The organism is Streptomyces sp. CB03234 (assembly GCF_001905885.1).
Classification (GTDB): domain Bacteria; phylum Actinomycetota; class Actinomycetes; order Streptomycetales; family Streptomycetaceae; genus Streptomyces.
Genome location: NZ_LIYH01000009.1, coordinates 1 through 56,815, shown reverse-complemented (window position 1 = coordinate 56,815; position 56,815 = coordinate 1). Strand labels below are relative to the sequence as shown.

The window sequence follows — 56,815 nt, the reverse complement described above, 5'->3', positions numbered from 1 at the left end:
GCCGACGCCAAAGCACCGGCCGGGCCCATAGCCGAACGCTGGGACAAGCGCCGCTTCGAGGCGAAGCTGGTCAACCCGGCCAACCGCCGCAAGCACACGGTCATCGTCGTCGGCACCGGCCTCGCGGGCGGCTCCGCGGGGGCCACCCTGGCCGAACAGGGCTACCACGTCGTCCAGTTCTGCTACCAGGACTCGCCGCGTCGCGCCCACTCCATCGCCGCGCAAGGCGGCATCAACGCGGCCAAGAACTACCGCAACGACGGCGACTCCATCCACCGCCTGTTCTACGACACCGTCAAGGGCGGTGACTTCCGCGCCCGCGAGTCCAACGTCCACCGGCTCGCGCAGATCTCCGTCGAGATCATCGACCAGTGCGTCGCCCAGGGCGTGCCCTTCGCCCGTGAGTACGGCGGTCTCCTCGACACCCGTTCCTTCGGCGGCGTCCAGGTCTCCCGCACCTTCTACGCCCGCGGCCAGACGGGCCAGCAGCTGCTGCTGGGCGCGTACCAGGCGCTGTCCCGGCAGATCGCGGCGGGCAACGTCGAGCTGCACCCGCGCACCGAGATGCTCGACCTGATCGTGGTCGACGGCCGGGCGCGCGGCATCGTCGCCCGTGACCTCGTCACCGGCGAGATCACCACCCACTTCGCGGACGCGGTGGTCCTGGCGTCCGGCGGCTACGGCAACGTCTTCTACCTGTCGACGAACGCCATGAACTCCAACGCCACCGCGATCTGGCGGGCACACCGGCGCGGCGCGTACTTCGCCAACCCCTGCTTCACCCAGATCCACCCCACCTGCATCCCGCGCACCGGCGACCACCAGTCCAAGCTGACCCTGATGAGCGAGTCGCTGCGCAACGACGGCCGCATCTGGGTGCCCAAGGCACGCGGTGACCGGCGGCCGCCGAACGAGATCCCCGAGGACGAGCGCGACTACTACCTGGAGCGGATCTACCCGTCCTTCGGCAACCTCGTCCCGCGCGACATCGCCTCCCGGGCCGCCAAGAACGTCTGCGACGAGGGCCGTGGTGTCGGCCCCGGCGGCCAGGGGGTCTACCTGGACTTCGCCGACGCCATCGAGCGGATGGGCCGGGCGGCGGTGGAGGCGAAGTACGGCAACCTCTTCGACATGTACCAGCGGATCACCGACGAGGATCCGTACGAGGTGCCGATGCGGATCTACCCCGCCGTGCACTACACGATGGGCGGGCTGTGGGTCGACTACGACCTCCAGACCACCGTTCCCGGCCTCTTCGCCATCGGCGAGGCCAACTTCTCCGACCACGGCGCCAACCGGCTCGGCGCGTCGGCGCTGATGCAGGGCCTGGCCGACGGGTACTTCGTCCTGCCGTCCACCATCAACGACTACCTCGCCCGCAACCCGCTCACGGAGCCGGTCACCGACGAGCACCCCGTCGTACGGGACGTCGTCACCGAGACCGAGGGCCGGCTCGCCCGGCTCCTCGCGGTCGACGGGGACCGCACCCCCGACTCCTTCCACCGTGAGGTGGGCGAGTTGATGTGGGAGTTCTGCGGCATGGCCCGCACCGCGGACGGGCTGCGCAAGGCGCTCGACCGGATCCCCGCCATCCGCGAGGAGTTCTGGCGCCGCATCAAGGTGCCGGGCACCGGTGAGGAGTTCAACCAGTCGCTGGAGAAGGCCAACCGCGTCGTCGACTACCTGGAGCTGGCCGAGCTGATGTGCCTCGACGCGCTGCACCGCTCGGAGTCGTGCGGCGGTCACTTCCGCGAGGAGTCCCAGACGCCGGACGGCGAGGCCGCCCGTAAGGACGAGGAGTTCTCGTACGCCGCCGCCTGGGAGTTCAGTGGCACCGGCGACGCCCCTGTCCTGCACAAGGAAGACCTCGTCTTCGAGTACGTCCACCCCACCCAGCGGAGCTACGCATGAAGCTCAAGTTGCGCGTCTGGCGCCAGAAGAACGCCGACGCCCCCGGCGCCATGGCCACCTACGAGGTGGACGGCATCTCCAAGGACATGTCCTTCCTGGAAATGCTCGACACCCTCAACGAGGAGCTCATCCTCCGGGGCGAGGACCCGGTCGCCTTCGACCACGACTGCCGTGAGGGCATCTGCGGGGCCTGCTCGCTGGTCATCAACGGCGACGCGCACGGGCCCGAGCGCACCACGAGCTGCCAGCTCCACATGCGGGCGTTCCAGGACGGCGACACGATCGACATCGAGCCGTGGCGGGCCGCCGCCTTCCCGGTCGTCAAGGACCTGGTGGTGGACCGGTCGGCGTTCGACCGGATCATCCAGGCCGGCGGCTACATCAGCGCCCCGACCGGCTCCGCGCCGGAGGCGCACGCCACGCCCGTGCCCAAGGCGGACGCCGACTTCGCCTTCGAGCACGCCGAGTGCATCGGCTGCGGCGCCTGTGTGGCGGCCTGTCCCAACGGTTCGGCGATGCTCTTCACCTCGGCGAAGGTCAACCACCTCAATGTGCTGCCGCAGGGCGCCCCGGAGCGCGAGACCCGGGTGCTGGACATGGTGCGCGTCATGGACGAGGAGGGCTTCGGCGGCTGCACGCTGACCGGCGAGTGCGCCACGGCCTGCCCGAAGGGCATCCCGCTGCCGTCGATCGCGGCGATGAACAAGGAGTGGCTGCGGGCGACGCGCAAGGCGCCGCGGCGCGGCTGATTCCGGACAGTCTCCGGGCGTGAGCCGGACCACGCCGACCGCCCCGGAACGGAAGATTCTTCACGAGGTTGTCACATCCTCCGCAAGACTTTCGTTCCGGGGCTTTCGCGTGCCCGTCAACAACAAGATCAACTTGGTTCAATTCTGCACTATAGGTGGTGAGTTGTCCGTATCGCGGCCAACCGGAACCTGCGGAATTCCCCGCTCCGAAAACCCCCGATAGGCATGGGTCGTGCCGGGGGCACATGACCAATCCCCCGGCGGTACACCGACCACCGCACCACTCAGGGGGTTACCCATGTCCAGAATCACGCGCCGCCGCGCCCTCGGCGTCGCCACCTCGGCCGCCGCGGGCCTCGCCGCCGGTCGCGCCCTCACGGCTCCCGCCCAGGCCTCGGCCGCACCGGCCCACCAGGGCGCCGGCCAGGAGACGTTCGACGAGATATTCATGGGCCGCCGCATCCAGGGCGGCCCTTCCCACGGCGACGGCCACCACGGGGGACACGGCGGGGAACACGGCTCCGGCTACTCCGTACGCATCGACGGCGAGGAACTGCACGTCATGCGGAACGCCGACGGCACCTGGATCAGCGTGATCAACCACTACGAGCCGCTCGCCACGCCCCGCGCCGTGGCCCGCGCCGCCGTCCGCGAACTGCAGGGCGCCCCGCTCGTCCCCGTCGCCACCGCCTGATCACGATCCGGAGCCGCACCATCATGACCGTACGCAAGAACCAGGCCCAGCTGACCGCCACCGAGAAGCGGCGCTTCGTCGACGCCGTACTGGAGCTCAAGCGAACCGGCCAGTACGACACGTTCGTCACCACCCACAACGCCTTCATCATGAGCGACACCGACAACGGCGACCGGGTCGGCCACCGTTCGCCGTCCTTCCTCCCCTGGCACCGGCGCTTCCTCCTCCAGTTCGAGCAGGCGCTCCAGGCCGTCGACCCGGCCGTCGCCCTGCCCTACTGGGACTGGACCGTGGCCCGCACGCCCCGCGCCTCCCTCTGGGCCCCCGACTTCCTCGGCGGCACCGGCCGCGCCCGCGACGGCCAGGTCATGGACGGCCCGTTCGCCCGCACCGGCAACCGCTGGACCATCTCCGTACGCGTCGACGGCCGCGACTACCTGCGCCGGGCCCTCGGCGCCGGCGGCCGTGGGCTCCCCACCCGGGCCGAGGTCGACGCCGTCCTCGCCATGGAGACGTACGACATGCCCCCGTGGAACAGCGCCTCCGACGGCTTCCGCAACCACCTGGAGGGCTGGCGCGGCGCCAACCTCCACAACCGCGTCCATGTGTGGGTCGGCGGCCACATGGCCACCGGGGCCTCCCCGAACGACCCGGTGTTCTGGCTCCACCACGCCTTCATCGACAAGCTGTGGGCCGACTGGCAGGCCCGTCACCCCGCTCCACCTACCTCCCGGCCGCCGGCACCCCGGACGTCGTCGACCTGAACGACACCATGCGCCCGTGGAACGACGTCACCCCGGCCGACATGCTCGACCACACCCGCCACTACACGTACGACACGGCCGCCTAGGACCCGTCGCAGCACCCGGCGCCGCCCGCCCCGCCGGGATGCCGCCGGCGGCCCTGAAGCACTGGTGAAACCCTGTGGAAGCGGTGTCGGTGGGGCCGCTTATGCTGCACCGGACGCAAACGCGGGACCAGGGGAGGGCGCGGCATGTTCGGCAAGCTGTTCGGCAGGGGTGCGGAGGGAGTGGCGGCGGATCCGTACGCCCTGCCCGTGCCGCGCAGGCAGAAGAACGGGACGTACACGCTGCGGGCACTCGGGGACACCCGGGTGCTCGCGCTGGTGGAGGCGGCCGACGCGGGCGACTGGGAAGCGGTCAAAGCGGCGCTGGCCCCCTTCGATCTCGGCCGCGACCACCAGGTCCTGGACGAACTCGCCGACCTGGACGGCGTGCAGGACTGGATCGGCCGGGCCGTCGAGGAGGACAAGGAGCACCGGGCGACCGCGCTGCTGATATCCGGGGCGCGTCACATCTCCTGGGGCTGGGAGGCACGCACCGCAGCGCGTGCCGTCGACGTCACGCAGGAGCAGTGGCGGATCTTCCACGAGCGGCTCCACATCGCCGAGGAGCAGTTGCTCGAGGCCGCCGAGTCGCGGCCCGAGTGGGTCACTCCCTGGCGGCTCCTCCTCACCTCCGGCCGAGGCATGTCGCTGGACCGCGCCGTCAACGAGACCCGGTTCGGCGCCGCCCTGCGCCGCGACCCGCTGGACCTGGAGACCCACCTCGAGTGGGTGTCGCAGTTGCAGCCCCGCTGGGGCGGCGAGCCCGGCCAGGCCCTGGCGTTCGCCCGTGACGCGCTCACCCGCACTCCGCCGGGGCACCGCCTCGGCTGCGTGATCGCCATGGCGCACATCGAGGAATGGGTGGAGTCCGACCGCGGGGACTGCCTCGTGGACCCCCGCGTCCAGGCGGAGCTGCGGGACGCGGCCGACCACAGCATCCTGCACCCCGCCTACGTACGGCGCCCGGGCTGGCAGGGCGACTTCAACATGTTCGCCATGGCCCTGTCGCTGTCCGGTGAGCGCCACACGATCCGGCGCGTCTTCCACGCCCTGGACGGCGCCTGCACCACGTGGCCCTGGACCTACTACGCCGAGCCCGAGAAGGAGTTCGCGCGCGCCCACCGCCGCGCCTGAGCACCCGCCGGCCGCCGAGCCCGCCCGCCCGTCCGCCACCCGCCACCCGTCACCCGTCGCTCCTCGCACTCCGGACTGCCCGATGACCCTGCCCGACACCGCCGCGAACCCGGCCGGCGCCGACCGCACCTTCCAGGTGGATCTGCGCGGCCTCGTCGATCTCCTCTCCCACCACCTCTACTCCAGTCCCCGCGTCTACCTGCGCGAACTCCTGCAGAACGCGGTGGACGCGCTGACCGCCCGGCACGCCCTCGAACCGGCCGCCCCCGCCGACGCCTTCGGTGTCCGCCTGTACGCCGACGGTTCGGTGGTACGCGTCGAGGACGACGGCGTCGGCCTCACCGAGACCGACGTACACCGCTTCCTCGCCACGATCGGCCGCAGCAGCAAGCGTGCCGAGCGGATCGCCGAGCAACGCGGCGACTTCATCGGCCAGTTCGGCATCGGCCTGCTCTCCTGTTTCCTGGTCGCGGACGAGATCCACGTCCTGAGCCGCTCTGCCCGCACCCCCGACGCACCCGCCGTGGAGTGGCGGGGACGCGGTGACGGCAGCTACACCGTCCGCACCCTGCCCGCCTCCGCCCGCCCTCGGCCCGGCACCACCGTCACGCTGACGCCGCGCGGCGACGCGGGCGAGTGGACTCGTCCGGCGCGGGTGCACGCGCTGGCCCGGCACTTCGGCTCCCTGCTGCGCCACCCGGTGACCTTCGACGACGGCTCGGGCGGCCCGGCCGCTTCCGTCAACCCCGAGCCCGCGCCCTGGGCGCGCACGTACCCCACGCCGGGGACCCGCTCCCGCGCGCTCGCTGCGTACGGCGAGGAGGTCTTCGGCTTCACACCGCTGGACACCATCGAGCTGGACCTGCCGGCCGTGGGCCTGAAGGGCATCGCGTGCGTGCTGCCCGAGGCGGTACCCGCCGGGCGCCGCCACGGCCACCGCGTACACGTCAAGGGCATGCTGCTGTCCGAACAGGCCGAGGAAATCCTGCCCGAGTGGGCGTTCTTCGTCCGCTGCGTCATCGACGCGGAGAGCCTGCGCCCGACGGCGTCCCGCGAGTCCCTGTACGAGGACGACACCCTCGCCGCCGTCCGCGACGCCCTCGCCGAGCGGCTGCGCGCGTGGATCGCCCGCGCCGCCGCCAGCGACCCGGACCTGCTCGCCCGCTTCCTCCAGGCGCACCACCTGGCCGTGAAGTCGCTCGCGGTGCACGACGACGAGATCCTGCGGATGCTGCTGCCCTGGCTGCCGTTCGAGACCACCGACGGGCACACCACCCTCGACGAGTTCGCGCGCACCCACCGCACCGTGCTCGTCACCTCCAGCGTGGAGGAGTTCCGGCAGGTCGCGGCGATCGCCTCGGCCGCCGGGCTCGGCGTCGTCAACGGCGGCTACACCTACGACCGTGAACTGGTCCACCGGCTGCCCGAGATCAGGCCCGCCAACAGCGTCGCCGACCTCGACCCGGCGACCCTCACCGCCCACCTCGATTCCGTCGACCGGGAGACGGAACTGGCCGCCTCGGCCTACCTCGCCCTGGCCCGCGACGCCCTCGCCGTCTTCGACTGCGACGTCGCGCTGCGCACCTTCCAGCCCGCCTCCGCACCCGCCCTCCTCGTCGACAGCCGCGAGGCCCGGCACGAGCGCACCCGCTCCCAGCTCGCCCGTGAGCAGGAAGGCGGCCTGTGGGGCGACATCCTGGGCGCCCTGCGCCAGGAGGCACCACGGGCCCAGCTGATCCTCAACCAGCTCAACCCGCTGGTCCGCACCGCCGTCGCCATCGACGAGCCCGAGCTGGCCCGCACCAGCGCCGAAGCCCTCTACGGGCAGGCCGCGCTGCTGTCCCGGCGCCCGCTCAGGCCCGCCGAATCGAGCCTGATCAACCGCTCCTTCCTCGACCTCCTCGCCCACGCCCTCCGCAAGGACAGCTGACGATGCCCACCGCACCCCATCCCCAGAGCACGGACGAGCTGTACCAGGCGCTCCAGGAGAACGACCGGCGCCCCTACGGCCGCGCGCGCACCGTCACCGCCGAGGAACTCGTCGACGCCGCCGAACAGTTCGCCGAGCCGGTCCCGCTCATCCACGCGCTGTTCGAGCTCCAGGAGGCCTACACCTACGGCTCCGAACCCCGGAAGTCGCCGGTCGTCTTCGCCCGCCTGCTCACCCTCTTCGACGAGCAGCCCGACGTCTTCGACGAGCGCCTGCGCCACATGCTGTTCTGGCGGTTCAAGTGGGTGGCCAACGCCCTGCGCGCGCTGCCCGAGGTTCCGCTGGCGAGCCTGCGCCAGTGGCTCACGGAGATGCGCGACCGGTACGAGAAGGCGGGCCTGGGCCTCCAGCCCTACTACGGGCAGGCGTACCAGCTCGCCGCCCACGTCGGCGAGGACGCCACCCTCGCCTACGAGCTGTGGGCGGGCCGTACGCGTACCGGGCTCAGCGACTGCGAGGCCTGCGAGATCTGCGAGCGCGCCCTGTACCACCTCGCGGCGGGCGACGACGAGCGGGCGCTGCGCGCCTGGGAGCCCGTACTGGCCGGGAAGGAGTCCTGCCAGGAGGAGCCCGCCCGCTCCGTCTCGTACGCACTGCTGGCCCTGCTGCGCACCGGCCACCCCGACCGGGCCCGCGAGCTGCACCTCGCCGGCTACCGCGCCTGCCGCCGCAACCCCTCGATGTCCGGGGAGGTCGGCCGGCACCTGGAGTTCTGCGCGCTGACCGGCAACGAGGCACGCGGCCTGGAACTGCTCGCCGAGAACCGGAGCCTGTTCGACGAGGTGGACTCGCCGCTGGGCCTGTTCGACTTCCTCACCGGCGTGGAGGTCCTCCTCCAGCGGGTCGAGTCCCTCGGTCACGGCGAACTGCCCGCCGCCGGGTACTCGGGCCGTACCTGGACGGTGGCCGGGCTGCGCGCCGAGGTGCGGGGCCGCGCCGACGACCTCGCCGCCCGCTTCGACGCCCGTAACGGAACCACGGCCCACACCGACCGCCGCAGGACCCGTCTCGACCGCGCCCCCCTCCTCGACGCGCTGGAACTGACCCTGCGCACCCGTGGTCTCGACGACGTGGCCCCGGCCGCCCCGGTCGCCGCGCCCGCCGCCCGCGCGGAAGCCTCCGTGCCCGACGCGCTGCCCGAACTCATCCTCCGGGCCCGGGCACTGGACGCGCAGGGGCACCCGGATGCCCAGGCCTGCTGGGCACGCCTGCGCACCCTCGTCACCGCCCGCGACTACGTCCACCCCGACGACCCGGCCGTCGGCCCGCTCGTCCGGCTGCGCGCCGACCTGCTGGCCGACGAGGCGAGCCGGACGGATGACGACGAGTACGCCGTCGCCGCCGCCCTCCACGAGGAGGCCGCGGGCCTGTACCAGGACGCCGGAGAGCCGGGGGACGCCGCGGTCGCCCGTGCCTGTGCCTTGCTCGCCGAAGCCGGGATCGCCGCGGAGGGTGCCGAGGAACCCGAGGCGAAGGCAGCCGCGTTCACCACCGCCCACGAGGCGATGGTCCGCCTGCACGAGGAGACGTCCGGCCTCACCCCGCACCAGGAGGCCCGTCTGCTGCGCATGCGGGCGACCTCGCTCGGCCTGCGCCTCCAGACGTCGCGGAGCCAGGAGCACATCGCGCCGGTCTTCGCGGAGGTGGACCTGCTCCTCGCCTTCGCCACCCGGCACGACGTCGCCGTGCAGGTCTCCGGCGCCCTGCTGCTGAGAGCCAGCACCCACGCCATGACCGGGGACCTGCCCGCCGCGGTCACCGAGGTCGACGCCCTGCTCGACCGGCTGAAGGCGCACGGCCCCGCCTGGCACCTGCCCCGCACGCTCGGGCTGCGCGGCAGGCTTCAGCTCGGCCTGCGGGACGCCCAGGCCGCGTACGCGGACCTGGCCGAGGGCGTGCGCCTGGCCGCCGACTGGCCGGCCGACGCGGTCGACACGGTCCGCCTCCACGGCGACCTGGCCGAGGCCTGCATGCACCTGGGCCGCCCGGACGAGGCGCTGGCGCACCTGACGCGCTCCGCCGAGCTGGAACTGCGCCGGGACAACCGGACGGACGCGTTCTGCGCCTACAGCAACGCGGCCCAGCTCAGCCTGGACCTCGGCCGGGTCGAAGACTGCATCGCCCTGCTCGACTCCCTCCTCGCCGAACCGGACGTCGCCGCCGGAGAGGTCGACGACCGGCTCGTCGCCCAGCTCCGCCTGACCCGCGCCCGCGCGCTGCACGCGGGGGAGGACCTCAAGGCCGCGACGACGGAGTTCGTCGCCCTCGCGGCCGAGTCCGCCGGCTGGGACGACGACCCGGGCAGCCACGCCATGATCGCCGCCGAGACGGCCGTACTCCTCGGCGAGTCGGGCGAGTTCGTCCGGGCCCGTCAGGCCGCCGGCCAGGCGCTCGCCGCACACGCCCGGAGCCCGCGCTACGAGCAGCTCAGCAACTGCCTGCGCGAACTCGCCCGCCTCCAGGCCCAGCAGCAGGGCCCCGAGGGCCTGCCCGACGCCCTCGCCTTCCTCGCCGACGCCGGCAAGGTCGCCGACGAGGCCCGCGCCGCCGGGTTCGAGGCCCGTGGCCGTTCCCTGGACACCGCCCTCGCCTACGAACACGGCCGGGTGAACGCCTACGTCGGCGAGTACGAGGACGCCCTGGCCGCCTTGGAGAAGGCCCTCGTCCTGCTCGGCGAGCCGGGAGCGGAGGAGGACCACGCCGGCGAGTGGGCCGAGTGCGTCCGCCTCGCGGCCGCCGTGGAGGGCATCTACCTGGAACGCCCCGCCCCCGCCCTCACTCGCCTCGACACCGCGGTCCCCCGCCTGACCGCCCTGGGCCACACCGAGGCGGCCGAGCCGCTGACCGCCCTGGCGGCCCGGCTGCGCGACGAGGAGTGACGCGGCGGGCGCGGAGCCGGGGCGCCGACCGCCCCATCAGCCGCCGGGCGTACGGCGCGACGGACTCGAGGCAGCGCCGCTGCCTCGAGTCCGCGTGGACCGTCCCGCACGCGAGGCACGACGAACACGACGGGGGCGTTCCGCCGGGGAACCACGGCCACCCCGCGCGGAGGTGCTCGCGGGCGCCCGGGACGCGGCTGTACGGATCACGGCCGTGAGGGACGGGCCTGACCGCCGGTCCCGGTGTGTGCGCCGGTCAGGCCCGCGAGGCGGGCGAGCCCGGTGTACGAGTCCAGCAGCGCCGTGCGATCGTACGTGCTCGTCGTCACCAGGATCTCGTCGGCGCCCGTCTGCTTCACCGCCTCCTCCAGCGCGTCCCGCACCTGCTCCTCGGTGCCGTGGACGTGGCCGCGCAGAGCCGACTCGTACACCTCCCGCTGCCTGGCCGTCATCGTCAGGCCCTCGATCCGCTCCGGCGGCGCGAGCGGTGGGAAGACGCCCTGTGTGCGCGAGTACGCCAGCGACCACGCCTCCGGCATCAGCAGCCGCGCCGCCTCCTCCTCGGTCGCGGCGACCGCGACGGTGCCCGCCACGACGACGTACGGCTCCTCGGACCAGGCGGAGGGCCGGAAGTCCGCGTGGTAGCGCTCGATCGCGGCCACCACCTTCGACCGGCCCTTCAGGTCCCCTATCACCAGCGGCAGCCCCGCCGCGGCGGCGATCGCCGCGCCCTCGCCGGTGGCCAGGACGTACGGGGGCACCCGCAGCCCCTCGGCGGGGCGGGCGTGCACCTGCGGGTGCGCCGTCTGCGTACCCCTGAACCAGCCCAGCAGCTCCTGAAGCTGCCCCGCGAAGTCGTCGGCGTCCTTCTTGCCGTGGCCCAGCGCCTGCCGTATCCCGTCCGTGAACCCCACCGAACGGCCCAGGCCCATGTCGATCCGCCCCGGGAACAGGGACTCCAGCACCCCGAACTGCTCGGCCACCACCAGCGGCTGATGGTTCGGCAGCATCACCCCGCCGGTGCCGACCCGGATGGAGTGCGTCGCGGCGGCGACGGCGGCCGCCAGCACGGTCGGCGCCGAGCCGGCGACGCCCGGCACGCCGTGGTGCTCCGAGACCCAGAAGCGGTGGTAGCCGAGCGCCTCCAGCTCCCGGGCGAGGGCCACGGTGTCCCGCAGGGCCTCCGGGCCGCCGTGCCCCTCGCGGGTGCGGGAGCGGTCCAGTACCGACAGTCGCGTCGCAGCGATCAATGAGCTCACGCCCTGGTTCAACACCCCGGCCGCGCCAGGATTCCCTACGCTGGGGCCCGTGACGCGAAACAGCAGGCCACTGGCCGTATTCGACCTGGACAACACCCTGTCCGACGCCCGGCACCGGCAGCGTTTCCTGGAGCGCGCGCCGCGCGACTGGGACGCCTTCTTCGCCGCCGCGCCGAAGGACCCGCCGCTCGCACCGGGCGTGGAACTGTGCCTGGAGGCGGCCGGGGACTGCGACGTGGTGTACCTCACCGGCCGTCCCGAACGGTGCCGCGAGGACACCGTCGTGTGGCTGGCCGAGCACGGCCTGCCCAAGGGCCCGGTCCACATGCGCCGCAACCAGGACCGCCGCCCTGCCCGGGTCACCAAGCTGGAGATCCTGCGCCGGCTCTCCGCCACCCGTGAGATCCGTATGCTCGTCGACGACGACGAGCTGGTCTGCGAGGCCGCCGAACGGGCGGGGTTCCGGGTCGTACGGGCCCGCTGGGCCGAGAGCTCCGAGGCGCTGGTGGAGGCCCAGGAGAAGGAGGGCCGGACCTGATCAGCCGGCCTCGGCGCCGTCCTCCAGGCGGAAGCCGACCTTCAGCCCGACCTGGTAGTGGGCGATCCGCCCGTTCTCGATGTGCCCCCGGATCTGCGTCACCTCGAACCAGTCCAGATTCCGCAGCGTCTCGGAGGCACGGGCGATGCCGTTGCGCAACGCGTCGTCCACGCCTTCGGGCGAGGTGCCGACGATCTCGGTGACGCGGTAGGTGTGGTGCGACATGGAGGTCTCCTCGTTCGCCCGGTGGTCTCCACCCGGTGGTGCGTCCTTCCACGGTGCACCACCACGCCGGGGTCCGCGCGGCATGCGGGGGCTCAGGGGTGGAGCGTGGCCTCCCCGGTGACCCGGATGCCCACCGCCTCCCCGGGCCGTACGGTCACCGGCCCGGCCGCGCGGACGTCCACCGGGGCGCCCAGGCCGTCGACGTCGACGGTGACCATCGCGTCGTGGCCGTAGAAACGGACGTCGACGACCGTGCCCCGGGCGGGCGCGCCGGCCGGTTCGGCCAGGCGGAGCTGCTCGGGCCGCAGCAGTACGGTGCCCTCCCGCGACGCGGCGGTCTCCGGGACGGTGACGGGGCCCAGGGCCGTGGTGGCCGTCCCGTCCGCCACGGTGCCCGGTACGAGGACGGCGTCGCCGACGAACCCGGCGACCCACGGGTCGGCCGGGCGGCGGTACACCTCCTCGGGCGCGGCGCACTGGGCCACCCGGCCGCCCCGGACGACGGCGACCAGGTCGGCGGTGGACAGGGCCTCCTGCTGGTCGTGCGTGACCAGCAGGGCGGTCGCGCCGGTGGCGCGCAGCGCCGCCCGCACGTCGGCGCGCACCCCGGCCCGCAGGGCGCTGTCCAGGGCGTTGAACGGCTCGTCGAGCAGCACTAGGACCGGCTCCGGGGCCAGCGCGCGGGCCAGGGCGACGCGCTGCTGCTGGCCGCCGGACAGCTCGTGCGGCATCCGGTCGCCGTACCCGGCCAGGCCCACCAGCTCCAGCATCTCCTCCGTACGCCGGCGCCGTGCGCCCCGGTCGGGCCCGGTCAGCCCGAACGCGACGTTGCGGGCGACGCTCAGGTGCGGGAAGAGGGCCCCCTCCTGCGGGACGATGCCGATCCGGCGCCGCTCCGGCGGCACATGCGTACCCGGTCCGCCCAGCAGCCGGCCGCCGACCGTCACCGTGCCCGCGTCGGCGCGCAGGAAACCGGCGACGATCCGCAGCAGGGTCGTCTTGCCGCAGCCCGAGGGGCCGAGCACGGCGGCGAGCGCCCCGCCGGGCACGGTCAGGTCCAGCCCGCGCAGCACGTCGCCGTCCGGCCCGTACGCCTTGGTCAGCCCCTCGATACGCAGGTCGTTCATGGGCGGTGCCTTCCGAGGAGGTACGAGGGGACGGCGGCCAGCAGGATGAGCGCGGCCGCGTAGGGCGCGGCGGCGGCGAACGATCCCGCGCCGGTCTCCGTCCACAGCCGGGTGGCGAGGGTGTCCATGCCGGTGGGGCGCAGCAGAAGGGTGGCGGGCAGCTCCTTCATGCACACCACGAACGTCAGGGCCGCCCCCGCGGCGACGCCCGGCGCGGCCAGCGGCACGGTGACGTCCCGCAGCACGCGCAGCGGCGAGCGGCCCAGCGAGCGGGCGACGTCCTCCAGCACGGGCGGCGCCTGGAGCACGGCCGCGCGGGTGGCGGCCACCGCGACCGGCAGGAACAGCACGGCGTACGCGCAGACCAGCAGGGGCAGTTCCTGGTACAGCGGGTGGGCGTAGCGCACCGCGAAGAACACCAGGGCCAGCCCGACCGTGATGCCGGGCACCGCGTGACCCGCGTACGCCGCCTGCTCCAGCAGGTGCGCGGCGCGGCCCCGGTGGCGTGCCGCGATCACCCCGACGGGCAGGGCCAGCAGCGTGGTGAGCGCCGCGCCGGCGGCGGCGACGCCGAGTGTGGTCACCGCCGTGTCGGTCAGCGCCGCCGGGTCCCAGGTCGCCGACGTACCGCGCGCCAGCCAGTAGCCGAGCGTGCCGAGCGGGAACGCCACGGCGGCGGCCACCACCGCCCCGCACCACCCGAGCGCGGGCCACCGCAGCGCGCCCAGCCGCACCGGTACGCCCGGCCTCGCCGTTCCCGTACCGGTCCGCGCATGGCCCGCCCGGCCCCGCGTACGGGCCTCGGCGGCGACCAGGGCGATCGTCATGAGGACGAGCACGGCGCTCAGCGCGGCGGCCGGCGTCCGGTCGAAACTGGCCCGGTACGAGGTGAAGATGGACCTGGTGAACGTGTCGTACCGCATCAGCGACACCGCGCCGAAGTCGGACAGCACGTACAGCGCGACCAGCAGCCCGCCACCGGCCGCCGACGGCCGCAGCTGGGGGAGCGTCACGCGCAGGAACGTGCGTACGGGACCGTGCCCCAGCGAGCGCGCGACCTCCTCCTGCGCCGGATCGGTGCCGCGCAGCGCGGCGGCGACCGGCAGGTACACGTACGGGAAGCTCACCAGCGTCAGCGCCAGCGCCGAACCGGCGAACCCGGCCAGCGGGGGCGCGGCGGACAGCCAGGCGAACGCGGCCACATAGCTCGGCACCGCGAGCGGCAGTGTCACCAGCACCGACCAGGCGCGGGCGCCGGGCAGCGCGGTGCGCACGGTGAGCCAGGCCAGCGACACGCCGAGCACCAGGCACGCGGCGACCACGGCGGCCGCGAGCCCGAGGCTGCGCAGGAGCAGCAGGCCGGTGCGTTCGTCGGCGACGACGTCCCACGCGAAGGCGGGGCCGCGCTCCAGCGCCCGTACCGCCAGGTAGCCGAGCGGCAGGACGGCGAGTGCCGCCGCGAGGCAGGCCGGCGCCATGAGGGCCCAGGGGGGCCGGGTTCCGGCACGCCGCCGCCCGGCGGGCGCGGGTGCCGTCGCGCCTGCCGGGCGGGTGGCGGGAGCCGTCCGGACCGGGGAATCCGGTGGGGTCACCGCGCTCAGACCATTCCGACGTCCTGGAGCATGGCCAGGGTCTCCTTCAGCGAGTCCAGCCGGCCGAGGTCGATCTTCGGCGGCTGCAGCGACTCCAGCGGCGGCACGCCCTTGGCCGACTTCACCCCGGCGGCCAGCGGGTACTCCTTGGTCTCCTCGGCGAAGTACCGCTGAGCCTCGGCGGACAGCAGGAAGTCGACGGCCTTCTGCGCGTACTCGGAGCGCTTGGCGTCCCCGCCCTTCAGGATGCCCGCGCCGGCCACGTTGACCAGCCCGCCCGGGTCGCCCTTGGGCAGGAAGTGGACCTTGGCGTCGACCTTGTCCTCGCCCTCCTCGGCGACCTTCTCGTACCAGTAGTAGTGGTTGAGCAGGCCGAGGGAGACCTCGCCGGAGTCGACGGCGTTGAGCACGTCGGTGTTCTTGTCGTACGGCTTGGCGCCGTTGGCCTTCAGGCCCTTGAGCCAGGCACGGGTGGCGTCGTCGCCCTCCAGGACGCGCATGCCGGTGACGAACGCCTGGAAGGAGGCGTTGGCCGGGGCGTACCCGATCGTGCCCTTCCACTCCGGCTTCACCAGCTCGTGCACGCTGTTGGGGGGCGTGGCCACCTTGTCGGCGTTGTACGCGATGACCCGGACCCGGCCGCTGACGCCGGTCCAGTCGCCGGCGGCACCGCGGTAGGCGGGCGCGACCTTGTCGAGCGTCGCCTTGGGCAGCGGGGCGAGGCTGCCCTCCTTGGACAGCGCGCCGAGGGCTCCCGCGTCCTGCGACAGGAACAGGCCGGCCTCGGTCTTGTCGCCCTCCTCCAGGAGCTGCGCCGAGAGCTCGGCGCTGTCGCCGTAGCGCACCTCGACCGTGGTGCCGAGGTGCTTCTCCAGCTTCTCGATCAGCGGCTTGACGAGGTTCTCGTTGCGGCCGGAGTAGATGACGAGGCCGGCCGGGTCGTCGCTGCAGGCCCCGAGGACGGGCAGGAGCAGACCTGCCGCGACGGCGGCGGCGAGGCGGCGGGCCGAGGGGCGGCGCATGTGGTGCCTTCCTGACGGGAGGAGCGGAGCACAGGAACGGAGAACCTGTGAGCCCCCTATGGATAAGGTAAAGCTAACCTCACCGTCAATCACGGCGTGATAACGGCTGCTCTACGGTGTGTCAGGTGACGAGTCGCCAGGTTCGTGACGTTTCTGTGCCTTTTCAGCGAAGTAAGGCCTGCCTAAGATGCGCCCCGTGCTCATCACCCCCGACCCGCGCCCGGTTACCAGGGCCGTCCCGTTCGCGCGCCGCCTGGCGGCCTTCGGTGACCGCCCCGCCCTGCTCACCCGGGACGGCGAGGTGTCCTACCGCGCTCTCGCCGACCGGGTCGCCCAGGCGGCCCGGCGCCTCGGCCCGGGGCGGCGCCTGGTCCTGCTCGCCGGCGCCAACACCGTCGACGCCCTCGTCACCTACCTCGCCGCCCTCGCCGCGGGCCACCCCGTGCTGCTGGTCCCCGGGGACAACGCCGAAGCGGTACGGTCCCTCACCGACGCGTACGACCCCGACGTCGTCGCCGCCCCCGACCGGGACGGCCGCTGGGCCCTCCACGAACGGCGCGCCGGCTCCGTACACACCCTCCACGAGGACCTCGCGCTCCTCCTGAGCACCTCCGGCACCACGGGCTCGCCCAAGCTCGTCCGGCTCTCCCACGACAACGTCCAGGCCAACGCCGAGTCCATCGCCACCTACCTCGGCATCCGCCCCGACGACCGCGCCGCCACCACCCTGCCCATGCACTACTGCTACGGCCTGTCCGTCATCAACAGCCACCTGCTGAGTGGCGCCGGGCTCGTCCTCACCGACCTCTCGGTGGCCGACACCTGCTTCTGGGACCTCCTGCGCGCCCGGCGCGCCACGACGTTCGCCGGCGTCCCGTACACCTTCGAACTGCTCGACCGGGTCGGCTTCGCCGACATGGACCTCCCGCACCTGCGCTACCTCACCCAGGCCGGCGGCCGGCTGGACCCCGACCGGGTCACCCGCTACGCCGACCTCGGACGCCGCCGCGGCTGGGACCTGTTCGTCATGTACGGCCAGACCGAGGCGACCGCCCGCATGGCCTACCTGCCGCCGGAGCGCGCGGCCGGCCGTCCGCAGGCGATCGGCGTCCCCGTACCCGGCGGGTCGTTCCGCCTCGAACCCCACCCCGACTGGCCCGAGCCGGGCACCGGCGAACTGGTCTACACGGGGCCCAACGTCATGCTCGGGTACGCCGAGAACCCCGCCGACCTCGCCCTCGGCCGCACCGTCGGTGAACTGCGCACCGGCGACATCGGGCGCCGCGCCCCCGACGGCCTCTACGAAGTCGTCGGCCGCGTCAGCCGGTTCGCGAAGATACTCGGCCTCCGGGTCGACCCGGAACGCATCGAGTCGATGCTCGCCGGCCGGGGCATCACCGCCTACTGCGCGGGCGGTGACGACCGGCTCGTGGTGGCCGCCGTCCGCGGCGGCGTCGACGCCGGGCACGTCCGGCGGCTGGTGGTGAAGGAGTGCGGCCTGCCACCGCGCTCCGTCCACGTCCACCTCCTCCCCGAACTCCCTAGGCTGGCCTCCGGAAAGCCCGACTACCGGGCCGTACGCGACCTGATATCCACCGACGCCCCGCTGCCGACGGGGCCCGTCGACGCGGCGCGGCTGTGCCGGCTGTACGCCGAGGTCCTCGACCGGCCGGACGTCACCGAGGACAGCACCTTCACCGGCCTGGGCGGCGACTCGCTCTCGTACGTCGAGATGTCCCTGAACCTCGAACAGACCCTCGGCCACCTCCCGCCCCACTGGCACACCCTCCCGATCCGCGAACTGCTCCAGGCACCGGGAAGAGAGCCGGGGAAGGCCGGGAAGGCCCTGCGCACCCTGGACACCAGCATCGCGCTGCGCGCCTTCGCGATCGTCTGCGTCGTCGGCTCGCACATCCCCGTCTTCCACATCAAGGGCGGCGCCCACCTGCTGCTCGCCGTCGCGGGGTTCAACCTCGCCCGCTTCCACCTGACATCCGCCGGGCGCCGCGAACGCGTCCGCCACGTGCGGCGCAGCATCACACGCGTCGTCGTACCCACCATGGCCTGGACCGCCCTGATGCTGCTCCTCACCGAGGACTACGGGCTCGCCACCCTCCTCCTCTTCGAAAGCTTCCTCCCGCCGCGCGAGGGCCATGTGGCGCCCTTCTGGTTCATCGAGGTCCTCGTCTTCCTGCTGCTCGCCGTCACCGCGCTGCTCGCCGTCCCGGCCGTCGACCGGCTGGAGCGGCGCCACCCCTTCGGCCTCCCCATGGCCCTCGCCGCGCTGGCGCTCCTCACCCGGTACGACGTCCTCGGCCTCCGCGACCGGATCCACCTGCCGACGGCGTTCGTCGTGCCCTGGCTGTTCGCCCTCGGCTGGGCCGCCGCGAAGGCGAGCACCGTACGGCAACGGCTCCTGGTCACCGCGGCCGCCCTGCTCACCGTCCCCGGGTTCTTCTCCGGCGAACCGGCGCGGGAGGCACTGATCGTGTCGGGCTTCGTCCTGCTCGTATGGGTGCCGCGTCTGCCGAGCCCGGGTCCGGTCAGCCGGGTCGCGGGCCTGCTGGCCGGCAGCTCGCTGTACATCTACGTCGTCCACTGGCAGGTCTACCCGCGCGTGGACCAGTTCTCGGGCTGGCTCGCGCTGCTGGCGTCACTGGCCGCGGGGGTCGCGTACGCGGCGGTGGCGGCCCGCGTGGCGCGGGGCCTGCCCGTGCTGCCCCCGTTGCTCCGGCGCACGCGGGCGTGAGCCGCCGGGTGCGCCGCGCCCGTTGACCCCCGCCCCTTGACCCACCCGTTGGTCCATACCAAAATCCAGCCATCACGCCCGCGGCGAACCCGCTTCGCTTCCCCCCACGCCGGGTCAACTCTCCCTGCACACGCAAAAGGTGACCTACGTGAAGAAGCGCTTCCTGGCCTGCGCCTGCGCGCTCGTTTCCCTGGCCTCGCCCACCCTGACCGGCTGCGGGCTGCTGCCGGGCGAAGAGGCGGGCGGCCCCCGCACGGTGACCGTGTGGCTGATGAAGGGCAGCGTGTCCGACAACTTCCTGAAGCGGTTCACCACGGCGTACGAGAAGGAGCACCCCGGCATCAACCTGGAGGTCACCTTCCAGGAGTGGACCGGCATCGGCAAGAAGGTCACCGCCGCGCTGCAGAGCGACGACGCGCCCGACGTCATCGAGGTCGGCAACACGCAGGTCGCCCAGTACGCCGACACCGACCTGCTGTACGACCTGACGCTCGAATCGGTGCGGGACCTCGGCTACGAGGACTGGCTCCCCGGCCTCGCCGAACCCGGCCGGGTCGACGGTGCCCAGTACGGCATCCCCTGGTACGCGGCCAACCGGGTCGTCATCTACAACAAGGACCTGTTCGACCGGGCCGGGATCGAAGCGCCGCCCAAGACCCGCGAGGAGTGGCTGGAGGACACCGAGAAGCTCAACGACAGCGGCGGCGGCACACAGGGCATCTACCTCGCCGGGCAGGACTGGTACACCCTCGCCGGGTTCATCTGGGACGAGGGCGGCGAACTCGCGGTCGAGAAGAACGGGAAGTGGACGGGCGCCCTCGACAGCCCCGCCGCCCTGCGCGGCATGGACGTCTACAAGGAGCTCCAGGAACTCGGCGAGGGCCCCAAGGACGCGGACGAGGAGACCCCGCCGCAGGCCCAGGTCTTCGCCAGGGGAGACGTGGCCCAGATCATCGCGCCGCCGAACGCCGCGGCCGCCATCGAGGAACGGAACCCGGCCCTCAAGGGCAAGCTCGGCTTCTTCCCGATCCCCGGCAGAACGGCCGACAAGCCGTGCGCGGTCTTCACCGGCGGCTCCGACCTGATCGTCCCGCTGAACTCGCGCGACCGGCACGCCGCCATATCGGTCGTCACGGCCCTGGCCGGCGAGCAGTGGCAGACCGACCTCGCCCGCACCATGAACTACGTCCCCAACAAGTCGTCCCTGGCCTCCGCCGTCGAAGGCCGGGAAGCCACCGCGGCGATGGCCGCGGGCGCCGCGCGCGGCCGGGCGACCCCCAACTCGCCGGAATGGGCGGCCGTCGAAGCGGCCAACCCCATCAAGCCGTACATGACGGCGGTCCTGGAGGGCGAGTCCCCCCAACGTGCCGCGAAGACCGCCTCGGCGAAGATCACCGCCACCCTGTCCGGCGACCGCTGACCCGCCCTCCGCCGGGGCCCCCGCCCCTGAGCGGCGCCCCTGCGCGGTGCGTGCGCCCCGCCCCGGCCCTGGCGCCGTCGCCCCGGCGGTACCTCGACGGCCTTGTGGCGCTCGCCCCGCGGGGGGAGCGGCCCGGGCGGCGGCTGTCCGCGATGTCGGTTCAGCGTCCGGCCCGGCGGATGTGCCGTGCCGGGGGCGGCGCCGGCGTGACCCGGACCGGCCCCGCCCGGCGGCGCTCGCCGCGCCGGGGGAACGGCCTGGCGGTGGCCGTCCGTGTCACCGACTTGGCGCGCCCCGGCGCGGTGGGTGCGCCCGTGCCGAGGGGCGCGGCGGTGTACGGCGTACTGGTGAGGGCGCCGCCCCGGGGCGCGCACGGGCGGTGGTGTACGACGTACCTGTGAGGGCGCCGCCCCGGGGCGCGCACGGGCGGTGGTGTACGACGTACCTGTGAGGGCGCCGGCCCGGGGCGCGCACGGGCGGTGGTGTACGACGTACCTGTGAGGGCGCCGGCCCGGCGGCGCGGGGCCCCGGACCGGGCCGCGTACCGGGCATTCAGCCGTCGCACATCCGCGCTCCGCCGCGCGGTCATGTCGAATCCAGCCGGCCACGGAAGAAGTAAGGAGCCGGGCCGCCGCAGCCGAGGTCCGGGCCCTTCCCTCCGGCACAGGAGACCGCCATGCCCGCATCCCCCGCCACCCTCGCACCCGCCCCGCCCGCCGCGCCGCAGCCCCGCTACGTCGTCTCGCTCGCCCAGGACCAGGAGGAGGTACGCGCCGCCCAGCGGCTGCGCCACCAGGTGTTCGCGGGCGAACTGGGGGCGCGCCTCGACGGGCCGGAACCGGGCCTGGACGGCGACGAGTTCGACGCGTACTGCGACCACCTCCTCGTACGCGAGGAGGCCACCGGCGACGTCGTCGGCACCTACCGGCTGCTCCCGCCCGAGCGCGCCCGTATCGTCGGCCGGCTGTACTCCGAGGGCGAGTTCGACCTCAGCCGCCTCGCCCCAGTCCGCGACGACCTCGTCGAGGTCGGCCGCTCCTGCGTCCACCCCGCCCACCGCAACGGCGCCGTGATCTCCCTCATCTGGGCCGGCATCGCCCGCTACATGACCCGCACCGGCCACACCTGGCTGGCCGGCTGCTGCTCCCTCCCGCTCGCCGACGGCGGCGCCCTCGCCGCCGCCACCTGGGACACGGTCAAGGCCAAGCACCTGGCCCCCGAGGAGTACTGGGTCACCCCGCACAAGCTCTGGTCCGCCGAGGGCGTCGCCCGGCCCGCCGGCCGCACCGAGCTCCCGCCCCTGCTGCGCGGCTACCTGCGCCTGGGTGCCTGGGTCTGCGGGGCGCCCGCCCACGACGCCGACTTCGGCGTCGCCGACCTGTACGTCCTGCTGTCGCTGCGCCGCACCAACCCCCGCTACCTGCGGCACTTCCTCTCCCTCGCCCCCGCGTGATGAGCGCCTGGCTGCCCAGCGCGCCCTGCACGCCCCGCCACTGTGCCCGTACGACGCGAAAGGCCACCGGCGCCAGGGCCGTCGCGCGGCTGACGGCCGGCGTCCTGGCCGTGCTCGCCGGCGTGCTCCTCGCGCCCCTCACCGCGCCCCTCGGCCGCGCCGCCCGCGAGCGGGCCACCCGGCTCTGGTGCCGGACGGTGCTCCGGGCCTTCGGCGTACGCGTACGCATCACCGGCGGCGTACCGGGGAAGGGGCCGCAGCTCGTGGTCGCCAACCACGTCTCCTGGCTCGACATACCGCTCGTCGCCGCCGTCCTGCCGGGCCGGATGCTCGCCAAGAGCGAGGTACGGCACTGGCCGCTGCTCGGCCCGCTCGCCGCCCGTGGCGGCACCCTGTTCCTCGAACGCGACCGGCTGCGCTCCCTGCCCGGCACGGTCCGGCACATCGCGGAGGCCCTGCGCGGCGGCTCCCGCGTGGTCGTCTTCCCCGAGGGCTCCACCTGGTGCGGCCGGGCCCACGGCCGGTTCCGGCCCGCCGCCTTCCAGGCCGCGCTCGACGCGGGCGCCGCCGTCCGGCCCGTACGCATCACCTACCGCCCGACCGGCCCGGCGGCCTTCGTCGGCGACGACCCGCTCACCGCGTCGCTGTGGCGGGTCGCGACGGCCCGTGGGCTGACCGCGGAGATCCGGCTCCTGCCCCCGATCCCCGCCGACCGCCACACGGACCGCCGCGCACTGGCCCGGGCCGCTCAGACCGCCGTCGCCAGCGACAGCGCGAACCGCCCCTCCTCATCCGTCCACCAGTGCGCCAACTCCATCCCGGACCGCGCCAGTTCGCTGCGCACCCCCTCCTGACGGAACTTCGCCGACACCTCCGTACGCATCTCCTCCCCGGCCTCGAAGGTGACCGCCAGGTCCAGCTCCGGGATCTTCACGGTCAGCGCCTGGCGGGCCCGCAGCCGCATCTCGATCCACTCCCTGTCCCGGTCCCACACCGCGACATGGTCGAAGTCGGCCGGATCGGCGTCCGCGCCCAGCTCGCGCGCCAGCACGGCCAGCACGTTCTTGTTGAACTCGGCCGTCACGCCCGCCGCGTCGTCGTACGCCGCGACCAGCGTCTCCTCGTCCTTCACCAGGTCCGTGCCCAGCAGCAGCGCGTCGCCGGGCGAGAGCAGCGACCGCACGGACCGCAGGAACAGCTTCCGCTGCTCGGGCAGCAGATTGCCGATCGTGCCGCCCAGGAAGGCGACCAGCCGGGGCCCCGGCGTGCCCGGCAGGGCCAGGCCCCGGGTGAAGTCGGCGATCAGCGCGTGGACCTGCAGCCCGGGGTGCTCGCCGGTCAGCGCCTCCGCCGCACCGCGCAGCGCGCTCTCGCTGACGTCCACCGGAACATAGCTCTCCAGCCCCGGCAGCAGCGCGTCGATCAGATGACGGGTCTTCTCCGACGAGCCCGAGCCCAGCTCCACCAGGGTGCGGGCCCGCGTGACCCGGGCGATCTCCGCCGCCCGGGCGACCAGGATCTCCCGCTCCGCCCGGGTCGGGTAGTACTCGGGCAGCCGGGTGATCTCCTCGAACAGTTCGCTGCCCCGTGCGTCGTAGAACCACTTCGGCGGCAGGTCCTTCGGCGTACGGGTCAGGCCGTGCAGGACGTCGGCGCGCAGATCGGCGCCGGTGGCGTCCTCGGGCAGGGTGCGGGTCAGCAGGAACGGGCTCACGCGGCGGGCTCCTTGAGCGGGGTCAGAAGAACATCGGAACGGGTCGCGGCGAGGACCGTGCGGTCGGGGACCTCTCGCCAGCCCGGATCGTCGTCGTACGGCTCCGAGGCCACGACCGTGCGGTGCCGGGCGGGCTCGGCCAGGTACCACAGGGTGTCGCCCCAGGCGGTCGCGCAGATGGTCTCGCCATCGGTGAGAAGCAGGTTCAGCCGCGAACCCGGAGCCGCGTCGGCGACCTCGTACACCGCCTCGGCCAGCGCCTGCGCCGGCTCGTCGCCGTCCCGCAGGCGGTGCAGGACCAGCGCCCAGACGAGGGCCGAGTCGTTTCGGGCCTCCAGCGACAGCACCTCCTCGGCGGGCAGCCGCGCCGCCAGCCGCCCCAGCGAGCCGGGCCAGCCCTTGACCGCGCCGTTGTGGCTGAACAGCCACGGCCCGGCGGCGTACGGCGCGGCGGCCGCCTCCGCGTCGGCACCGGACAGCGTGGCGTCCCGGACGGCGGCCAGCAGGGCCCCGGTGCGCACCACCCGGGCCAGGTCGGCGAACGACAGATCGGCCCAGATGGGCCCGGCGCGCCGGTAACGGGCCGGTACGGGATCGCGCTCCCCGTCCCCGTGCCTGTCCCCGACTCCGGCCCCGTCCGCGTACCAGCCGACGCCGAAGCCGTCCGCGTTCACCGTCCCGTACCGCTGACGCCTCGGCTCCCAGGACTGCCGGTACAGGGCGTGTGGCGGCTCCACCAGCACCTCACCGAGTGGCACCGCCGGGCCCACGTAGGCGATATGGCGGCACATCAGGCGTCCCTCGCGGTGCGGAACCCGGAGAAGATCTGCCGCCGCACCGGCAGGTCCCAGTTGCGGAACGTCCCCCGGCACGCCACCGGGTCGACGGCGAACGAACCGCCGCGCAGCACCTTGTGCGCCGGTCCGAAGAACACCTCCGAGTACTCCTTGTACGGGAACGCGACGAAACCGGGGTACGGGAGGAAGTCGCTCGACGTCCACTCCCACACGTCGCCGATCAACTGCCGCACGCCGAACGGGGACTGCCCGGCCGGGTAGCTTCCGGTGGCCGCCGGACGCAGATGGCGCTGGCCCAGATTGGCGTGCTCGGGCGTCGGGTCGTCGTCGCCCCACGGGTAGCGCAGCGAGCGGCCGGAGACCGGGTCGTGGCGGGCGGCCTTCTCCCACTCCTCCTCGGTCGGCAGCCGGCGCCCCGCCCAGCGGGCGTAGGCATCGGCCTCGTACCAGCTGACGTGCAGCACCGGCTCCTGCTCCGGCACCGGCTCCACCACACCGAACCGGCGCCGCAGCCACTGCCCGCCCTCCCGGCGCCAGAACAGCGGCGCTCCGATGCCGTGCTCCCGGATCTGCGCCCAGCCCTCCGGCGCCCACCAGCGCTCGTCGCGGTAGCCGCCGTCGGCGATGAAGGCCATGTACGCGCCGTTGGTGACGGGCACCGTGTCGATGAAGAATTCCGGCACCACGCGCGCGTGCGCCGGCCTTTCGTTGTCCAGCGCCCAGGGCTCGGCCGAGGTGCCCATGGTGAACGGCCCGCCCGGCACCCGCACTTCTGCGGGCAGACCCGCCGTGCCCGGTCCCGGCGGCGGCTCCGGGGCGTCCAGCGCGGCGGGACCGCGCCGCAGCTGATGCGTGATCAGCATCGTCTCGTCGTGCTGCTGCTCGTGCTGGGCGACCATCCCGAAGGCGAACGCCGCGTCGACCAGCGGCCGGCCGCCCTCCAGCGGGGTGCGCTCCAGCACGTCGAGGACCCGGTCGCGTACGTCGGAGGCGTACGCACGCGCCTCGGCGGGCGCCAGCAGCGGCAGCGTGGGCCGGGTGGCCCGGGGGTGCTCGAACGCGTCGTAGACCGAGTCGATCTCGGGGCGCAGCGCCTCACGCCCCGCCACGGCGCGCCAGAGCCACTGCTCCTCCTGGTTGGAGATGTGGGCCAGGTCCCACACCAGCGGGGACATCAACGGCGAGTGCTGGGCGGTCAGTTCACCGTCGTCGACACAGCTCGTGAGCAGGGCGGTGCGGGCCCGGGCGGTGGTCAGCGCGTCCAGCGCCTGCCGCCTGAGCTTCTCGGGGTCCGTCATGTACGGCTGTCCTTCCCGGGTGTCCCGGTTCCGGTCGCGGTCTCGGTCACGGTCTCGGGGGTGAACTGGTCGTCGGCGGGGCACCGGCCCCGTACGACATGGCGCTCGTGGAACGCGGCGACCGCGTCCAGGACGGCGGTGGTGGCGCCCCTCCGGGGCAGCGCCTCCAGCGCGAGCGCGAAACAGGCGACGGCGGCCTCGTGCAGCGCGGGCGCGGTCAGACCGTCGCGCGATGCGCCGCGCCACAGCGCGTCGCGTGGTGGCGCGGCAGAGGTGGCCGATGCCGCCAGGGGCCCGACCACGCGGTACGCGGCCTCGGCCGCCTCCGGGTCGTCGAACAGCGCCGCCGTGACGGCCAGCGGCACGATCCAGCCGTCCTCGCCCGGCTGGGCGTCGATCATGCGCAGCTCCAGGTGCCCGCGCGGCCGGACGGGCGGGAACAGCGTGGTCAGGTGGTAGTCGAGATCCGCCCGGGTGGCGGGCCTCGGCTCCCCGTACCGCAGCCACTCCCGTAAGGTCAGCGCCTCGGGCACCGCCCATGGTCCGTCCCCGCCCCGGACGCACATCACCGGCGCGTCCAGCACATGCGCCGCCCACGCGGCGCGCGGCTCCCGCCCGATGTCCGGCGCCACGCCCCGTACCGGGTCCAGGTCCGCCCACAGCCCCTGCCGGGTGGACCGCAGACCGGACGGTTTGCCGTGCAGGGTGGGGGAGTTGGCGAACGCGGCGACCAGGACGGGGCCCAGCAGGTGGGCCAGCCGCCAGCGCCGCTCGAAGCCCAGCGGTCCGGGCTCCTCGTGCCCGGCGTCGAGGCAGACCTGGACGGAGGCGGAGTCACGCATCATGGCGCGCCCGGCCGGACCCGTACGGTCCAGGTACCTCTCCATCGCGTCGTAGCGCGGTGCGGAGAGCAGCCGGTCGCGAGGCGGGTACCAGGGATCGGTACCCGCGCCGGTGAGGGTGAGACCCAGGGCGCCCAACGCGGTCCGTACGGCCGCCAGATCGGCCGAGACGGTGGTGACGCATTCCATGAGGGACGCGGCGGGCGGCGAGCTGAGCTCCAGCTGCCCGCCGGGTTCGAAGGTGAGTGCCGACGTCAGCGGCAGGCTCCGCAATCCGTCGAATGCGGTACGGAGCCGGTCGGGGGTGACGGGGAGTTGCGGGATGTGCAGGTCATGGACGAACCACTCCAGTTCGACCCCGACCGTGCGCGGGGGGCCGGTCTTGAAACAGATGCAGCGCAGCAGGTCCTCGGCCTCGTCCTCGGCGAGCGGACCGCCGCTGTCCGGCATGTCGCTCAGTGGCATACGGGCTCCTCCTGTCGAAAGCCTGTCCAAAGGCGTTCCGTCCCACCTAAGCCACCGGTCCGTGATCGCACAAGAGTGCCCTCAGGGACGGAAATCCGGTTGCCGCACGCTTGAATGATTGTCGACCATGCCGGGTATGAGTGCACGTCTGCGAGGGATCGCGAAGGACACCGAGGAGATCGTCGCCGTGGGCCGGTACCAGGCCCCCGACGGCCGGCCGGTCTCCATAGGCCCCGAGGTCACCGCCTCCCTGGAAGGGACCGCGATGTACGGCCCGGGGCCGGTCCCGGTGACCCCGGACACCGACCGGACCACCTGCTTCGAGGTCACGGCCGAGTCCAGCCTGGAGGCGGCGAGGCGGCTCACCGAGGCGGGCCCCGGGCCCGTCGCCGTCCTCAACTTCTCCTCCGCCCGCAACCCCGGCGGCGGCTACCTGAACGGCGCACAGGCGCAGGAGGAGGACCTGTGCCGCGCCTCGGCGCTGTACGCCACGCTCCTGCGCGTCCCGGAGTTCTACGACCACCACCGCGCCGAACGCAGCCCCTTCTACACCGACCGGGTCATCCTCCCCCATAGCCTTCGGCATGGCAGGTACCCCCAGCCGGCGTGCCGGTCTTCCGCGACGACCGGGGACGGCTGCTCAACTCCCCGTACCAGGTGGGATTCCTCACCTCACCCGCACCCAACGCCGGGGTGATCACCAGCCGTACGCCCGAGGACGCCGGACGCATCCCGGCCGCGCTCGCCTCGCGCGCGGAACGCGTGCTGGAAACGGCGGCGGCGTGCGGCTACCGGCGCCTGGTGCTGGGCGCGTGGGGCTGCGGGGTCTTCCGCAACGACCCCGGACAGGTGGCGGCCGCGTTCCGGACACTGCTGACCGGGGAGGGCCGGTTCGCCCGGCACTTCGAGGAGGTCGTCTTCGCGGTCCTGGACCGTACGCGCGGGGCGACGACCCTCGGCGCGTTCCGCGACACCTTCGCGGCGGTCACGACGGCGTGACCGGGGCGGCCGGTCCACCGCTCCGACGCCGCCACCGTGGCCGCGCGGTAAGAGGTGGAGGACCGGGCGACACCCCTTTCCGGCCATCCGCCGGACCCGCGCGGGGGCCGGTCTGGAAAGATGCCGAGAGCGATGACCCAGACACCTCCCCGGCCGTCCGCCGGGCCTCCGGCCCCACGCCCGGTGCCGACCAGCGCCGATGTCGCGCGGCTGGCCGGTGTCTCCCGGGCCACCGTCTCGTACGTGCTCAACAACACCTCGGCCGTACGGATCAGCGAACCGACCCGCCTCCGCGTCCGGCAGGCCGCCGAGGAACTGGGTTACGTCCCGCACGCCGCCGCCCGGAGCCTGCGCGCCGGCCACACCCGGATCGTGCTGCTGCCCACCGCGCACATCCCCGTCGGCCCGCTCTACGGTCACTTCCTCAACGAGCTGCAGTGGGCGCTGCGCCGCCTCGACTACACGGTCGTGCAGTACGGCAGCATGGGCCTGGACGGCGACGAGGCGGCCCGTGCCTGGGCGGAGCTGCGTCCCGTCGCCGTCGTGTCGCTCGGCGAGGTGGCGCTCACCCCGCAGGGCGTCGAGGTCCTCAAGCGGTCCGGCGCCAGGGCGGTCATCACGCTCGGTCCACGGCCCGTCGAGGGCGCCCACGCCCTGGCCATGGACCAGAGCCGGGTGGGCGCCTGCGCGGGCGCCCACCTGCTGGAGCGCGGCTACCGGCGCATCGGTGTGGTCGTACCCGAGGAGACCGGCCTGGAACTGTTCTCCGGGCCCCGCCTCGACGGGGTGCGCCGCGCGGCGGCGCGCACGGGCGCCGAGGTCGTACCGCTGTCCCTGGCCTATACGGAGGAGTCGGCCGCGGCCCTCGCCGCCCGCTGGCCCGACCTGGGCCTGGACGCCGTCTTCGGGTACAACGACGAGTACGCGATGCTCCTGATGCGCGCCCTGCAGGACGCGGGGGTCTCCGTCCCGGGCGACACGGCCGTCATGGGCGCCGACGACCTGCTGCTCGGCAGGCTGCTGCGGCCCCGGCTGAGCACGGTCCGGATCGACATGGAGACCGGCCAGCACCTGGCCGAGCTGGTCGACCGGGCGGTCGCCGATCCCGGCCGTACGCCTGAGGGGCACGACCTGATGGGCGCCCGCGCGATCCACCGCGAATCCACCTGAGTCCACCTGAGGTGCGTAGCGCGCGGAACGTCTCTAGCGTCGCCTGCATGAGCACACATCCGCAGCGCTTCGAGATCCTGCTGGTGCCCGAGCACGTGGAGGGGCGCGACGCGGCGCACCTCGCGCAGAGCGCGATCCGCTCGGCCGTCGTGGAGGCCACCGGCCAGACGGGCGCGTCGGGCTACCCCCGCTACGTGGGCGAGGGCATGGAGGCCGACATCGACCCCGAGACCCGCACCGTGGAGGCCCTGCTGGTGGACGGCGCGGAGCTCGACTACGGCCTGTCCGCACGTATCCGGTGACGGCGCCCGCTCCCCGAGCGGGCATCCGTTGACACGGGGCGGGGCGGGGGCGGAGACTCGAGCGAGCCAGGAGATGAAGAATACTTCACCTGGCGAACAGTCGAGGTCATGGTGGGAGAGCACCCGATGAGCATCCGCGACGTCTACATCGTCGACGCCGTCCGCACGCCGATCGGCAGGTTCGGGGGTGCCCTCTCCTCCGTACGGCCGGACGACCTGGCCGCTCATGTCGTCAGGGCGCTGATGGACCGCACGCCCGCCCTCGACCCCGCCCGCCTCGACGACGTGTACTTCGGCGACGCCAACGGGGCCGGCGAGGACAACCGCGACGTGGCCCGCATGGCCGTCCTGCTCGCCGGACTCCCCGTCTCCGTACCCGGTGTCACCGTCAACCGCCTGTGCGGCTCAGGGCTGGAAGCCGTCATCCAGGCCGCGCGGGCCATCGCCGTCGGCGACGCGTCGGTCGTCCTCGCGGGTGGCGTCGAGTCGATGTCGCGGGCGCCCTGGGTGCTCCAGAAGCCCGAGCGGGCCTTCCCCGCCGGCCACCAGCAGCTCCACTCGACCACCCTCGGCTGGCGCATGACCAACCCGAAGATGCCCGCCGAGTGGACCGTCTCCCTCGGCGAGGGTGCCGAACTGATCGCCGACAAGCACACGATCACCCGCGAGCAGCAGGACGCCTTCGCCCTGACGAGCCATCAGAAGGCCGCCGCCGCCTGGGCGGCGGGACTGTACGACGGTGAGGTCGTGCCGTACGGGGGAGTGGACCTCACGCGCGACGAGTGCATCCGTGAGAACACGTCCATGGAGGCGCTGGCCAAGCTGAAGCCGTCCTTCCGTACCGACGGCACCGGCACCGTGACGGCCGGCAACGCCTCGCCGCTCAACGACGGTGCCGCCGCGCTGCTGCTGGTCGACGAGGAGGGCCTGAAGGCCTGCGGGCGCGAGCCGCTCGCCCGTGTCCGCGCCTCCGCCGTCACCGGCATCGAGCCGCAGCTGTTCGGCCTCGGACCGGTGGAGGCCGTCCAGCGCGCCCTCGCCAAGGCGGGCCGCACCTTCGCCGACCTCACCACCTTCGAACTGAACGAGGCGTTCGCCGCCCAGTCGCTGGGCTGCCTCGCCGAGTGGCCCGAGCTGGACCCGGCGGTGGTCAACCCGCGCGGCGGCGCCATCGCCATCGGCCACCCGCTGGGTGCCTCGGGCGCCCGCCTGGCCGGTTCCGTGGCCCACCAGCTGGCGGCCGCGGGCTCAGGAACGGGCCTCGCGGCGCTGTGCATCGGCGTGGGCCAGGGCCTGGCGCTGGTACTGGAGCGCTGAGCGCGGCGCCCCGAGCCGGGGCGCCGCCGCCTGTGCCGCGTGAAGGGACTTGCGCCGCCCGAAGGGGTTTGCGCCGCCCGAAGGGGTTTGCGCCGCCCGAAAGGGCCTGCGCCGCCCGAAGGGGTCTGTGTCAGGCCCCGGCCTTGCCGCTCTCGATGGACTTGCGCACCTCGTCCATGTCCAGCTTGCGGGCCTGCCCGATGAGGTCCTCCAGGGCCGCCTCGGGCAGCGCCCCCGGCTGGGAGAACACGGCGACGTTGTCCCGGACGATCATCAGCGTCGGGATGGACCGGATGTCGAAGGCCGCGGCCAGCTCCGCTTGCGCCTCCGTGTCGACCTTGGCGAACACCAGGTCGGGGTGGCGCTCGGACGCGCTCTCGAAGACCGGGGCGAACTGACGGCACGGTCCGCACCAGGCAGCCCAGAAGTCGATCAGGATGAAATCGTTGTCGGTGACCACCTGATCGAAGTTGTCCTTGGTGAGCTCTACGGTGCTCATGCTGCCTACCTCTTCCCGGTGTATGGGCGCATCGCCCCGGACAACCGCGCCCGGAGCCGCGCTATTCCGACTGCCCATGTGGCCACGGCGCACACGTCCCACCAGACTGACCCCATGACCGAAACGGTGGAGTACGACGTCGTGGTGGTGGGCGCGGGCCCGGTCGGCGAGAACGTGGCGGACCGGGCCGCAGCGGCCGGGCTGAGCGTCGCGGTGGTCGAGAGCGAACTGGTCGGCGGCGAATGCTCCTACTGGGCCTGCATGCCCAGCAAGGCACTGTTGCGCCCGGCGATCGCCCGCTCCGACGCCCGGAAGGTCCCCGGCCTGCGCGGGGCCGTACGGGGACCCCTGGACGCCCCCGCGGTGCTCGCCCACCGCGACGCGTACGTGTCGCACTGGAAGGACGACGGCCAGGCCGGCTGGCTGGGCTCGATCGGCGCCCGCCTCCACCGGGGCCACGGCAGGCTGGACGGCAGCAGAAGGGTCACCGTCGAGGGCCCCGGCGGCGAACGGCAGGTCCTCACCGCCCGGCACGCCGTCGCCCTGTGCACCGGCAGCCGCGCCGTCCTGCCCGACCTGCCGGGCCTCGCCGGCGCCCGGCCATGGACCAGCCGCGAGGCGACCAGCGCGGGGCACGTGCCCGGCCGGCTCGTCGTGGTGGGCGGGGGAGTGGTCGGCACCGAGATGGCCACCGCCTGGCAGGCGCTCGGCTCCCGCGTCACCGTGCTGGTACGAGGGCGGGGCCTGCTCCCACGCATGGAGCCGTTCGTCGGTGAGCACGTGGCGGACGCGCTCACCGAGGCGGGCGCGGACGTCCGTACCGGCGTCTCCGTCACCGCCGTCGAGCGCCCGCACCCCACCGGGCCGGTCACGCTCGTCCTGGACGACGGCGAGCGCGTCGAGGCCGACGAGGTCCTCTTCGCCACCGGCCGCGCTCCCCGCACGGACGACCTCGGCCTGGAGACGGTCGGCCTGGAACCGGGCTCCTGGCTGTCGGTCGACGACAGCTGCCTGGTCGACGGCAGCGACTGGCTGTACGCGGTCGGCGACGTCAACCGCCGGGCCCTCCTCACCCACCAGGGCAAGTACCAGGCCCGTATCGCGGGCGCCGCCATCGGCGTCCGTGCCGACGGCGGCGCCCCCCTCGACACCGGCACCTGGGGCGCGCACGCCGCGACCGCCGACCACGCCGCCGTACCGCAGGTCGTCTTCAGCGACCCCGAGGCCGCGTCCGTGGGCCTCACCCTCGCCGAAGCGGAGGCGGCGGGGCGCCGCGTACGGGCGGTCGACCAGGACCTCGCCGCGGTGGCCGGCTCCGGCCTGTACGCGGACGGGTACCGCGGCCGCGCCCGGATGGTGGTCGACCTCGAACGCGAGGTCCTCCTCGGCGTCACCCTCGTCGGCCCGGCCGTCGGCGAACTGCTCCACTCGGCCACCATCGCGGTCACCGGCGAGGTCCCCATCGCCCGCCTGTGGCACGCGGTCCCGGCGTACCCCACGATCAGCGAGGTCTGGCTGCGGCTGCTGGAGGGCTACCGCGGCTAGCACTTCACGGACGCCTGAGAGGCGGCGATGGCGTTGTCCAGCGCCTCCAGGTGAGGTCTGATCAGCCTGGCGGCCTGCGCGCCCGTGACGCCGCCGGGCAGGTCGTCGATGGCTCGGCCGACCCTGTCGTACGCGTCCGAGACCGCCCCCGCCCGCGCCTTGCGCACGCCCCGCGCGCTGCGCCTCACCAGGTCCAGGTCGTGGGCGAGGTCCTCCCGCAGGTCCCTGAGCTCGTCGTGCCCCCTCGACCGGGGGCTGAGGCCGGCCAGTTTGCCCGCGTCCACCCGCAGGGCCCCCAGGTCCTCGCAGAGCGCGTCGATCGCCGCCATCGCGCGCTCCCGGGGCGACGGGGCGTCGGCGGTGCAGCCGGTCAGGGTGAGCGGGCCCGCCGCCAGGACGAGGACGAGGACGGCGCGCGGCGGACGGCGGCGCCGCTGCCGTATCGGAGAGGTCCGTATCGCAGAGGTGAGGTCGCCCATGGCCCCATGGAATGCCGGGCGGGCACGGTGTGCCCGTGGGTGGCGCCGAACGGGTGAACGACGCCCCGGCCGCCGTCACGCGCGGTGGAGGCCCGGCGTGCCCGTACCGGTGGAGAAGGAGGCGGCCGTACTGAGCGTGCCACCGGGTCTGGTGACGGTGGAGACGGTCTTGAAGGTGATGTCGGCGCTGACCTGGCCGAGCCTGATGACGGTGTAGCCCCGGCGCCCGTCATAGAACTTCAGGTGGGGGTTGGCCTGGGTGAGGCTGTTCCAGTTGCCGGGCTTCTGGGCGCCGTCCCTGCCGCTGGAAATGGACGTCGTGGAGATCTCGGTGCCGACGACACGGGACGCGGGGTTGTTGAAGTCGGCCTTCAGGTCGAAGCCGTATCCGACGTGCGCGTCCCCGGACAGGACCATCAGGTTGTCCACCCCCGCCGCGGTCGCTCCGTCCAGGATGCGCTTGCGGGAGGCGGGGTAGCCGTCCCAGGCGTCCATGGACAGCTTGTAGTCGGCCGTGGGCACGTTGCGCCGCTGGGCGAAGGTGACCTGCTGCGGTACGACGTTCCACACCGCGTCCGACGCCCGCCAGCCGTCCAGCAGCCAGCGCTCCTGCGCGGTGCCGGTCATGGTGCGCGACGGGTCCTCCGACTCGGGCCCCGGCGCCTGCCAGCCGTCGCCGTAGGCCTGGTTGGAGCGGTACTGGCGGGTGTCGAGGATGTCGAACTGCGCCAGCTGCCCGAACTGCAGCCGCCGGTACAGCCGCATGTCGGGGCCCGTCGGATGCTGCGGCGGCCGCAGCGGCTGGTTCTCCCAGTACGCGCGGTACGCGGCGGCGCGGCGCAGCAGGAACTCCTCGGGCGGCACGGCGTTCTCCGGGATCGCCCCCGCGTAGTTGTTCTCCGTCTCGTGGTCGTCCCAGGTCACGACGAACGGGTGCGCGGCGTGCGCGGCCTGCAGATCGGCATCGCTCTTGTAGAGCGCGTAACGCAGCCGGTAGTCCTGGAGGGTGACGGTCTCGTGGTTGAAGTGGGCGGGCAGCTGCCGGTCGGTGTAGCCGCGGTGCCCGCCGGCCGAGTCGACGCCGTACTCGTAGATGTAGTCCCCCAGGTGCACCACCATGTCCAGGTCCTCGGAGGCGAGGTGCTTGTACGCCGTGTAATAGCCGTCGAAATAGGCGGCGCAGGCGACCGCGGCGAAGGTCAGGGAGGGCACCCAGAAGGAGGCGAGCGAAGGGGCGGTACGGGCACGGCCCACGGGGCTGATCCAGGTGCCCGCCCGGAAGCGGTAGTAATAGGAGCGGTCCTCGTCGAGACCCGGCACCTCCACATGGACACTGTGGGCGTACTCCGGGTGGGCGGTGGCGGTCCCGCTCTTGATGACGGCGTAGAACTGCTCGTCGTACGCGACCTCCCACTGCACCTCCACGCGCTGCGCCGGCAGGCCGCCGTCCGGGTCGTACGGACTGGGCGCGAGCCGGGTCCACAGCAGGACGGAATCCGGCAGCGGGTCACCGGAGGCGACGCCGAGGGTGAACGGATACTTGTTGATCTTCCTGGCGTCCAGCACGGACGGGCTCGCGGCACCGGCGGCCGGCAGGTGCGTGGTGAACGCCAGGGCGGCCGCGGCACCGGCCACGGTGAGGAAGTGACGGCGCCCCATACGCCGGGCGGCGGCACGGAGCTCGGGCATGTGAGTCTTCATATGGCACGTCATATGCCCGCTTTACGGTGGTTGTTGCCCTGGCATACGGGTGGTCTGACGACCCGTGAGAAACCGCGGCGCCGGAGGGACGCCCACGACTAGGTTGGGCGGTATGAGCAACCTTGACCGTCAGGCCGCGCTCTCCGTCTGCGGCGGCCGGGGATTCGTCGTCGCCGAGCCGGTGCGTGAACTCCTGAGCCCCCGCCGCGTACAGCTCGGTGAATCCACCGAGGTACGCCGCCTGCTGCCCAACCTCGGCCGCCGGATGGTCGGGGCGTGGGCCTTCGTCGACCACTACGGGCCCGACGACATCGCCGACGAACCCGGCATGCAGGTGCCGCCCCACCCGCACATGGGCCTGCAGACCGTCAGCTGGCTCCACGAGGGCGAGGTCCTGCACCGCGACAGCACGGGCAGCCTCCAGACGGTGCGCCCGCGTGAACTGGGCCTGATGACCTCCGGGCGGGCCATCTCCCACTCCGAGGAGAGCCCCCGCCCCCACGCCCGCTTCCTGCACGGCGCCCAGCTGTGGGTGGCCCTGCCCGACGCCCACCGCCACGTCGACCCCCACTTCCAGCACCACGCCGACCTCCCCCGGGTCACGGCCCCCGGCCTGACGGCCACGGTCGTCCTCGGCGAACTCGACGGCGCCCTCTCACCCGGCACCACCTACAGCCCCCTGGTCGGCGCCGACCTCGCCCTGGCACGCGGCACGGAAACGAATCTGCCGCTCGACCCCGACTTCGAGTACGCCGTCCTCTCCATGTCCGGCGAGGCCCACGTCGACGGCGTACCGGTCCTCCCCGGCTCCATGCTCTACCTCGGCTGCGGCCGCACGTCCCTCCCCCTGCGCGCCGAATCCGACGCAGGGCTGATGCTCCTGGGCGGCGAGCCGTTCGAGGAGGAGATCGTCATGTGGTGGAACTTTATCGGGCGGTCCCACGAGGATATCGCACAGGCTCGCGAGGACTGGGTGAAGGGTTCCCGCTTCGGGGAAGTGGAGGGCTATGCGGGGGGTCGCCTGCCAGCTCCGGAACTCCCACCTGTGGCACTGAAACCACGGGGCAGGGTGCGCTGACCTGCACTGCCATGCCACGAGCAGGTGTCTTCTCGGGGGAGTTCCACTGCCCGGGGCAACGCGAAGGGGAATGACGCCCTCGATCCGGTTCAGGGTCTCTGGTGCCAGCGACTGGCAGTCCAAGATGCGTTCGTGTGTAGGCAGCTTTGGTAGACCCAATGCTGACTTTGCTGAATAGTCGTCAGGTGGATGTCGGGCGGGTTCCCGGCGTTAGCCGGTGCGATCGGAAGCCGACAGCCGTTGCTCTCTCGCCGACCCGGGGCGGCGATGCCGACAGTGTGGGATGAGGCGATACCGGCTTGTGGGCGCCCGTTCGCGCCCAATTGTGCAACCCCGACAAGATCGGCTCCCGACGGAGTAGCGACGAGAGCGGGCTATGTTTGCGCTAGCGCCATTGCTCAGCCCTCGGGAAGGCGCCAGTGAACAGTCGCCCCTCGGGGCGGCGCGGTCATGGGGCATCTGACTGGTCGGGGACGCCGCCTGTTCGTCCAGGTGTCCGACGTCGCTGTGCCCGCCTTCTGCGGCTCGCAGGGCTCAGGTGTCACTGCCTGAGCGGGAAAGCGCTCGTCGGCCCGGTGTCCATGGCGATGGCCCTTACGGTGCCCCTGTCCTGCTGTGTGGTCGCGGTCCCAGTGATCCGGAGGCAGGGGCCTCGCTGTCGTTGCTTCTGGATGGTCGGGCTCGGGCGCAGGTTGGGACAAGGGCGGCAGAGGTACCTGTCAGTGGCCGCTGAGAGAATGGAGAAATGGCGAGTTCTGTGTTCGGCTTCCATGTGCCTCGGGTGTGCAGAGTACGCGGCGAGGGCACCGCCCAGGACTTGATTCCCCAGGTCACCGAGGCATTCCATACAGACGACGATGACGTGGTCACGGAGACCGAGCAGCTTCGTGAAGGAGCCTTTGCACTTCCTTCGGTGGTTGCGGTGGCCGGAGCGATGATCGTGCTGGGGGAGCCGGGCGTCGTCCCGAGGTACAGAACGAACGCCCCAATGCCCTTCACCCGGAGCGCGCCCTGCGTGGCATCCCGCCGTAGCCACCGTGGCGCACGCCCGGCCAGCAGCGCCGCGCCGAGAGGCAGCACCACGGCCGACCAGCCGAAGATCCACAGCCACTGAAACATGAACAGACCTCATGCTCGTAGCAACGCTCAGCGCTGCCGGGCCACATTACCGTCGTCGTTCTTGTCCGGGATTCCGGCGAGGTCGTCGACGTCGAACAGCCTGGCGATGGGTACGTCCGTGCTGCTGTGGGCGATGATCGAGAAGGCGATGCACACCGCGATCAGTGTGTACGCCTGCTCGCCCTGCGGGATACCGGCTTGAAGCACGAGCAGCCCGTAGACGACCGATGCGAACCCTTTGGGCCCGAACCAGGCGGCGACCAGCTTCTCTCGGCGGTCGAAGTGCGTGCCGATGAGCGACAGCAGGAGCGATGCCGGCCGGATGAGCACGATCGCCAGGACCACCGCGACGTACCCGCCGAAAGACCGCGCAGCAGCTGATCGACGCCCTAAGCATGGACTGGAATCCGGAGCGGTTCCACGACGCCTCCGAAGAACGCGTCAAGGCCCTGGTCGATGCCAAACGCGAGGGTCAGGAGATCGTCAGCGAAGCCGGCCCGCCAGAGGCCACGAACGTCATCGACCTGATGGACGCCCTCCAGCGCAGCGTCGAACAGGCCCGCTCCTCCAGAGCAGAAGGCAAGGAGGAGCAGCCCGCAGGCCAGTTGCACCGGTTGCCCACCCACCGCGACAAACCCGACCGGGGGAAGAAGCAGGGCAAGAAGGCCGGCGGCCGGCGCAGCAAGGAGAACCTGGAGAACCTCACCAAGACCGAGCTGTACGAGCGAGCGTCGAAGGCGGACATCCCGGGCCGATCGAAGATGAACCGCGACCAGTTGATCAAGGCGCTCCAGAAGGAGAGCGCCGCAGCATGACGCGGACGGCGGTCAAACGGAGCGGGTCTCACCGCTGCGGTCCGCATACGCCCGCATGCTGTGCCCCTCCAGGGCGATCAGGACACGCCTATGCAGGTCATGCACCTGCTCCGCATCGGCCTGCGACACGGCCGGAGACAGAGCAGCCTGTACGGCGTCGGCCGCGCGGCGTACTTCGCCGGCGTGCTCGCGGTCGTGCACGAGGACCGCCAGGTCTCGGAGCATCCGCAGGAGCGCGGCAAGGACGGTGGGCTCCCCGGCGGCGAAGCGCTTGAGCTGGCCGCAGGCCAGGACAAGGTAGTACCGCATGTCCCGGTCGGGCACGATGGCACGCGGCTCACCGTCGCGATCCAGGTGCACGGTGGGACCGAGCCGGCAGTCGGCAAGCTGCACCAGAAGGTCGGCCATCTGTCCCACGGCGGCAGCCGCGGTGACCGGGTCGTTGATACCCGGCGACATGGCCTTGACGGCGATGTCCTCCAGCTGACGGAAGCCGAACGCCACGTCCTGGTCGAGCGTCCGTTCGTACCCGAGCGTGACGGCCGAGTTGATCGCAGCGGCCGCCCCGTCCGCCTCCGGTTCCGGAGCCCCGGCTCCCGGCTCACTCGACCAGACGGTGGCCAGCGGGCTTCGGGCGATCACCAGGTCGCCGGGCCGTGCGTTGAGGCGCACAACTGCGCTGCGGCGGCGGGCGCACTCCACGAGAGCGGGGACATCGACCAAACGTACGAACCCGCTGTCCGTCGAGTACACCGTCGTCCCCGTCGCTTCGTCGAGCTGAAGGTCGTCCGGTGAGTGGGGGCGCGGATCGTCGTAAGCGGGGTAGAACATGCCGATCACGGTTGCTGTCTCGTCGTGAACGGCCTGCATCATGGAATCCACCCGCACCTCGCGCACGATGTGCGTGAGGAAGGCCAGCACCGCGGTCAGCGACGTAACGCCCAGGACCATGGCAGCCAGCAGTGCCGGGGCAGGAACACGGTTCTTCGTGTCGAGGAACGACAGCGTGGTGATCGTGAAGACGAAGGTGCACGTCAGCACGGTCAGCACTGTCTTGGTGGCGCTGTCTCGGGCATAGCGGCGCAGCAGCCGGGGGGAGAACTGCTGGGATGCCAGTTGGAGCGTTACCACCGTCAGGCTGAAGGTGAGGGTGGTGACGGTCACCGAGGTGGTGGCGACCGCCTGCAGGGCTGTGGCGGCGGAAGCCACGTCGCCCGGCCACAGAGCTGCCGCCGGGCTTCCCGGCGAGGGGCGGATGCGCGCCAACAGCAGCGCAGCGGCGAATGCCGCCAGCCCGCCCCAGGTCGGCCACAGCCACAACGGACCTCTCGATCCCTCGGCTCGCGGAGTACGACCGCCCGGCAGTGACACCATCCTCCAGCAATACAGCACCACCGCTCCATCGCATGACCCTGGCGCGGCCTGAGTGGTGCCCTTCACCCTCATGCCGTGTAGCTGTCTCAGCCGTTCCGCGACGTGGTGAGTAGGCCGTCAGCCGCCCAGTGAGAGTGGCAGACAGTGAATGTGGGGATGATGCCGGAGCCGTAGGCTCGATCGTCGCTTCCTTGGCAGCGTGCATGGGGCATCGCCATCCGCTTGTCATGAGCTGCCCCAGGCAATAACAGCGGGCGTGCCGTGGATCTGTACGGGGGCACCAGACCCGCGCGATGCCGTGGGGCCGTGTGCTACTCACCCTCGCGGCCGTGCGGAGCCGCGAACGGGCGGTGACACGCCGTGCAAGCCGCGCGTCCTCGGTGTGCCGACATGCATGGCCCACCCTCTTAGGGGTCTGTCGAAGCGGCGAGAGGAGGGGCGCAGTGGAGGTGCCGGAGCCCGAGCCGCCTCCGACGCGGAAACGGCGGCTGGGTGGACCACGTCGGTGGACAGGCTTGGTCGTGTTCGCGATGGCTGGCGCACTGGCGGGGTTGCTGTTGGCCGGCTGCGTAAGTTCCTCGCGTACCGAGGGTGATTATCGGGAAAAGGTGGCGAACACCGCGCAGGCGGTGCGCTCGTCGATCGAGACGGCACGGCTGCTGGCTGGCGCTGCCGGGGAGGGTAAGGCGCCCGGGCCGTACACCTCCCGGACACTGTCGCAGCTCGAAAGCGCGGTGGGCAGCGTGAGCACTCAGTTCGGGTCGGTCCAGCCACCGACCCGAGAGGCAACCGCTCTGCGTGGTGATGTGATCAGTCTGCTCGATGAGGTCCAGGGTGTGCTGAGCCAGTTGCGGATCGCCGCCCGCCAAAGCCGCCTTCAGGTCCTGCCCCGTCTGGCCAAGCCCTTGCCGGGGCTGTCGGAACGTCTTCGCCGCTTCGAGGAACTGGTACCGACGTGAAGCGCGTCTTCTCGCTGCTGCTCGGCGTGTTCACCGCGATGGGCGGGTTCATGGACATCGGTGACCTGGTCACCGATGCCCTGGTCGGTGCCCGGTTCGGCCTGGGCCTGGCCTGGGTGACCGTCGTCGCGGTCGTCGGCATCGCCCTGTACTCGGAGATGGCCGGCCGGATCGCGGTCGTCACCGGCCGCACCGTCTTCGACCTGATCCGCGAGCGCACCGGTGCACGTATGGGGCTGGTCACCGTGATCGCCTCCTACCTGGTCAACGCGCTCGCCGTGATCGCCGAGCTGTGCGGCGTCGCCCTGGCGATCGAACTGCTCGCCGATATCCACTACCTCCTGTGGGTGCCTCCGGTTGCCTTCCTTGCATGGCTGGTGGTGTGGCGGCTGCCGTTCGCCTACATGGAGCGGCTCTATGGCCTGCTGGGTCTTGCTCTGTTCGTCTTCGTCGCCGCCGTGTGGTGGTTCGGCCCCGACTGGGGGGCAATGTGGCACGACACCACCCATCCGGTCGTGCCGCGCGGCGAGGGGCATGCGACCTACTTCTTCTACGCCCTCGTCCTGCTCGGCGCGCAGATGAATCCGTACGAGGTGTTCTTCTTCTCCTCCGGGGCGGTGGAGCACCGCTGGCGCCCGCGCAACCTCCTGGAAGTCCGGGTGAACGCCTGGATGGGCTATGCGGTCGGCGGCATCCTCGCCATCGGGATCCAGGCCGTCGCGTACATGGTGCTCCAGCCCGCCGGCATTCAGGTCGAGCACCTGAGTCAGACGGTGTTGCCGGTGGTCATGGCCTTTGGCCAGGTTGGCTTCGCCTTGGCCATCATCGGGATCGTCGGCTCGGTCTTCGGCGCCACCCTGGAGACGCTACTGTCCTCCAGCTACACCATCGCACACCACTTCGGCTGGACCTGGGGCAAGGAGACCCAGCCGGCCAAGGCGGCGCGCTTCCACACCCTTCTCCTCGTCACACTCCTCGGCGCGGCGGCGGTCGCCCTGACCACCGTCAACCCCATCACGGTCACCATCTACGCCGTCTACCTCGCCGCCGCGGTGCTGCCGTTGACGTTCCTGCCGATCCTCGTCATCGCCAACGACCGGCGCTACCTCGGCGACCGGGTCAACGGTCGCGTGGCCAACACCCTGGGCACGATCTACCTCCTCGCCGTGACCGCCGGTGCGGTCGCGGCCTTGCCCCTCCTGATCGCAACCAAGGCAGGCGCATGACCATGGACAGCCTCGACATCGGTCTGGACATCCTCGACCGGCAAGTCCTCGACAGCGGCGACACACTGATCGGCAAGGTCGACGATCTGCGCTTCGACGAGCCGGAGGACGGCTCTCCGCCCGTACTTGCGGCCTTGCAGATCGGCCAGCGAGCCTTCGGACAACGCCTTGGAGGCCGCCTGGGGCGCTGGTGGACGGCCGTCGCCGGCCGACTCGCCGGCGGCGCCACACCTGTGGAAGTGCCCATCGCACGCGTACGCGAGTACGGACCCGCTCTGAAGATCGACGTCGGCGCCCAGGAGCTTCCCGGCCTGGGACGTGCGGAGCGGCTGCTGAGCCGCCGTTTCGTCGGAAGGATCCCCGGGGCGCATCGTGAAGGCGAGTGAGCTGCTCAATGCTGATGTCCTCGACGAAAGCGGACAGCGCTTGGGGACGGTGCACGACCTCCGGGTCGTCCGCACTTCCGGGGCCGACCACTGGCAGCTGCAGGCGATCATCGTAGGAGCCACCGGACTGACGCACCGCCTTGGCTACGCCACCGACGAAGTACGCGGACCCTTTCTGCTCGCCAAGGTGGCGAGCTGGATCGCCCGCCGCCGCCAAGTCATCGAATGGTCACGCGTCATCTCGTACGACAAAGGCCGCATCACCGTTCATGCCTCCCAGCAACCTCGGAGGCAGCCGTGACCACTGGCCTCCCCGTCTTCTTCGCCTGGCTTGAACTCATCGCCATGATTGCGTTGTTGCTCTGGTTCATCATCCGCCGGCCACCGCGAGACTAGACAGCCCCGCGCACCTGGCCCGACCGTGACGATCACCCGGCGTGTCATACGGGTTGCGCGGGAACATGGCGACGTATCGCAGGCATGACGCGGTCCTACGCGAACGACCGCCGCCGGTCGCCAGTTCGCGCCCGCGTCCACCGTTTCGGTGTCCGTGTGGGCCGGACGATGTGGTGAGGAGGGCTCGGTCCATTGGTTGGCGTGCCATGCGCGGCTGCGTCACCGTGCCGCCCCCTTCACTTCACCCGACGACGTATCGGTCGACGAGCGTGCAGTGCGCCGCGATGCCGCGTACCGAGCCGCCGCGGCCGCGGACTTTCCTCACCCGGTCGAGGCGACGTCGACGGCGCTGGAGGTCCTGGACTCGGACGATGCGCGCCGAGCCCGCCGGGTCATGAACCGGCTTGGCCTAGCCGTACGGCAGCGCATACGCCGAGCACGCGCCGCCCGGCCGGCGCGAGCCGCTGTCCAGCGACTGAACCGCGTCAGGAGATGCGGGCATACGTCGATGCTGCGGGCGGTGACCAGGTGTGCGGTGCCGTCGGACAGCCCCACGAGCGCGACCTTGCCGGTGTCGGCGGCGTCGGCCAGAAGCCGGGAGCGGTCCAGGAGCAGGTCGACGGTGTGCCGGATGTGCTCGGTGATGAAGTCGGCGTCCTCAGCGTACCCGGCAGCGCGTGCGGCGAGCACCCTCGGGGTCACCCTCTCGATCACGTCTCTCACGTAGCCGCCGGCCGTGGTGCCGTCCTCCACGGCGGCGCGCGTGGCTGCGACCGCGCCGGCACGCGTCGTGGCCGAGCAGCACCACCAGGCTGCCGAGCACGCTCACCGCGTACTCGATGCTCCCCAGTACCTCCGACACGTGGCCGGCGGTGCGGACTACGAACAGTCGCCCAGCCCACGGTCGAAGATGATTTCGGCCGCCAAGCGGGAGTTGGAGCGGCCGAACATCACGGCGAACGGGCTCTGGGCCGGCGCAGCCTCAGCGGCGCGCAGCATCCTGATTGGGGTGCTCGGGGGAACCAGAGGCGAACCGCTCATTGCCGACCAGCAGCGAATGCGTCGCGGGGCGTGCGCGTCTGGGCAATCATGGGCTTACGGCTCGGCCCTCATGCCCCCGGAGTGGGCGCCGCCGGGAGTGGTCAGCCCAGGGAGGAGATCAGGTCGTTGCACGCCTGTTCGCAGCGACGGCAGGCTTCGGCGCACACGCGGCAATGGTCGTGCTGGCCGGCATGGCGTTCGCACTCGTCCCCGCAGGCTTTGCAGACGGTCGCGCACGCCTGGAGGATCGCGCGGGTGACGTTGGCGTCATAGCCGGTGTGGCGGGAGAGCACCGCGGCGGTGGCGTTGCAGATGTCGGCGCAATCGGCGTTCGTGCGGATGCACTTGGTCAGTTCGTTGACCATCTCCTCCGACATGCAGGCGTCTGCGCACGCGGTACACGCCTGAGCGCATGCGATGCATTCCTCGATACAGCGGGCGAGCTTCTCTCGGTCCACCCCGCCCAGGTCGGCCGGGTAGGTGTCGAGCATGTCCTTGACCGCAGTGGTCATCGATTCCTCCAGAGATGTGGCGTCAGCCAGGCAGATGCCCGGCCCTGTACCGGTAACACCGGCCGTCGTGCCTCAAACCGTGTGGCCGTTGATTGGCCCGGTCGGGCGGGCGTGCGGCGGACGCATGGCCAGGCGGGTGCGCCGCTGTGCGTACGTCCTCTACTCGAAGCCGCTGCCGACGGCGCCCCGCAGCTTGGCCCGTGGTCAGCCCAGTGGTTCGAGGGGGGCGAGCACGTCCCGGCGGTTCAGCGGCGGTACAGGTGCTCCAGCACGCACCCTACGTACGCGTCGCGGTCCACCTCCAGCGCCCGCCACAGCCTGCACGTCCCGACCCGGGCCAGCGTCGCCATGTGCCGCACCATCGACGTCAACCTCCCCTGAAGCAGGTAGCGGATACCCCCCGCACCAGTAAGACCAGGTGTGTGCGGCGGGCTGGCACTTGGCTTATGAGACACCGGCGGCTCGATCGCGACTCACCTGCGGAGCAACATGCCGACAAAGGCCACTGAATTGCCGTTGGCTTGCTCTGGGCCTTTTGCTGGTCCGCTAGGGCTCGATGGTGCGCACTGTGAGCGGGACTCAGGGCGACGCCTGGCGTGTACGCAATTCGTGGACGATTCCGAAGGCAGCAGCCGTGACCGGCACTGCGAGGAGCGCTCCGACGATTCCCGCCACGGACGCGCCCGCGGTGAGCGCCACCAGGATCAGCCGGGGTGAATACGCACAGTGCGGCTGGCCATTGGCTGGAAGACGTTGCCCTCCAGCACCTGCACCGCGGGCCCGACACCGAGCGCCCACAGCGCGATGACGGGTCCCCCGTCGGCAAGCGCCACCAGCACGGCCACAACCCCTGAGACAAAGGAGCCGGCAGCCCGGTCGGAGTCGCGTAGGAAAAAGAAGACCAGCAGCAGCGCCAGCACCGCCATGCCGACAGCCTGGGCGAAGATGCTCACCCCCATGACAAGCCCCGAAGCCGCCGTCCCGCCGAACTCTCCCAAGCAAGTCCAAGGCGTCGTCGGCGAGATCCTCCAGTGTGGTGCCGGCCGCGCCGAACTGATCCGCGAGCTGCAGTACCGCCCGGCGCAGCGAGGCGACGATCTGGTCCCAGGTGTCGACCAGCGCGACGGTGACGCTTCCCTGACATGCGTGGAGCGAAAGGGCGGGGCCACGCCTGCATGACGGGAGTATCGGCACGCTGTGCTTCGTAGCCGTCAACGTGCCGACGACGACTTGATACACGAATCGTCACCGGCAAGCGGGACGTCGAAGGGCCCGGTCAGCAGGGGCCCCGCCCCCCGTAACGGCCAGGGCCCTTTGCGAGCGTCGCTACGGCTCAGTCCTGCTTGCCGCGGCCTGTGAGCCTGTCCCGGAGCCGGTCGACCATGCCGGCCCCCGGGGCGAGGAGCTTGTTGAGCGGCGGCTTGTCCGGGGCGGAGGGGTGAGGCCGTGTGGGCGCGGTCTCTTTGGCCCGGCGTACCTTCTCGCCCAGTTCATTGAGCATGTCGGCGGGGCACGCGTCGGTCAGCAGCCGGAACAGGCGGTCTTCTTCGTCCCTGACGTGCTCGGTGACCAACGATTTGAGCTGTGTGATGAGGGTGTCGAACTGCGCGTCGCCGGGCTGGCAGCCTTCAAGCTCTTTCAGCAGCCGCTCGACTTCGCTGTGGTCGGCGATCTCCTTGTCGGCGAGGTCGTCCCCGCCGTCGACGTGCCGGCGGACTGCCGGGTACAGGTGCTCTTCTTCGGCGACCGCGTGCCGGATCAGCTCCATGGTCAGCTGGTCCGCGAGTTCGCGGCGCTTGGGGTCGGCTGCGGCGTGGGTTTCGATCTGCGTGAACATCGCATCGACTTCACGGTGGTCCGCTGTCAGTTCCTGGATGACGTTGTCTCCCTGGCCCATGTTCGGGCTCTCCTTACGTTCGTCTGCTCGGTGTCCGCCTTACGGCCTTGGCTACCTTGGTTGCTCGGGGCCACGAGTGCCCGTCTCGCGGTGGGCTACACGACCGTCGGGTGCGATGGGCGTGCCATACAGGACGAGGTTTTGCTGATACCGGCTGGTTGTGCGGTCGTAGGGCCCAGTGCAGGTGATGAGGGCCAACCGGTGCGTGCCGCTGCGGGTGAACAGATCCGTGGGCAGCTTTTCCTGCGGGTAGGTTCGGCGCGCGGTGATCCGGTAGGCGCGGATGTGGTCGTCTGCTCCGACTACCTCGATGCGGGCGCCCAAGGGCATGTCGTGCAGTGCGGCAAAGGGGCCGAATCCGTGTCTGCGGGTATCGACGTGTCCGGCGATCAGGACCGTTCCGCGCCGGGAGCCGACAGTGGCCCCGAGCGGCCACCATCCCCCCGTTCGGGGATCCTCCGGCAGGGCCAGAGCGCCGTTACCTGTGGCGGCGACCGGGACGACGGCGGCCTCGAAGTCCTTGGGTCCGCGAATGTGCGTGGGTGGCGACGCGTCCGCGCCGGTATCGGCGGCTGGGCGATGGGTGTCGGGGGGCAGGAAGCCCGCATTCACGGGGCGGGGTTGTGATGCGGTCGGGAGCAGCCATCCGGCGGCCGCCGCGCTCAGCCCGCACGCGGTCATGATTGCGGCGGCCAGCCGGTGGCGTGCCATGGTCTAGCTTCGCCCAGCGGAGCGGCGCCGAGAGCGCAGGAGCCAGGCAGTACCGAAGGCGGCGAGGAGCCCGCCGCCCGCCATGCTGACCACACCGGCGGTGGCAAGAGAGCTTCCCGAGGCGGCCAGATGGCCGCCGCTACCGGCATGAACCTTGCCGACGTCCTTGCCTTCATGGCAGTTGCCGCCGCGGACCATGTCCAGGTGCATCTCCACCACCGGGCGTGCCGAGCGGGCAGCGGCCTTCACTTCGGCGTTCTTCCCGGCCTTGAGTTCCTCGTCGATCAGGGCCAGGGTCTTTCGGTGAGCGGCGTCCTGGGTCGTGAGCCATGCCGCGTCGTACGCCGGGCTGCCGGCCTTCGCCTGGACAGCCGCCAGTTCCTGCTTCTGCTCCTGGGACGGGGAGGCCGGCAGCGTCACGTGCAGCTTGCTGGCGAGCGCCTTCAGGTCCGCGTCAAGCTTGGAGTGGTCGCGCACCAGCACGGCGCCGACATGCTTCACACAGCTGGTGGTCGCGTTCTTCCGGGCATCGTGGCCGGCCGCGATCTCCGCGAGATTGCCCTGGTGGGCCTTCATCATGAACATCTCGTCCTGGGCGCTCACCTCGGCGGCGAACGCGTGCGGCGCGGATATGCCGGACAGCGCCACCACCATCACGGCGACAGGTACCAGTCGTCTGCGCATGGGTAGTGCTCCCTTCAACCCGATCTGGCACCGCCTTCGACGCCAGCCGGTGATCGGAACGGGACGCATGAAGCAGCGCCCCAGTGCCCATCCGTGCCACTGAGGTACCTGTACATCACAGAATGTGCGTGGCGTTCACCCGGGCAGCCGGTACTCCGCCGGCCCCTCATGGTGTGCGTTCGACGGCCTTCATACGGAGCCGTCGTCGTGCTCCGTGCCGGTGCCGAACGGGTGCGGCTCGAGTGGCCGGTTGGCGGGGCCTTGGACGACCGTACCGTCGGTGGCGAACCGGGAGCCGTGGCACGGGCATTCCCAGTTACGCTCGGCATCATTGAAGTGGACGATGCAGCCGAGGTGGGTGCACCGTGCGGACACCGCGTGGACAGCACCGTCCTCGTCGCGGTAGACCGCGCAGCGGCGTCCGTCGACGCGCACGACGGCGCCCGTTCCGGGGGCGATGTCCTCGACGCTGTCGGCGTGCGAGGCGGGGAGCCGGTCACCGACGAAGTGCTTGACGACCGAGGCTTGCAGCTTGAGGACGGAGGGGGCCTCGCGCAGGGGATGCAGGCGCCGCGGGTCGTACAGCCCGCTCCACGGTAGTTTCTCGCCGGTGATGTGGGCGCTGATGAGGCGGCCGGACATGACGCCGTTGCTCATGCCCCATGCGCCGTAGCCGGTCGCGACGTAGACATGCTTGGCACCCGGGTGGAAGTGCCCGACATACGGCACGCGGTCGGTCGTGGTGTTGTCCTGGGCTGCCCACCGGTGGGTGATCGTGGCGCCGGGGAAGCGGTCGCGCGTCCAGGCGGCGAGCTTCTCGTACCGCTGGCTCACGTCGCCGATGCCCGGCTTGAACTTCTCCCCGGTAACGATGAGCAGCCGCTGCCCTGGGCCGTATGGCGCGGTCCGTACCGACCGGGTGTTCTGCTCCTGCGTGATGTAGATGCCCTGTGGGTCGCGGTCGGCGGGGATCGGTGCCGCGATGACGAGCTCGCGACTGGGTTCGAGGCGGGAGAAGAGCATCGCGCGGTCGAACACCGGGTAGTGCGTGGCGACGACGACGTCGCGGGCGGTGACCGTCGCCCCGGCTTCGGTGGTGAGCCGGCACGGTTCGCCCTCGTGGAGGGAGACGACGCGTGTGCGTTCGTAGATGTGTCCGCCGCGACCGAGCAGGTCGGCGACGAGCGCGAGCAGGTACTTGCGCGGGTGGAACTGTGCCTGCTCCTCGATGCGAACGGCGCCCGCGACGGAGTACGGCAGGCCCGTCTCCGTGACGAACGACGCCGGAAGACCTGCGTCGCGCGCGGCGTCGGCCTCGGCGCGGATCTGGTCGACCTGCTCGGAGGATTCCGCGTACGCGTACGAGGCAATGCGCTCCAACTCGCAGTCGATCCGCAGCTCGGCGGATACCTCGGTAACGCGCTCGACCGCCTCCTGCTGCGACCGCGCGTACAGCCGCGCACTCTCCGCCCCGAGCGACTTGTTCAGGCGCGCGTAGATGAGCCCGTGCTGCGAGGACAGCTTCGCGGTGGTGTAACCCGTCACGCCTGCGGCGATGCGGTCGGCTTCGAGGAGGGCGACGCTGCGCCCGGCGCGGGCCAGTTCCCACGCGGCGCAGATGCCCGCGATGCCACCGCCGACCACAGCAACGTCGACTTCGAGACTGTCCGACAGCGCGGGCTGCTCTGTGCCTGCCGCGGACGTCATCCAGTACGACTCATAGCTGCCGGGCAGTTGCGTCATGCGCGCTCCCACTTCCTTCTCGTGTCGCGGTGTGCTGTGCGCGACCGCCGCCTCGGGCAGGCCTGGCGGCCACGCGGGTACCCGACGGCACTCCCACCAAACCGCCGACCGCTTTGTTCCACCGTCGCTCACCTCGCACGGTCAGTGGGCTGGGTGTCGGGGACCGAACGGTCGGCCAGGAAACGGCTGTCGACTCGGCTCGGGGCCGAGACGGCAAATGTCACGTGCCCCATGCGGCTGTTTCCGGCCACCAGCGGTGGGCACCTGGGAAGGCGCAATAACCACAAGCGCACCTGGAAGGACGGACATGTTTTTCCTTCTCGCGGCTGTCCTCATGTTCTGGATGCTGTTGGGCACAGTCGCGCACGTTCCTGCGCCGATCAGCCTCATCGCAGCGGTGGTCATCCTCGGCTGGCTGCTCCAGTTCGCCATCCACGAGCGCCGCACGCACCGGAGGAACAACTGACCGCCAAGCCTCACGGAAACCGCGCAAGGAGGGACATCATGAACCTCTTCACCACAACCACCGCGTGGGCTGGCTCGCAGGAACGGCCCAGGGACGCCGACGCCATGGCTGTCGCGTCCTTCATCACCGGGCTGGTGGGACTCTTGGTCTTCAACCTCGTCCTCGGCCCCTGCGCCCTCGTCCTCGGCACGGCCGCACTCGCCCGCAGGACCAGTCGCCGTTCCCGCGCCATCCTCGGATTGGCCCTCGGCGCTGCGGACTTGATCGTCCTCGCGGCCCTCGTCGCGCTCGCTCCCTACGGGGTCGACTTCGACGCGGCCGCGGCGGAGTAGCAAGCCCACCAATTGCCACAGGCGTTTAGCTCTATTCCACCGGCGGACGGGCTGTCACGCGTGATCCACCACTTGTGCATATCCCTTCTGGCGGGCGCAATGCGCACAGCAGAAGAACTTCCCTTCCGCTTGAACACCGTGGCCCAGGACGCGGCACTGGCAGTTGTCACAGACTGGGGCCATCTTTTGCGCGGCGCACTCGATGCTGTCGAAAGTGTGTACCGCTCCTGCGGCGTGCACCTCGAACGACATCTCATAGTCGTTTCCAGCAGCAGACCTCGCATACGGCCATGATTGGTTGGCTCCTCGTTGCTGCACGGATGAGACAGGACGTTATGGTCGCGTCCTAGGCGGTGTCTTCAAATGATCACCGCTGGTGGATCATGGTGTCGTCATACGTCGCCATGAACTGTCCGATGCCGAGTGGGAGTTCGTCCGGCCGTTGCTGCCCGCGTCGTTGCGGGGGCGGAAACGGCTGGACGACCGGCGGGTCCTGAACGGGATCGTGTGGAAGTTCCGGACCGGGACGGCCTGGCGGGATGTGCCCGAGCGTTACGGGCCGTGGGCCACGCTCCATACGCGCTTTCGCAGGTGGGCGGCGGACGGCACGTTCGACCGGATGCTGCGGGCCACCCAGGCGAAAGCGGACGCGGCGGGCGACATCGACTGGCTGGTGTCCGTTGACTCCACGGTCGTGCGGGCCCACCAGCATGCGGCCGGGGCCCGAAAAGGGGGCTGCGCGACCCGGCCCTCGGCCGGTCCAGAGGCGGCCTGACCAGCAAGATCCACCTGGCCTGCGACGGCAGGGGCCGGCCGCTCGCTTTCGTCGTCACGGGCGGCAACACCAACGACTGCACCCGGTTCACCACCGTGATGGAAGCGATCCGAGTGCCCCGCATCGGACCCGGGACGACCCCGCACCCGGCCCGATCAAGTCCTGGGAGACAAGGGCTACAGCTCGAAGGCGATCCGCGCCTGGCTCCGCCGCCGGGGCATCCCGCACACGATTCCCGAGCGGGCCGACCAGGTCGGCCATCGGGCCCGGCGAGGCAGCCGCGGCGGCCGCCCGCCGGCCTTCGACCGCGAGGTCTACAAGCACCGCAACGTCGTGGAAAGGTGCTTCAACCGCCTGAAGCAGTGGCGCGGCATTGCCACCCGCTACGACAAAACAGCCCAGTCCTACGAGGCGGCCGTCACCCTCGCCTCACTCCTGATGTGGGCGTGACATTTGACGACAGAACCTAGAGGTACCGAGAGGGCACACCGACCCTTCGGCGGCACGCTGGGGCGCGCGCGCCGACTACGCGCACGGATCACTCTGGCGGACGCGGTGAGACGCATACCAGCGTTCGGCCGTTGCTGTTATTTCAGCCCCAGGGCATGGGCCGAGACGGCGATGTACCGGGCCAGTGCCGGACTCACAGGCAAGTCAGCTTCCGGAGTCACAGGATGGGACGCGGACGAAACGCTCAACGGCCCGCTGCAAGGCTCTGCAGGGCTGGGCCTTCTCCGCAAACGCGTACTTCCTGTACTGGACAACCACGGCTCACGCGACTTGGACCCGAGAGCCATCCCTTTCACGTGACGTCCATCCATGGCCCCGATTGTGTTCCCAGCGCCCAACGGGCCCAAGGTGATGTCGAACGGCACCGTCTGGCCCTCGACCAGTGAGGCGATCCGTTCCGCCGCTACTCCCGGGACACAGCCATCGATCCGCCGATACCAGCCAGTCGGTCACAGAATCCCGATGTTTGGTCTGAAGGTGCGCGATCACCCGTGCAGGTGTCCTGAAAAGACAGGTCCCATCTGCCCGCGAGGCCGTGGCAGGGCCAGGTGGGCCGGCCCGTGGCTGAAGGAGGAGTGACGGATGGGTGAGGTTGTGCAAGGTGGTGCCCGGGGTTTCCAGCAGACCGGGCAGACAGCGAAGGAGCAGGCGTCGGCCACGGCCGAGCAGGCCAGGCAGGCGGCTGGTGACGTCGCCGGTACGGCTATGGAGCAGGCCAAGACGGTGGCTGGGGAGGCGCGCCAGCAAGCCAGCACCGCGGCGGGTGACCTGCGGGAACGGGTGACGCAGGAGGTGGAGAGCCAGACCCAGCGCGCAGCAGACACGGTGCGGCAGTGGGCGGACGATCTGGCCGGGCTGGCACACAATGCGCCCAACGATTCCCCGGCCCGCAGCCTGGTCTGGCAGGTGGCCGATGGCGGTCACCGCGCGGCGGACTACCTGGACAAACAGGGCGTGGAGGGCATGGCGGAGGACCTGAAGGGGTTCGCGAGGCGCCGGCCTGGGGCGTTCCTGGCAGGAGCGGCGCTGGCGGGGCTGGTCGTCGGCAGGATGGCCAAGGCCGGCAGCAAGGCCGGGCACTCTTCCCCGGGGCCGCAGCAAGCTCCCGCCCGGGACGACAGGTCACCTGGTTTGCCCGAGGGCGCGGCGCGGCCGGAGCTGCCGGGTTACCCGGAGGTGTGAGATGTCGTCGATGACGCCGGAGCCGCGCGGGCAGGACCGCTCGGTGGGAGAGCTGTTGTCGGAGGTGACCTCGGACGTACAGACGCTGTTCCGGCAGGAGGTGGAGCTGGCCAAGGCCGAGATCCGTGAGGAAGCCTCCAAGGCGGGCAAGGCCGCCGGGATGTTCGGCGGCGCCGGGTTCGCCGGTTACATGGTCGCCCTGTTCGTATCGCTCGCGGCGATGTTCGGCCTGGCCAATGTGATGGACCTGGGCTGGGCCGCGCTGATCATCACCGCGGTGTGGGCGGTGATCGCAGCCGTGCTGTTCGTGATGGGCCGCTCCCGGATGCGGGAAGTGTCGCCGAAGCCGGAGCAGACCGTGGAGACGTTGAAGGAGGACGCACAGTGGGCACGTCACCCGACCAAGTGAGGACCGAGATCGAAACAACCCGTGAGCGGCTGTCGGAGAACGTCGACCGGCTGGCCGAGCGCACCAGCCCCCGGCGGATGGCGCGCCGCCGCACGGATCGAGTCCGCAGGGCGGTGTCCGGCGTACGGGAGCGCGTCATGGGGACCGCATCGGAGACCGCCGGGAAGGCTCAGGGCCGCACGCAGCAGGCAGCCGCGTCGGCGCAGGAGAGCGCCGGGCAGGCGGCGGACACAGTCCGTCAGACCGCCGGACAGGTCGGCGAGGCAGTCAGCAGCGCCCCGGATCAGGTCGTGCGGCAGACGCAGGGTAATCCGCTGGCGGCCGGGCTGATCGCCTTCGGCGCCGGGTTGCTGGCCGCTTCGCTCCTGCCGACGTCGCAGGCAGAGGAACAGACTGCCTCGCAGGTCTCCGAGAAGGCGGGTGAGGCGATTGAGCCGGTCAAGCAAGCGGCGGTGGAGTCCGCGCAGCACGTGAAGGAGGACGCCACCGAGACGGCCAAGCAGGCCGCTCAGGAGGTGAAGGACACCGCTGCGGAGGCTGCCCGCACCACCAAGGAGGAGACGCGGGACCGGGCCGGGCAGGTCACTGAGCAGGCCAGGCAGTCCGGCCAGCAGGTAGCCGACGAAGCCCGCCAGCAGGCTCCCGGCTCCACGTGAACCATCCCCAGCCGCCGCGCCGCCTGGGCTCCTCCTTCTGAGGCGGTGCGGCGGCACCTACCGGAAGGGGTGAGCCATGGCACGACACCACGCGGATGGCAACGACACTTCCCGCCCCGGGGCCAACGTGCAGTCGCCGGCCGAGAAGCCGACCGATCTGCATAAGCGGTCCTGGTGGGGGGTGCTCAAACGGACCCTGAAGGAATTCAAGGAGGACAACCTCACCGACTGGGCGGCCGCCCTGACGTATTACGGCGTCCTGGCGATCTTCCCCGCCCTGCTCGCCCTTGTCTCGATCCTGGGGCTGCTGGGCACCTCGACGATCAGGCCGCTGATCGACAACCTCGGCAGCCTCGCACCCGGAGCCGCCCGCGACATCCTCACCAGTATCCTGGAACAACTGGAAGGCAACCAGGGCCGGGCCACCATCGCTTTGATCATCGGAATCGCGGTCGCCCTGTGGTCGGCATCCGGTTACATCGCGGCATTCATGCGCGCGTCCAACGCCGTCTACGACATCGGCGAAGGCCGCCCCGTGTGGAAGACCCTGCCCACCCGGCTCGGCATCACCCTCGTCGTCATCGTCCTGCTGGCCGCCATGGCGGTGGGCGTGGTGTTCACCGGAACCCTGGCCAAGAAGACGGGAGAGATTCTCGGCGTCGGCGACACCGCTATCACGGTGTGGAACATCGCCAAATGGCCTGTGCTGGTCCTGCTCTTCATGCTGATCATCGCGCTGCTGTACTGGGCGTCCCCGAACGTCAAACGCAAGTTCCGCTGGATCAGCCCCGGCAGCATCATCGCCGTCATCATCTGGCTCATCGCCTCAGCCCTGTTCGCGCTGTACGTGGCGAACTTCAGCAGCTACGACAGGACCTACGGCAGCATGGCCGCAGTCATCATCTTCCTGATCTGGTTGTGGATCTCGAACATCGCCATCCTGCTCGGCTTGGAGTTCAACGCCGAGCTCGAACGCGGCCGCGCCATCGAAAGCGGCCACCCACCCGGCGAAGAGCCCTACGTCGAGCCTCGCGACACCCGCAAGCTGTGAAGGCGGGGCCCTGCCAGCCAGGGCCCTACGTGGTGTCGTGCCGCATGGCGCCCCAGTCAGGGCGGAACCACCACACGGCGGCGACGAAGACGGGCAGGACCAGCCCGAGCAGCCTATAGAGCCGCTCCATCACGCTCTGGGAACCCGCCGAGGACGTTCAGCACGTCATCACGGAGCGCGACGGCCTGTCGGGTGGGCGGCTGCACGGAGCCGAAATGCGTACCGGCGCTGCTGACTGCGCTTTCGAGCTGCGATAGTGCCCGCGATGTGTACGGGCCCGGGCGACTTGCCCTCGCCCGCCGCCCGCATCCCTGCCACGAGGAACCCGCTAATTCCGCTTCGACGGCTACTTCGGCATCTTCCGCTTCACGGAAGGTCGCGCCGTTGACCAGGTGCGTGTCGTCGAGGGCCTCCATGTGGTCCGGGACGGTCTGGTTCCCTGGCGTGCGTGCCGCCGGATCCGGTCGTTCTGTGGTGGCCAACTGAGCGCCGAGGTCGGAACAGGAGGTCACGATCCACGCGATTGAACGGAAGCCGTTGCCTGCCGAGTAGTGGTCGCAGTCCCGTGCTCAGAACATGTGAATGGGAAGACGGTGCCGGAGCGCGCCTTCAGCCCGCCAAGGGCTGCGGCTGACTAGTGCCGCATCAATCAACGGTTGCCCTGTCGACTACAGATGTGGCCGTTCGTCGGCGGTGTAACGGTTTCGCCAGATGATGTAGCGGCGGGTCATGCTGCCCTGCTCGGATTTCAGGGATGGGCGCTCATCTGCGGAGTTGTCTTCCTCGTACTCCTTGGTAACCCCGCCAGGACGAGACCAGTGATGCCAGCGGCCATCAAAAGTGCGAAGGCAACCAAACGGCACCAACCGGTCCACGGTGCGGTCTCCGCCGCAATTTCCGGTATAGGTTTAGAAGATGTCTCACGTGGCGATGTCTCGTCACGGACTGCTCGCTCGTGGGCACGCCCATGCAACTGAGCCGATGCAGCCCCGAGTTTTCGCTGTCCCCCGGCCGCCAAGTAGCTTCTTGACCCTCACACCGTGTCAGGCGGTCAGCTCGGAGACATCATGTTCACCATCGGAGACTTCGCCCGGCATGGCCGCGTCTCGGTCCGGATGCTGCGTCACTACGACGCGACCGGACTGCTGCGACCGGCTCACGTCGATCCCGCCAGCGGCTATCGCTACTACACCGCTACCCAGCTCGCCCGCCTCAACCGGATCATCGCGCTCAAAGACCTCGGATTCACTCTCCAGCAGGTCCGGGACATAGTGGACGAGAAGGTCAGCCTCGAGGAACTGCGCGGCATGCTGCGGCTGCGGCGGGCCGAACTGGAGACCGCAATGGCTGCCGCGGGAGCACGGCTGATCCAGGTCGAGGCGAGGCTCCGAGCGATCGAGAGTGAGGGGCACATGCCCACGAACGACGTTGTCATCAAGAGCGTCCCTTCCGTCCGGGTGGCGGAGCTGACCGCGACCGCCGCGAGTTTCGAGCCCGAGGACATCGGCCCGGTCATCGGGCCGCTCTACGACGAGCTGTTCCGGTGCCTGGGCTCGGCGGGTATCACCCCCACGGGCCCCGGCGTCGCGTACTACGAGGACGCCCCGGAGGGTGGAGGCAAGATCAGCGTCCACGCCGCCGTCCAGGTCTCCGCCCCTCTCCAGGACGGCACCTTCCGGATCCTCGACCTGCCGTCGCTCGACCAGGCGGCGACCATCGTGCACCGCGGTTCGATGGACGCCGTACTCCCCACCGCCCAGGCCCTGGCCCGCTGGATCGACGCCAACGACTACCAGTCGACCGGATACCCCCGCGAGATCAACCTGGAGTGCCCGGAAAATCGTGACGACTGGGTGACGGAACTGCAGGCACCGGTGACCCGGGCCTGATCAATCGCGCCCCAGCCTGGCCGGTGATCACGTTCGGGCAGCGGGAGACCGCTGCGGTCTCCCGCTGCCCGACTTCAGCCTTGAGAGCTTCTTGTAGCAGGTCAGGGCGGCAGCGAGGCCGAGAAAGGCGAGGAAGTGTGAGCCGGTTCGCTCGTATCGGACGGTGAGGCGGCGGTAGCCGAACAGCCAGGCGATCGACCGCTCGATCTTCCAACGGTGCCGGCCGAGCCGTTCGCCCGATTCGATCCCCGGGCGCGCAATGCGCGGGATGAGCCCGCGTTCGCGCAGCCAGGTGAGGTGGTCGGCGGAGAAGTACGCCTTATCCGCGCGAAGCTTGCCGGGACGGCGCCGACGCCGTCCGCGGCGGGAGCGGATCGCCGGAATGCCACGGATAAGCGGCTTGAACGCCTGGCTGTCGTGCAGGTTCGCCCCGGACACCGCTACGGCCAGCGGGATGCCCTGAGCGTCGGACAGGACGTGCAGTTTGCTGCCCCTCTTCCCGCGATCAACCGGATTCGGCCCGGTCAGGGTGCTCCCCTTTTCGCCCGGACCGAGGCGGCGTCAATGATCGCCGAGGTCCAGTCGACCTCGCCCCTGGCGCCGAGTTCGTCCAGCACCGCCCGGTGAAGCCGGCGCCACAGGCCCGCCTTGGTCCACGCAGTGAACCGGCGATGCACCGTCGCGGGAGACGTACCGAACGTCGGCGGCAGGTGCCGCCAGGCGGAACCGCTGGTCAGCACGTACACCACGGCAGTGAACACGGCCCGCTCATCACACGGAGCGGTCCCACCACCCTGCGGGCGAGCAGTGAACGACGGCAGCAACGGGGCGACTAGAGCGTGTCTCTTTGACCCGGTAGTCAGTTGATCGGATGTGTCTGTCCGCTT

Annotated in this window: 47 protein-coding genes and 6 pseudogenes (1 of these 53 cut by a window edge); 31 read left to right on the top strand and 22 right to left on the bottom strand. The window is 71.4% G+C overall.

All coding sequences use genetic code 11. From position 1 onward, the window contains the following. The 7 genes and pseudogenes from AMK26_RS32955 to AMK26_RS32925 all read left to right on the top strand — a co-directional run. Positions 1-1,911, top strand: the 3' portion of a protein-coding gene (locus tag AMK26_RS32955) for a fumarate reductase/succinate dehydrogenase flavoprotein subunit (protein WP_107421100.1). Its footprint begins 36 nt before the window's first position; 1,911 of the gene's 1,947 nt are visible here — the last part of the coding sequence; its start codon lies beyond the left edge, outside the window; the stop codon is at positions 1,909-1,911. Next, positions 1,908-2,660 carry a succinate dehydrogenase/fumarate reductase iron-sulfur subunit gene (locus AMK26_RS32950; RefSeq protein ID WP_073759511.1) on the top strand — a complete coding sequence of 251 codons (753 nt, stop codon included), beginning with the start codon at positions 1,908-1,910 and terminating at the stop codon, positions 2,658-2,660. The genes AMK26_RS32955 and AMK26_RS32950 overlap by 4 nt, the downstream gene beginning before the upstream one ends. A 298-nt stretch (positions 2,661-2,958) precedes the next feature. After that, positions 2,959-3,354, top strand: a complete 396-nt coding sequence (melC1, locus tag AMK26_RS32945; protein ID WP_073759509.1) for an apotyrosinase chaperone MelC1 — start codon at positions 2,959-2,961, stop codon at positions 3,352-3,354. Between the two features lie 23 nt (positions 3,355-3,377). Then, positions 3,378-4,204, top strand: a pseudogene (gene melC2 / locus AMK26_RS32940) (tyrosinase MelC2). A gap of 144 nt (positions 4,205-4,348) precedes the next feature. Next, a complete protein-coding gene (locus tag AMK26_RS32935; protein WP_073759507.1) occupies positions 4,349-5,335 on the top strand; it encodes a hypothetical protein in 987 nt (328 codons plus the stop codon). Positions 5,336-5,417: 82 nt separating this feature from the next. Further along, positions 5,418-7,265, top strand: a complete 1,848-nt coding sequence (locus tag AMK26_RS32930) for an HSP90 family protein (protein ID WP_073759505.1) — start codon at positions 5,418-5,420, stop codon at positions 7,263-7,265. A 2-nt stretch (positions 7,266-7,267) separates the two neighbouring features. Then, on the top strand, positions 7,268-10,204 hold the full coding sequence (locus AMK26_RS32925; protein WP_073759503.1) for a hypothetical protein: 2,937 nt from the start codon (positions 7,268-7,270) through the stop codon (positions 10,202-10,204). Positions 10,205-10,410: 206 nt separating this feature from the next. On the opposite strand, the gene AMK26_RS32920 is transcribed toward AMK26_RS32925, so the two are convergent. Continuing rightward, positions 10,411-11,454, bottom strand: a complete 1,044-nt coding sequence (locus tag AMK26_RS32920) for an MsnO8 family LLM class oxidoreductase (protein WP_073759501.1) — start codon at positions 11,452-11,454, stop codon at positions 10,411-10,413. Positions 11,455-11,512: 58 nt separating this feature from the next. Here AMK26_RS32920 and AMK26_RS38215 point away from each other — a divergent pair, with 58 nt between their 5' ends. Then, positions 11,513-12,001: a phosphatase domain-containing protein gene (locus tag AMK26_RS38215; RefSeq protein WP_073759499.1), complete on the top strand. Its 489-nt coding sequence runs from the start codon at positions 11,513-11,515 to the stop codon at positions 11,999-12,001. Here the strand turns inward: AMK26_RS38215 and AMK26_RS32910 are convergent, their stop codons facing one another. The 4 genes from AMK26_RS32910 to AMK26_RS32895 form a co-directional block, all read right to left on the bottom strand. Beyond that, entirely contained in the window at positions 12,002-12,226 is a 225-nt protein-coding gene (locus AMK26_RS32910; protein ID WP_073759497.1) for a dodecin, read from the bottom strand. Between the two features lie 92 nt (positions 12,227-12,318). Next, positions 12,319-13,353, bottom strand: a complete 1,035-nt coding sequence (locus AMK26_RS32905; protein ID WP_073759495.1) for an ABC transporter ATP-binding protein — start codon at positions 13,351-13,353, stop codon at positions 12,319-12,321. Then, the gene (locus AMK26_RS32900) at positions 13,350-14,831 is read right to left on the bottom strand and encodes an ABC transporter permease (RefSeq protein ID WP_443333205.1); all 1,482 of its coding nucleotides are present in this window, start codon (positions 14,829-14,831) and stop codon (positions 13,350-13,352) included. The genes AMK26_RS32905 and AMK26_RS32900 overlap by 4 nt, the downstream gene beginning before the upstream one ends. Positions 14,832-14,950: 119 nt before the next feature. Next, entirely contained in the window at positions 14,951-15,967 is a 1,017-nt protein-coding gene (locus AMK26_RS32895; protein WP_073759491.1) for an iron ABC transporter substrate-binding protein, read from the bottom strand. Between the two features lie 196 nt (positions 15,968-16,163). On the opposite strand from AMK26_RS32895, the gene AMK26_RS32890 reads away from it, so the two are divergent. The 4 genes from AMK26_RS32890 (at position 16,164) to AMK26_RS32870 (ending at position 22,443) form a co-directional block, all read left to right on the top strand. Then, positions 16,164-18,716: an AMP-binding protein gene (locus AMK26_RS32890; protein ID WP_241838194.1), complete on the top strand. Its 2,553-nt coding sequence runs from the start codon at positions 16,164-16,166 to the stop codon at positions 18,714-18,716. Between the two features lie 148 nt (positions 18,717-18,864). Next, complete coding sequence (locus tag AMK26_RS32885) at positions 18,865-20,136, top strand: extracellular solute-binding protein (protein WP_073759487.1); 1,272 nt, start codon at positions 18,865-18,867, stop codon at positions 20,134-20,136. Between the two features lie 676 nt (positions 20,137-20,812). Then, complete coding sequence (locus AMK26_RS32875) at positions 20,813-21,589, top strand: GNAT family N-acetyltransferase (protein WP_073759483.1); 777 nt, start codon at positions 20,813-20,815, stop codon at positions 21,587-21,589. After that, positions 21,589-22,443: a lysophospholipid acyltransferase family protein gene (locus AMK26_RS32870; protein ID WP_073759481.1), complete on the top strand. Its 855-nt coding sequence runs from the start codon at positions 21,589-21,591 to the stop codon at positions 22,441-22,443. The genes AMK26_RS32875 and AMK26_RS32870 overlap by 1 nt, the downstream gene beginning before the upstream one ends. Here AMK26_RS32870 and egtD read toward each other — a convergent pair. From egtD to egtA, 4 genes are read right to left on the bottom strand one after another with little or no spacing between them, the layout of a single operon-like run. Beyond that, positions 22,338-23,303 (bottom strand): L-histidine N(alpha)-methyltransferase, encoded by a 966-nt coding sequence (egtD, locus tag AMK26_RS32865; RefSeq protein ID WP_073759479.1) that lies wholly within the window; start codon positions 23,301-23,303, stop codon positions 22,338-22,340. The genes AMK26_RS32870 and egtD overlap by 106 nt on opposite strands. Next, positions 23,300-24,094 carry an ergothioneine biosynthesis protein EgtC gene (gene egtC / locus AMK26_RS32860; protein ID WP_073759477.1) on the bottom strand — a complete coding sequence of 265 codons (795 nt, stop codon included), beginning with the start codon at positions 24,092-24,094 and terminating at the stop codon, positions 23,300-23,302. Before egtC ends, egtD begins: the two co-directional genes overlap by 4 nt. Continuing rightward, positions 24,094-25,398: an ergothioneine biosynthesis protein EgtB gene (gene egtB / locus AMK26_RS32855; RefSeq protein WP_073759475.1), complete on the bottom strand. Its 1,305-nt coding sequence runs from the start codon at positions 25,396-25,398 to the stop codon at positions 24,094-24,096. The genes egtC and egtB overlap by 1 nt, the downstream gene beginning before the upstream one ends. Next, positions 25,395-26,705 (bottom strand): ergothioneine biosynthesis glutamate--cysteine ligase EgtA, encoded by a 1,311-nt coding sequence (gene egtA, locus AMK26_RS32850; protein ID WP_073759473.1) that lies wholly within the window; start codon positions 26,703-26,705, stop codon positions 25,395-25,397. The genes egtB and egtA overlap by 4 nt, the downstream gene beginning before the upstream one ends. 136 nt (positions 26,706-26,841) lie before the next feature. Between egtA and AMK26_RS32845 the strand changes: the two are divergent. The 4 genes and pseudogenes from AMK26_RS32845 (at position 26,842) to AMK26_RS32830 (ending at position 30,493) form a co-directional block, all read left to right on the top strand. Next, positions 26,842-27,704 (top strand): annotated as a pseudogene (locus tag AMK26_RS32845) (TIGR02452 family protein). 132 nt (positions 27,705-27,836) lie between these two features. Further along, the gene (locus AMK26_RS32840) at positions 27,837-28,874 is read left to right on the top strand and encodes a LacI family DNA-binding transcriptional regulator (protein WP_107421099.1); all 1,038 of its coding nucleotides are present in this window, start codon (positions 27,837-27,839) and stop codon (positions 28,872-28,874) included. 47 nt (positions 28,875-28,921) lie between these two features. Then, entirely contained in the window at positions 28,922-29,176 is a 255-nt protein-coding gene (locus AMK26_RS32835) for a hypothetical protein (RefSeq protein ID WP_073759469.1), read from the top strand. Positions 29,177-29,302: 126 nt separating this feature from the next. Next, positions 29,303-30,493, top strand: coding sequence for a thiolase family protein (locus tag AMK26_RS32830; protein ID WP_073759904.1), 1,191 nt, complete (start codon positions 29,303-29,305; stop codon positions 30,491-30,493). Positions 30,494-30,623: 130 nt separating this feature from the next. Here AMK26_RS32830 and trxA read toward each other — a convergent pair whose 3' ends face one another. Then, on the bottom strand, positions 30,624-30,992 hold the full coding sequence (gene trxA, locus AMK26_RS32825) for a thioredoxin (protein WP_073759467.1): 369 nt from the start codon (positions 30,990-30,992) through the stop codon (positions 30,624-30,626). 114 nt (positions 30,993-31,106) lie between these two features. On the opposite strand from trxA, the gene AMK26_RS32820 reads away from it, so the two are divergent. Beyond that, a complete protein-coding gene (locus AMK26_RS32820; protein WP_073759465.1) occupies positions 31,107-32,537 on the top strand; it encodes a dihydrolipoyl dehydrogenase family protein in 1,431 nt (476 codons plus the stop codon). Here the strand turns inward: AMK26_RS32820 and AMK26_RS32815 are convergent. Continuing rightward, positions 32,534-33,016 (bottom strand): hypothetical protein, encoded by a 483-nt coding sequence (locus tag AMK26_RS32815; RefSeq protein ID WP_073759463.1) that lies wholly within the window; start codon positions 33,014-33,016, stop codon positions 32,534-32,536. The two genes, AMK26_RS32820 and AMK26_RS32815, sit on opposite strands and share 4 nt — an antisense overlap. Positions 33,017-33,091: 75 nt before the next feature. Beyond that, entirely contained in the window at positions 33,092-34,705 is a 1,614-nt protein-coding gene (locus tag AMK26_RS32810) for an alkaline phosphatase D family protein (protein WP_241838192.1), read from the bottom strand. A gap of 124 nt (positions 34,706-34,829) precedes the next feature. On the opposite strand from AMK26_RS32810, the gene AMK26_RS32805 reads away from it, so the two are divergent. Beyond that, positions 34,830-35,795, top strand: a complete 966-nt coding sequence (locus AMK26_RS32805) for a pirin family protein (RefSeq protein ID WP_073759459.1) — start codon at positions 34,830-34,832, stop codon at positions 35,793-35,795. 1,146 nt (positions 35,796-36,941) lie between these two features. Here the strand turns inward: AMK26_RS32805 and AMK26_RS32795 are convergent. Further along, positions 36,942-37,280: pseudogene (locus AMK26_RS32795) on the bottom strand (cation:proton antiporter domain-containing protein); the annotation flags it as partial. A 29-nt stretch (positions 37,281-37,309) separates the two neighbouring features. Between AMK26_RS32795 and AMK26_RS32790 the strand changes: the two are divergent. Next, positions 37,310-37,729, top strand: coding sequence for a Rho termination factor N-terminal domain-containing protein (locus AMK26_RS32790; RefSeq protein ID WP_073759455.1), 420 nt, complete (start codon positions 37,310-37,312; stop codon positions 37,727-37,729). Positions 37,730-37,741: 12 nt separating this feature from the next. Here AMK26_RS32790 and AMK26_RS32785 read toward each other — a convergent pair whose 3' ends face one another. Next, positions 37,742-39,049 carry a DUF2254 domain-containing protein gene (locus AMK26_RS32785; protein WP_073759453.1) on the bottom strand — a complete coding sequence of 436 codons (1,308 nt, stop codon included), beginning with the start codon at positions 39,047-39,049 and terminating at the stop codon, positions 37,742-37,744. A gap of 575 nt (positions 39,050-39,624) precedes the next feature. On the opposite strand from AMK26_RS32785, the gene AMK26_RS32780 reads away from it, so the two are divergent. From AMK26_RS32780 to AMK26_RS32765, 4 genes are read left to right on the top strand one after another with little or no spacing between them, the layout of a single operon-like run. Further along, entirely contained in the window at positions 39,625-40,062 is a 438-nt protein-coding gene (locus tag AMK26_RS32780; RefSeq protein ID WP_143608690.1) for a hypothetical protein, read from the top strand. Further along, positions 40,059-41,288, top strand: coding sequence for an NRAMP family divalent metal transporter (locus AMK26_RS32775; RefSeq protein ID WP_073759449.1), 1,230 nt, complete (start codon positions 40,059-40,061; stop codon positions 41,286-41,288). Before AMK26_RS32780 ends, AMK26_RS32775 begins: the two co-directional genes overlap by 4 nt. Then, on the top strand, positions 41,285-41,674 hold the full coding sequence (locus AMK26_RS32770; RefSeq protein WP_073759447.1) for a hypothetical protein: 390 nt from the start codon (positions 41,285-41,287) through the stop codon (positions 41,672-41,674). Before AMK26_RS32775 ends, AMK26_RS32770 begins: the two co-directional genes overlap by 4 nt. Further along, positions 41,661-41,975, top strand: a complete 315-nt coding sequence (locus AMK26_RS32765) for a PRC-barrel domain-containing protein (protein ID WP_073759445.1) — start codon at positions 41,661-41,663, stop codon at positions 41,973-41,975. Before AMK26_RS32770 ends, AMK26_RS32765 begins: the two co-directional genes overlap by 14 nt. A 599-nt stretch (positions 41,976-42,574) precedes the next feature. Here AMK26_RS32765 and AMK26_RS32760 read toward each other — a convergent pair. The 7 genes and pseudogenes from AMK26_RS32760 to AMK26_RS32730 form a co-directional block, all read right to left on the bottom strand. Further along, a pseudogene (locus AMK26_RS32760) lies at positions 42,575-43,157 on the bottom strand (carbonic anhydrase); the annotation flags it as partial. Positions 43,158-43,212: 55 nt separating this feature from the next. Continuing rightward, positions 43,213-43,623, bottom strand: coding sequence for a four-helix bundle copper-binding protein (locus AMK26_RS32755; RefSeq protein ID WP_073759443.1), 411 nt, complete (start codon positions 43,621-43,623; stop codon positions 43,213-43,215). 579 nt (positions 43,624-44,202) lie between these two features. Next, positions 44,203-44,754, bottom strand: a pseudogene (locus AMK26_RS35950) (AI-2E family transporter); the annotation flags it as partial. Between the two features lie 202 nt (positions 44,755-44,956). Further along, complete coding sequence (locus AMK26_RS32745; RefSeq protein WP_073759439.1) at positions 44,957-45,520, bottom strand: hemerythrin domain-containing protein; 564 nt, start codon at positions 45,518-45,520, stop codon at positions 44,957-44,959. A gap of 51 nt (positions 45,521-45,571) precedes the next feature. Beyond that, positions 45,572-46,231 carry a class F sortase gene (locus tag AMK26_RS32740; RefSeq protein ID WP_079277941.1) on the bottom strand — a complete coding sequence of 220 codons (660 nt, stop codon included), beginning with the start codon at positions 46,229-46,231 and terminating at the stop codon, positions 45,572-45,574. 3 nt (positions 46,232-46,234) lie between these two features. After that, positions 46,235-46,915, bottom strand: a complete 681-nt coding sequence (locus AMK26_RS32735; RefSeq protein ID WP_241838191.1) for a DUF4142 domain-containing protein — start codon at positions 46,913-46,915, stop codon at positions 46,235-46,237. Positions 46,916-47,104: 189 nt separating this feature from the next. Continuing rightward, entirely contained in the window at positions 47,105-48,658 is a 1,554-nt protein-coding gene (locus tag AMK26_RS32730) for an FAD-dependent oxidoreductase (protein ID WP_073759435.1), read from the bottom strand. 343 nt (positions 48,659-49,001) lie between these two features. Between AMK26_RS32730 and AMK26_RS38465 the strand changes: the two genes are divergently transcribed. The 8 genes and pseudogenes from AMK26_RS38465 (at position 49,002) to AMK26_RS32685 (ending at position 55,928) form a co-directional block, all read left to right on the top strand. Next, a complete protein-coding gene (locus AMK26_RS38465) occupies positions 49,002-49,124 on the top strand; it encodes a hypothetical protein (RefSeq protein WP_274536142.1) in 123 nt (40 codons plus the stop codon). Between the two features lie 38 nt (positions 49,125-49,162). Next, positions 49,163-49,456, top strand: a complete 294-nt coding sequence (locus AMK26_RS32725; RefSeq protein ID WP_073759433.1) for a hypothetical protein — start codon at positions 49,163-49,165, stop codon at positions 49,454-49,456. A 394-nt stretch (positions 49,457-49,850) separates the two neighbouring features. Beyond that, a pseudogene (locus AMK26_RS35945) lies at positions 49,851-50,681 on the top strand (IS5 family transposase). Between the two features lie 642 nt (positions 50,682-51,323). Further along, complete coding sequence (locus AMK26_RS32705; protein WP_073759429.1) at positions 51,324-51,923, top strand: hypothetical protein; 600 nt, start codon at positions 51,324-51,326, stop codon at positions 51,921-51,923. A gap of 1 nt (position 51,924) precedes the next feature. After that, positions 51,925-52,332, top strand: coding sequence for a phage holin family protein (locus tag AMK26_RS32700; protein WP_073759427.1), 408 nt, complete (start codon positions 51,925-51,927; stop codon positions 52,330-52,332). Next, positions 52,308-52,988, top strand: coding sequence for a DUF3618 domain-containing protein (locus tag AMK26_RS32695; RefSeq protein ID WP_073759425.1), 681 nt, complete (start codon positions 52,308-52,310; stop codon positions 52,986-52,988). Before AMK26_RS32700 ends, AMK26_RS32695 begins: the two co-directional genes overlap by 25 nt. 76 nt (positions 52,989-53,064) lie before the next feature. Next, complete coding sequence (locus tag AMK26_RS32690; protein ID WP_079277940.1) at positions 53,065-54,039, top strand: YihY/virulence factor BrkB family protein; 975 nt, start codon at positions 53,065-53,067, stop codon at positions 54,037-54,039. Positions 54,040-55,106: 1,067 nt separating this feature from the next. Continuing rightward, positions 55,107-55,928, top strand: a complete 822-nt coding sequence (locus AMK26_RS32685; RefSeq protein WP_073759423.1) for a MerR family transcriptional regulator — start codon at positions 55,107-55,109, stop codon at positions 55,926-55,928. Between the two features lie 27 nt (positions 55,929-55,955). Here the strand turns inward: AMK26_RS32685 and AMK26_RS35940 are convergent. Beyond that, positions 55,956-56,791, bottom strand: a protein-coding gene (locus tag AMK26_RS35940) for an IS5 family transposase (protein ID WP_107421098.1) whose coding sequence is annotated in 2 segments (ribosomal slippage) — positions 55,956-56,455 and positions 56,455-56,791 — 837 coding nt in all. Because the reading frame shifts where the segments join, the coding sequence is not laid out codon by codon here. Between the last annotated feature and the right edge of the window lie 24 nt (positions 56,792-56,815).

Coding starts and splice junctions, on each gene's coding strand:
- AMK26_RS32835 (WP_073759469.1), top strand. CDS start 28,922: ATGAGCACACATCCGCAGCGCTTCGAGATCCTGCTGGTGCCCGAGCAC.
- AMK26_RS32900 (WP_443333205.1), bottom strand. CDS start 14,831: ATGGCGCCGGCCTGCCTCGCGGCGGCACTCGCCGTCCTGCCGCTCGGC.
- egtB (WP_073759475.1), bottom strand. CDS start 25,398: ATGACGGACCCCGAGAAGCTCAGGCGGCAGGCGCTGGACGCGCTGACC.
- AMK26_RS32700 (WP_073759427.1), top strand. CDS start 51,925: ATGTCGTCGATGACGCCGGAGCCGCGCGGGCAGGACCGCTCGGTGGGA.
- AMK26_RS32895 (WP_073759491.1), bottom strand. CDS start 15,967: ATGCGCCGCCCCTCGGCCCGCCGCCTCGCCGCCGCCGTCGCGGCAGGT.
- AMK26_RS32735 (WP_241838191.1), bottom strand. CDS start 46,915: ATGCGCAGACGACTGGTACCTGTCGCCGTGATGGTGGTGGCGCTGTCC.
- trxA (WP_073759467.1), bottom strand. CDS start 30,992: ATGAGCACCGTAGAGCTCACCAAGGACAACTTCGATCAGGTGGTCACC.
- AMK26_RS32925 (WP_073759503.1), top strand. CDS start 7,268: ATGCCCACCGCACCCCATCCCCAGAGCACGGACGAGCTGTACCAGGCG.
- AMK26_RS32705 (WP_073759429.1), top strand. CDS start 51,324: ATGGGTGAGGTTGTGCAAGGTGGTGCCCGGGGTTTCCAGCAGACCGGG.
- AMK26_RS32815 (WP_073759463.1), bottom strand. CDS start 33,016: ATGGGCGACCTCACCTCTGCGATACGGACCTCTCCGATACGGCAGCGG.
- AMK26_RS32930 (WP_073759505.1), top strand. CDS start 5,418: ATGACCCTGCCCGACACCGCCGCGAACCCGGCCGGCGCCGACCGCACC.
- melC1 (WP_073759509.1), top strand. CDS start 2,959: ATGTCCAGAATCACGCGCCGCCGCGCCCTCGGCGTCGCCACCTCGGCC.
- AMK26_RS32690 (WP_079277940.1), top strand. CDS start 53,065: ATGGCACGACACCACGCGGATGGCAACGACACTTCCCGCCCCGGGGCC.
- AMK26_RS32790 (WP_073759455.1), top strand. CDS start 37,310: ATGGACTGGAATCCGGAGCGGTTCCACGACGCCTCCGAAGAACGCGTC.
- AMK26_RS32745 (WP_073759439.1), bottom strand. CDS start 45,520: ATGGGCCAGGGAGACAACGTCATCCAGGAACTGACAGCGGACCACCGT.
- AMK26_RS32910 (WP_073759497.1), bottom strand. CDS start 12,226: ATGTCGCACCACACCTACCGCGTCACCGAGATCGTCGGCACCTCGCCC.
- AMK26_RS32755 (WP_073759443.1), bottom strand. CDS start 43,623: ATGACCACTGCGGTCAAGGACATGCTCGACACCTACCCGGCCGACCTG.
- AMK26_RS32950 (WP_073759511.1), top strand. CDS start 1,908: ATGAAGCTCAAGTTGCGCGTCTGGCGCCAGAAGAACGCCGACGCCCCC.
- AMK26_RS32830 (WP_073759904.1), top strand. CDS start 29,303: ATGAGCATCCGCGACGTCTACATCGTCGACGCCGTCCGCACGCCGATC.
- AMK26_RS32820 (WP_073759465.1), top strand. CDS start 31,107: ATGACCGAAACGGTGGAGTACGACGTCGTGGTGGTGGGCGCGGGCCCG.
- AMK26_RS32840 (WP_107421099.1), top strand. CDS start 27,837: ATGACCCAGACACCTCCCCGGCCGTCCGCCGGGCCTCCGGCCCCACGC.
- AMK26_RS32730 (WP_073759435.1), bottom strand. CDS start 48,658: ATGACGCAACTGCCCGGCAGCTATGAGTCGTACTGGATGACGTCCGCG.
- AMK26_RS32935 (WP_073759507.1), top strand. CDS start 4,349: ATGTTCGGCAAGCTGTTCGGCAGGGGTGCGGAGGGAGTGGCGGCGGAT.
- AMK26_RS32805 (WP_073759459.1), top strand. CDS start 34,830: ATGAGCAACCTTGACCGTCAGGCCGCGCTCTCCGTCTGCGGCGGCCGG.
- egtA (WP_073759473.1), bottom strand. CDS start 26,705: ATGCCACTGAGCGACATGCCGGACAGCGGCGGTCCGCTCGCCGAGGAC.
- AMK26_RS32685 (WP_073759423.1), top strand. CDS start 55,107: ATGTTCACCATCGGAGACTTCGCCCGGCATGGCCGCGTCTCGGTCCGG.
- AMK26_RS32905 (WP_073759495.1), bottom strand. CDS start 13,353: ATGAACGACCTGCGTATCGAGGGGCTGACCAAGGCGTACGGGCCGGAC.
- AMK26_RS32810 (WP_241838192.1), bottom strand. CDS start 34,705: ATGCCCGAGCTCCGTGCCGCCGCCCGGCGTATGGGGCGCCGTCACTTC.
- AMK26_RS32870 (WP_073759481.1), top strand. CDS start 21,589: ATGAGCGCCTGGCTGCCCAGCGCGCCCTGCACGCCCCGCCACTGTGCC.
- AMK26_RS32740 (WP_079277941.1), bottom strand. CDS start 46,231: ATGGCACGCCACCGGCTGGCCGCCGCAATCATGACCGCGTGCGGGCTG.
- AMK26_RS32770 (WP_073759447.1), top strand. CDS start 41,285: ATGACCATGGACAGCCTCGACATCGGTCTGGACATCCTCGACCGGCAA.
- AMK26_RS32875 (WP_073759483.1), top strand. CDS start 20,813: ATGCCCGCATCCCCCGCCACCCTCGCACCCGCCCCGCCCGCCGCGCCG.
- AMK26_RS38465 (WP_274536142.1), top strand. CDS start 49,002: ATGCTGTTGGGCACAGTCGCGCACGTTCCTGCGCCGATCAGCCTCATC.
- egtC (WP_073759477.1), bottom strand. CDS start 24,094: ATGTGCCGCCATATCGCCTACGTGGGCCCGGCGGTGCCACTCGGTGAG.
- AMK26_RS32725 (WP_073759433.1), top strand. CDS start 49,163: ATGAACCTCTTCACCACAACCACCGCGTGGGCTGGCTCGCAGGAACGG.